This window comes from Enterococcus sp. CSURQ0835, from assembly GCF_902706605.1.
GTDB lineage: Bacteria > Bacillota > Bacilli > Lactobacillales > Enterococcaceae > Enterococcus_A.
This window is the reverse complement of record NZ_CACSLH010000019.1, coordinates 1-56,384: the sequence shown is the minus strand read 5'-3', so window position 1 is coordinate 56,384 and position 56,384 is coordinate 1. Positions and strand designations below refer to the sequence as shown.

The following is a 56,384-nucleotide window of genomic DNA, read 5'->3' as shown; positions in this document are numbered from 1 at the left end:
CCATGCGTAGGTCCTTTTTATTGGTCTTGGATAAGTCATCCGAGAACAGTATAAAGGATTTTTTTGTACATGAATAGCTTTATAGCAATGCTTTTAATGATTTGAAGTTCTTTGCAACACTAGTGTTGAATGATATTTGAAATTTTTGCTAAAAATAAATCGCTGTAGTGGATCAGCGCGTAAAAAGTATGACCGAGCAGATCAGTTGAGACCGGCTTTTTTTTAACAGGTTCGGTATACTAGTTATGAAAGAAAAAATAGCAGTCGTCCGTCCGTTAACCAAATATTTGGAAGCGATTCAGTGAAAAGGGGAGAATGATTATGGAAACAGATTTACTGAAAAAACCGTATACGGAAAATTTGTTGCACAATGGTTGGTTCAAAAACGATCTCGATGACTGGAAACTAAAAACGCGTGGTGTAGCGTTTGACGAAGTAGGAGCCGACAAGTTTTTAGCTGTAGATGGGACATTAGCTCCGCAAGTTGCACAACAAATCAAAGTTCGACCGCAACATACGTATTATTTATCATTTGAAGTAGCCTTGGAAAAATATGGGAGCGGTTTTTTTGGTGTCCAAGTCATTGAACCGCATTCAGAAGAACTCATTACCTCAATGAGTGTCACGGAAGAAACGACTAGTCTAATCAAACACTCCATGCTTTTTACAAATGAATCGGCTCAAAAGCTTTTGTTGCAAGTTGGTTGTGAGAACGTTGCGGATTGTACTGGGAAAATCGGGAAATTAGCATTGTATGATTTGACCGAGATTTTCGGCATGGGGAATGAACTGCCGCTAGAACAATTCGATGAACTTTTGCAAAATAATTTTTTCATTGAGTCGGATCAAGGGATCGAAATGTCCATGACTGCTTACTTAGAAGAAATGATCGCGCAAATGTCACAAGGTCAAGCTACAGTGACGATCAAGTCGACTGATAGCGATAAAGAAAATGCGTTTATCCAGCAGATGAATCAAAAAGCGCAACGTTTAGGCATGACCAAGACGAATTTTGTCAATGCTCACGGCTCGTTTTCCGAAAATCAACTTTCAACCGCGCATGATTTAGCTAAATTATTGTTGCAAGGGATTTGTGAGCGACGCTTTATGGAAGCTTGGGGTGCAGCAGACTATTCATTCATGATCACAGGTGAAAACACGCGTGAAGCGGTGATTGAAAACGCGGCGAAAGAATTAGGGGAGTATACGTTGCTAGGTGCGCGGACAGGTTTATTGTCAACGGCTTATAGTGGTGCAGTCTTAGTGGCAGATGAGGAAAATAATTTATATACTGCAGTCTTGATGAATGCTAGCTCAGCAGAAAATTGTGAACGGGAGTTGATCCGCTTGATCGCAGCTGCTAAACACCGTCGCGCAAATCCGGAATACGAAAGTCCGATTGCCTTTACAGCTGTTAGCGGTGTGGTCAATTTAGTCCAACAAAATCCGTTGTGTTGGACCAATAGTGAATACCCGATTTTTTATTCGTTCAATAAAGAACAAGAAGTCTCGCCGGGAACTTTGACGAAACTCATGACAGCTTTGGTGATGTTAGATCATGTCAGTGATTTAGCGGAGACTTTTGAACTACGCGAAAGTGATGTGACCCATGGCAGTGGTCCAAACTTTGCTGCCGGGGATGTGATTAGCTACCAAGACGCGTTGTATTTGATCTTAGTCGCAGGTTCTAATACCGCGACGAAAGCTGTGGCGCGGACGGTAGGAGATAAAGTGATCCAAGCACGAGGGACTATTTAATAGAAGAGAAAATTGCGGGTAAGAAATTTATCTGTAATTTTTTTGAGCGAACATTTCAAAATCATGTCAAATAATATTTATTTGAGGGTTTTTTTGAGAATTTCCAATAAAAAGCACATGGTATGATCATAAGGAATTAAGTTATTGCAGTTTTTTATGACGAGGAGGTCCAGTATGATCTATCATCTGCTAGTCAACTTGCCAACTTCTTTACCTGGTATCGAACGAGCAGCGATCACGCGCCATCAATTAATCAAAAAAAATTATCCTAGTAAATTAGTGACGGTCAGCTACAATCGAAATTTATTTGCGACTGCGCAACAGTATCAGTTGACGCCGGCTGATTACCTCAACTTGCACGATTACTTCCAGCAAGCCACTGAACCGTTAGCATTTGAGCCGGTGAAAAAAGAAGAATTGTTTCCAAAATCGGACTATGAGTTAGTCGTTGTGCCGAATACCCGCGAACAAGACTATCGCGTCTTCCGAGGGAAAAAATTAGTCGCTTATATTCACACGGAACAACCAAGCGGCCGCCTAGTTTATATTAATTATTTTGATAAAAACATCGACAAACGTGAACGACACTTATATGATTGCCGTGGTTTTTTATCGGCGATCCAATACTTAGATGAGCACCAGCGAGAAATGTTTGAAAAATTTTTGACACCTAGTGGGCAAACTGTGATCGAAAAAACGTATTCGTTGAAATCATCCGAACGCGAGTTGACGCAAGTCAAAGTTTATACGAAAAGACGACCGCTCTTTTTTGAGTCTGAAGCTGATTTTATGACGTACTTTTTTGATCAAGTACTGACTGAAGAAGATGTGACGATTACGGACCGGAATCGTTTTATTAATCCAATCATTTTAAATTGTCAAACGCCTTTCAAAAAAATCGGCGTACTTCATAGCACCCATTATCAAGGTGATGATCCGGCAAATGAATTGAAGTCGCATTATCGCGTCTTACTAAACGAACGAGAGCGTTTTTCAACGATCATATGCTCCACGAGACAGCAGCGCAAAGATGTGATCGCTCGTTTTTCAAACGACGGACAAGTCAAAAGTATTCCGGTTGCCTTTCGAAAAGAAGTCCCGCCTAATCAACTTTCCTTCACTGATGATCAGCCAATCAAAATCGCGATGATCGCCCGTTATTCACCGGAGAAGCGGTTAGATCAAGGAATCAAAGCCTTTGCTAACATCAGTGCTAAATACCCCAACGCACAACTGCATTTGTATGGTTTTGGCTCTGCTAAGAACCAGCAAGCTTTAGAAGCTGTGATTGCAGAAGCTGGCGTAACGGACAAAGTATTCTTACGTGGTTACTTGACTGATTTAGATCAGGAGTTGCAGTCGGTACATTTGAAATTATTGACTAGCCATGAAGAAGGTTTTTGCATCGGGGTTCTGGATGCATTAGCTCACGGGATTCCAGTTCTTTCTTATGATATCAATTATGGGCCAAGTGAGATGATCACATCTGGTAAGAATGGCTATTTAGTAGAAGATGGGCAAATCGATCAGCTGAGTGAACGGCTTGATCATGTCTTGAGTGATCCTGAACTGTACCAGCAATTGTCAAAAGCCGCTTATCAAATGGCAGCTGAATTTTCAGCCGAACAGGTCCAAGCCAAATGGCGGGCTGTTTTCGAAAGTCTTTCGGTCACGCCAAAAGTCAAAACTAGTCCACGCATTTCGTTACGCAAACGGTTAAGTCTATTTAGGAGGTAGCACGTATGAAACAAGGTGTTAAAGAATATATCGAACAAATTTATCCGGGAAAATGGGTCGGACCAAAACAAGATCAGTTGGCCGATTTAGAAATCGACAATGTCACATATCAATTACAGCAATTGATTAGTCAACATAATGTTTTTATCGCCATGAAACCTGAAACGTTCAATACGAAGGCCCATAGTTGGGGTCCTTACAGCGCCAAATATGATAGCCATGAAACCGTCTTGCGCTATTTGGATAAAGTCAGTTTGCTGATCGTGGAATATGAATTACCAAATGTCGATGTCCCGCAATATATGGTGGAAAACTCCTATGACTTTTTGCTGGCGATGGCGAAAGTGGGTCGGGAACGATTCGAAGGCAAGATCATCTCGATCACGGGAACTGTGGGGAAATCGACCACGAAAGAATTGTTATCGATCGCGTTAGAATCCAAGACTAAAGTTTATTATGCCCATGAAAACTATAATAGTCGAACGGCAGTGCGGTGCATGTTGGCTTCTTTATTACCAGAAAGCGGATATGAATATGCGATTTTTGAAACTTCACTGGCTGCGTTGTGGTTTGGTGATTCAGGAGTCACTTCTGAAGTCAGAGGCCATTATTCAATCTTCACTCAATTTGGGATCGGCCAAAAAGGGACGACCGCGCGCGATGCGATCGACTATAAAAGTCGGATGGCACTAAACATGAGTCCAGGCGGTAAAGTCATTTTAAATCGTGATGCGGATGAGTATGACTACGCGTATGAAAAAATCAGCGAAAAAAATGATGACATCACGACTTTCAGCCGGACACAAGCAGCGGATGGTCAATTAAAAGATATTCAGATCAAAGACCGCAACCACAGTATTTTGACATTTACGATCCATGGCAAGAGCTATGATTTTGTGATCGAGACCATCAATCAATACGATCAAGGTTTTGTCAGTAATTTGATTGGTGTCTTGACCTTACTAGCTACTTTAGGGTTTGACTTAGCTGATTTTCATGAAACATTTTTAGCATTTACGCGGCGTGAGCATTTACTGAATTTTATGGAGACGAAAATCTTAGGCCACAAAGTCACTTTATTAGATGACACCTATAGTGCTGAAGAATTATCGACTCAAAACTCGATCAAGTTAGTCAATCAAATCGCCGACCAATATAGCGGAAAAACTTATGCGATCTTTGGGTTGATTTATAATATCGGGGATTGGGAACATCATGTGTATGACAATATGGTGAAATCCGTGGAAGCTGGAGCTTTTGACAAAGTCTTTACTTTTGGCGATCGGATCGATTATTTGCAAGAACAACTGCCAGAACGTTTGAAAGGCGGACACTTCCGAAGTTTAGCAGAGATGCAGAAATATTTATTGCCGCAATTAGATGAAGATTCTCTTGTCTTATTAAAAGGCGATACGCGAGAGACGAATTTGCGAACGGTGATCGAACTGTTCAAAGAACCAACTAAAAATTACGCGCAAAATGCGAGCTACGGGCTAGCAACCGCTGAAAAAATCGACGTTTTTCAAGCTGATGAGCTTCAATTGACAGAAGGTGTCGCCAATGTTTTGTTATATCATGAAACGTTGCAGCGCTTAAATGCAGGCTTGATCCATTTAGATGATATCGTCACCTTTGATGATTATACGGCAGAACCGAATGCCACTCGCAGTACTGGCGCTAAACCGAAAGAAAAACGCTATTTAAAAGATATTTTGAGTCAAGCAGTCTCATTAAATGCACCAGATGCACTGCTTGCATTAGCGCTATTCTTGTATTACAACGATCCAAAATTAGCTTTACGTCAACTGCAAGCCAAAGCGGAACGTTACGGGATCGATCCTGCTAGTGTTCGTAATTTGACTGCTCGGATGGCTGGGCGGCGCCAACAAAAACTTTCACTGACGGATATCGGCAAAGTGGCTCAATTAATGACTACCTTGCCGACTGAATCATTGCGACTATTAAAAAATCGATCGTGGTTGATCGATGAGCGAGAATTTGCAGCCTTGAATTACCATGATCAAACTAATCCCGAAACAGTCTCGATTATTTGGGGCAGTAAAAATCGGATCGGGATCGTTTTGGATTTAAAAGAAACAGTCACGGCTGGTTTTGGCATCAATTTGACTGAGCCATTTGAGCTGATCGACACGTTAGAATATACTGCGACGAATGGTTCTTGGTTTGAACCCGAAAAATTAGCAACCCCAACGAAGCTCGCCCAGCCATTTGTCAATGTGTTGGGAGATACGTACTTCGGTGAATTCTATTCTGAGCGTCGTAAAAATAAAGGCCGGACCGATGCGTTGATGGAACACGGATATGGCTATTCATTTGAAAAATTAGCACCTTTACTGCCAGCAGATCACTATAATGTCGTAAACCTTGAGACCGTTTTGCCGGCTGATTTTCAAGCTGAAAGTCCTTATCATGGCATGAAGACTTTTGTTTTAGGCGGAAAAGCAGACGAGACATTGACGGAATTGTCAAAACGGCACATCGATCTTGTGGCACTAGGAAATAATCACACCTACGATTACGGGCAAGTTGGAGTTCGCCAGACGTTAGAAAAAATTCGTCAACATCAGCTAGAACATGTCGGAGCCGGAACAAGTTATGAAGCATTGCGCCCAGCTCGCATTCAATATAAAGATCAAACGATTGCGATCTTTAACGGGTATTGGTATGGTCAACGGTTTGAAAAACGGTTGAATGCTTTTGCAGTGGGTGATTACGAAGGCGTTGCGTGTTTGAATGGCATGTTATTAAATGCGATCAAAACTTATCGAGCGCATTACCCAGAGCATGAAATTTGGTGTGTTTGTCATTGGGGCAAAGACTACGAAGCGACCCATGAATTCCAAAAACAAACGGCCCACGCGTTAGTCACTGCTGGCTGTGATCTTGTGATGGGATGTGGGGCACATTTTATTCAGCCTGTTACGGATGTGTTAGGTAAAAAAGTCTTCTTTAGTTTAGGCAATGGCGTCTTCAATAGCGATGGAGAATATGGTCCGCGAAAATTACCGCCTTATAGTTTGATGGTCCGAGTCGATCTTGAAATAAAAAAATTACGAGTTTATCCGTTATATGTCGATAATTTAGCGACCGATTGGCAACCACGTGGGATCACCGAAGACCAAATCCCAGACTTACTGCAAGCTGATCTTGGAAAAATGGTGCGAGATCAACCATTAAAATTAGGCGAAACGAAACACTATTACTTTGAACTGGATTATTAACTTAGTCAGAGTAGCCCAACTAAAAACGAACGTATTCGCTTCAATGGTTGAAGCGACCCCCAGAAGTTAAATTTTTGGTTTGACTTTTGGGGGTCGTATTTTTTATGGCAAAATATAGTTTTGAATTTAAGCTGAAAGTCGTTATAGATTATCTTGAAAGAAAAGCCGGATACAGGTATTCTCGCCAGTGATCATGAGGTTAAAAACGAAAATCAGGTGAAAAATTGGGTTAATTCGTATCGAGAATTTGGTGAAGAAAGCTTATTGAGAAACCGTCAAAATCAGAAATATCCTATTCAATTTAAGTTAGTTGCGATAGAGTTATATTAAACAAGTGAGCTGTCCTATCGTGAGGTCGCCAATACTCTAGGGATAAACGGCGTTCCGTGATGCTGTTTATTTTGACAATAAATGGTTAGAAGAGAAGGGATTTTACAATTCGCCAATTGTAAAATTAAGCTAGACAGTTAAAAAGTCATTTGTGCTACACTCAAAATAGTTCCGACCAAAGAATTATAAGGAGTGAGTACAAATGACCTATACCCATCTTACAACAGACGAACTCGTGATGATAGCCTCTTATTTCAAAATTGGTGCCCCCATTACCTCAGTTGCATGCAACTTACAGCGTTCAAAACAAACGATTTACAAGATGTATCACTTTGAGTAGGAAGGGCTGTCCGTATGATAACGCCGTTGCGGAATCAACCTATAAATCTGTCAAAGTAGAATTCGTGCATCAATACCAATTTGAGACACTGGCACAGTTACGTCTAGAATTATTTGATTATGTGCATTGGTGGGACTACCTACGTTTACATGGCACGTTGGCGTATGAAACACCGATCCAAATTCGACAACAGCGATTGGCGAAGCAAACCCTTGATAATGAGTTCGGATCTGATACCTCTGGAGAGGCAGCGTAATTGAATGATTGTGCTTCTGACAGAGAGAATCAGATCCGAGGAGGCTCATTGTCAAGGGCAATCGGATCCATAACACCACGGCATTCACAACACCTTATAATTTTTGTCAAAAAAAGTGTTGCCATTCCAGTTTATGATTGGAGTGATTCATAGAAATACGGATAATATTCATGCTCATATTGCGACTTCTGAATTAAAAAATAGCCGAAAAAATTATTTCAACGAGCGTACCAATAAATTTGAAGCTAAATACAAAAGAAAATTATATAGCATTAAACAATGAAAAGCGTTATTAATAACACTCTATCCCCAAATATCGAGTGGGGATAGAAATTACATTAACAAAATCAAACACTTTCGTTGTGTGGTTACACGATATGATAATAAATTGGCAAAATCGTTTTTAGCGTTTGCTTATGTGGTGGCCATCTTCAAATTAACTCAATAATAAGTTTTCAGATACCTCCGAGCTAATATACACTGTTTAATTTTGATTGTACTATGAGACCTAAAAATATTAGCCAACCTAGTATAGAGAAGATAATTCCCAATTGTAATCCAGGTGTTTTATAAATGAGTTCTATTTTATGTTTTCCCTTGTTTAAGTTTAACGCTGTATACATTAAATTCGCTTTAACAGTAGGTATTTCCTTCCCATTATCATAAGCCTTCCAACCCTTCTCATACGGCACAGTCAGTAACAAAAGCTTCCTTTTTTGTAAATATATTTCTCCTTTTATTGTATTTGGATTAAATTCAAGATTTGTTAAATGATCACTTTTCAATTTCCTTATTTTATTATCTAAACCAGCTAAGTTTTCTTCATATAAACCTAAGTCTTTGAAAGAATAATCGCCAGTCTTTGTAAACAAGAGATTTACTTCATTGTTAGAAGGAATTGGTTCTCCTAAGTTTAACGTAATATTATCTATTCCTGTATACCAAATATGAAACTTATTTCGATAGATAAATGTTTTTTGTAAATCAGAATACGAAACTTTTAATGCCGTTTCTGTTTGATCTCCAGCTAAATTAAATCCAAGTTTTTTAGGCGTATAGTTGGGATAGCCTATCCCTTTTATTCTTAAAAGCAAGTTTTTGTTTGACGGATCAAAAATATTTGATTCCATCTTTAACGTAATAGTTGCATTTTCCTTTGACACAAAATAATGATTATCTTTAATTTGTACACCGTCTGTTTTTGCTATGGCATAGGGGATTTTTTTAAAGTCGCTTAACTGTACTGAATTTTGATTTGTTCTGCTTAGATTGTCAATTTTTTTCTCAACGATTGCACTTTTAGCTTCCGTTTCCATAAGTTGAAAAGGATTTTTGATTTTACCTATTGTAAATGAATCATACGTATAACCAAAAGGTAAAAAGTTGGTATTTTTGTAAATATCTATAAACTCCCCAGCTTTTTTTTCTGTTTTAACTTTAGTATACCCGTAGGGGATGTATTGTTTGCTAACGTTAGATTCTGTTACAAAGTATTTTGAGTTTGCTAATGTTCCTAGAATTGATCTATTATCCATTCCATAATACTCGTAATCACTGGTAATATTATTCTCTATAGCCTTATTGAAATCAAACGTATTTTTATTTGATAAACTAAAATAGAAACTGGTGCCATGTAAAGAAGGGTTTCTCAGCAATGCATTATTGATTTCTGCTCGATAATTTTTTTCTGGTGAAAGTTCATATCTATACCAGCCATGATCTTTTTTTGCTATGTCTGTCATAGCTGATGTTTTATACGCCCAATAATCATTTTTTACTATTTCTTTATCTGTATAGTTTGCATATAAAGCTGGGTTGATCTTGATATTTGAAAAAAAGGATACATAAACTAAAGCATTAATAAATGTCAAAACACATAGAGCAGGTTTAAGCAATTTTAAATCTTGAATTACTAACACACATGTTGAATATAACAAGAAAAAGACAAGTCCTATATACGGCGTTGATTCTCGATTAAAATTAGCTATTAATAAGACTAAAGAAAACACTCCAATTAATGAACCAAAAAACAGTCTCAGTTTTTTATCAGCTACAATCGTAAGTATATAAGGTAAATACTTTCCAGTTAAAAAAGCTAAGAAAAAGGTAAATCCAAAAATCCAACGGTTCGCACTATAGGAAAAACCATTGAATAGACTTCCGAAAAATGGCAATCCTAAAAACACACCCATGATTAATACAGATAGCAAATCTCTTTTTGTTTCCTTATTTTTCTTCAACATAGTGATCATTATAGCTAGGGTTAACAATACTATCGGAAAATATGCTGTTAACGTCCAACCCTCACCACTATAAACAGGAGAAATGAGGTTTTTTATAAAACTTAAATAGAAATTTTTTGTATAAAACAAAGTTCGTTCTGAATGGATTGACCCTCTAGCACTATTTAAAAACTGAAGTACTACAGGAACAAAAATAATTGATCCCATTAAAATCCCAACAATGTAATTAAAGATTGTTTTCAATAATAAGTTAACAAACAGTTTAATATCTTTAAAAGAATATAACTCGCTAAAATGATATAAGGCATATAAAAATATCAGTAAAGTTAACATGTAGAAAAAATAAAAATTACTGATTACAGAAATAAAAACCATAAATACGAATAGCTTAGAACCCTTTTTTTCAAAAATACGATCTAAACCTAAACATAATAGGGGCAGATAAATCATTGGATTTATAAAATAAGGATGTTTAGAAGCCGCTCCTATTGAGAAACCACAAAAAACGTAAATTAGTGAACCAATAAATGCTTGATAATTAGCAAATTTTTTAGATTTTGCATAAATTGAAAACGCAATACCCGATAAATATAAACGTAACATTATAGCTAACGAAAACATAAATTCAGCGTGTTTAGGTCTAGTTACTACTGACAATAAGTTGAACGGGTCACCCAAAGCGTAGTAATGCATAGTCCCTATAATATTTTGCCCGTAACCTATGCTAAAGTCGTATAATGGAAAATTGAAATTGTGTTGAATAAAAATGTGATTTAATAATTCTCTGATGTATTTACCTGTATATATGAAAGCAACAAAGTGTTGTGGCTGTCCGTCCCAATACTCAACCATAGCTTTTCCAGCCAATGGCCACCAAAAATAAGTGCAAAAAATTACAATCCATAAAGCTAAGCTAAGCCTGAAATAGTAACCAAATTGCTTTCTATTTGTATTATTTTGATCAATCAAAAAACTCACTCCAAACTTTTCAAATTAAAACCAAGCATAAGTATAACGGTTTTTATTATAAAATAATAGAAACATTCAATTATTGCTATTTAAATTCTTTGTCATATTCAGTTTTTAAACTTTAACGTTTTGACCTTTATTATTTGAATACAAAAATCTTTAATAAATTCTTCCAAAAGACACGGATCTGATGTAATGCTTCGCATTTTAAAAAATATATCTTTTTCACCATAAAAATCAATAACTAAATAGGGGTGATAAAGAATAATGATATAGCAACCTGAGTGAAGTTTTGTACAAATGAATTTCATTCATGATTTTTACTTTATCTTGAATTTTACTTTCACGTTTCAGCTACAACATAATATAAGATACTGCTTTTTCTGAAGTATCTATACCAAGATATTTACAAACAACATAGCTAGTTAATTCTGCTTGAGACTCTTTTTATGCTCTTGTATAACTACTTTTCTTGTGTAATGTTGTATGAGCTAATTCATGAATTTTTGTAGCAATTTTTTCTGTTGGATTATAAAACGACCCCCAAAAGTTAGATTTTTGGTCTAACCTTTGGGGGTCGCTTCACGCTTCAATGCGATCACGTTCGTTTTTAGTTATAAATAATCTTCTTCTGAAAAATTTGTTTTTCGATATTTTCCATCTTTTGAAAAGTAACGATTGTAGCGCTGTTTAAATTTTCGAAAACTGAAGATCGTGAGCATTTTGATAAGGGCGTAGATCGGGATTCCGAAGATCACTCCGACTAGACCTAACAGATCTCCCATGACCAATAACACAACTAAAATCGTGATCGGATGGATCTTCAATCGATCCCCCATCACGCGTGGCACGACTAGATCACCGTGGAGCAACTGGATCACAAACCACGCGATCACAAATTTGACTACCATAAAAGTAGAGTCTTGGAAGGCGATGAATAGCCCTGGGAAAAACGCGACAAATGGACCGATGTAAGGAACGATACATAATAATCCGGCGGCGAGTGCCAGCACAGTCGCAAATTTTAGGCCGATCAGTAAAAAGACGATCCAATACATTACGCCTAAGATCAAGGAAGAGACGATCTGGCCTTTTAAGAAAGCCCCAATCTGTTGGTCTGCGATCTTTACTAATTCATTGAAGTCTTTCCGAAATCGCGGTGGTACGATCCCGATCAAGGCACGATAAAATTTTTTCGGATCTTTCAGTAAGAAAAATGCGATCAATGGACCCGTGAACAAAGTGATCGCCGCAGTTGAAACAGCCGAAAATAAATTACCTAAGCCTTTTGCGCCATCTTGCCAATTGTCAGTGATGAATTTAGTCAAGTGATCCGTCACAGAATCAAGTGAGTTCAACGCTTGATTGATCGAATCAGCAAAAGGGGTGCCTTTTAAGAAATTTTTGAGTGTAGCTTGGAAACCATCAAACAGTCCCGGCAGTTGCTTGATTAAGTCTTCGGTTTGATTTTTCAAGACGGGAACTAATAAAAAGCCCCCTAACACGAGTAAACCAATGATCAAAACGTAAGTGATAATGAGACTCCACGTGCGCGGGATCTTTTGGCTGAGTCGGTCAATGAGTGGATTTAAGACATAATATAAGACAAGTGCAAAGACCATCGGCGGTAAAATAGTGGAGATGATCACTCCAAGTGGTTGAAATAAAAATGAGATCTTCGTCAGTAACCAGACCATCACACAAAGTAAACAGACTAAGCCGATCACATAATACGAGGTCTTGCCACCTAGAAAACGAATCAAACGCGAGTCTTCTTCTGGCTGCATGTTCTTCACTCCTTTGGCAAAATAATGGGAAAATCTGACCCGTTCAGATGGGAAATCAAAGAGTCAGCTCAGCTCAAGTAAGTAAGGTTGGTGCAACTGGGAGCAGACACCTTGAGTCAAGTATAACGAAGATTTTAGCGGCTGTATACTTGTAAGGTAATCGAGCAGTTGAGCTAGTAGGCCGCTAAATTTGTAGCGACTTGTTAGCTTTAAGTGACAAGATTGTTCGTTGTATTTTTACAAAAAGGGTGTATTTTAAAAGAAGAAAAAGCATGAAGGGAGATCATGGCGATGCGCATGCGAAAAAGACGGAAACGTAAAATCATCACGGCAACGTTGATCGTAAGCTTTGGGTTGTTAGGCATTTATTTTTTACTCGCACCAACGGATCGCGCGGAACAAGAAACAGCGGTCACCACGTCAACTGTTCAGCCGCGTCCCAAAGCAAAAAAGCAGGCGCTGAAAAAAACCGTTGCGGAACCATTTCCAGTCACCATCAAAGCGCCGGCCATCGACGCGTATTTAAAAACAATCCAGTTTTCCGGCACGGCATTGATCGTAAAAAATGCCCAAGTAGTCGTGAGCCAAGGCTATGGTTTTGCAAATCAAGCGGAGCAAAAAATCAATCAGCCGCAAACGCGTTTTTTGATCGGTTCGGCGCAAAAAGCGATTATCGCGACTGCGGTTTTACAATTAGTCGAACAAAAGAAATGGCAGTTGGATGATCCAGTCAGTCGTTTTATCCCTGACTTTCCCAATGGTGAACAGATCACATTGAAAAATTTATTGAATCACACAAGTGGGATCGCTGGGCGGCAACTCTCATTTGGTGCGATCACACCGCTTGAGCTCGTTCAAGAAATCGAACAAGCCGGTATCCGACAAGCGCCAGGAACGTGGCGGTATTTAGATAGTAATTATGAAGTGCTAGCTTATTTAATTGAAAAAATTACGCAAAAACCGTTGGCGACCTATTTAGCAAGTGAGATCTTTACGCCTGCTGAAATGAACGGCGCGGTAGAAGGGCAAGCTTTTTACCAACAAGCAAATGCTGCCACTAGCTATAAATGGAATGGCGGACAATTGCAAGAAGCGGAAGTTCCCGATCTGTCGCAAGAATTTGGTGCCGGAGATCTTTCTATGACTGCAAGTGATTTGTATCGGTTCGATCAAGCATTGATGACCGGAAAGTTGTTAAAGGAACCTGAAAAAACTGCGATGCTGACACCGGGAAGTTCATCTAGTTATGGCATGGGGTTTTATGTGAATCCCGCTAGTTATATGAATCATGGTGTTTTAGGTGGCTTCAATACGATCAACAGTATTTCAAAAGACGGTTCAACTTACATTTTACTGTTGGGCAATACGAATACCATCGCTTCATTGGGGCAAGCAGTGGATCACATTTATACATTGTTAAGTTGAGGTATGCTAAGCTGGAGTCAATCGGAGGTGTGAGGGATGTTAAACGTTGAAACGAGTCTGGAAAAGTTATATGCAACCGCTCAAATACAAGGGATCGCTGTTGAAAAGGCCAGCAAGATTTGTGGCACTTATGGCTGTTGTGGTAATCATGCACCAAAGATAGAAAAGTACAAGATCACTCATGATGGTCAGAACGTAAGCTTGTTTGTGTGGGGAAAACGTTGCGCGCAAGTCGAGTTGAACACGCAGATCGTAAAAGTTGAATCCGTGCCAGAACTTTCACCTTATGAAAAAAATGTTGTGACGTGGTTTGTAGAAAAAGCGCGCAAGGATTGAACTGGATCTATTTATCATGAATTTGTTGCCAAATGCCTGCTAAAATTAGTAATAGTCCAAACACGAAGTTGAGAACAAAGCCCAGTTTGTTTCGCGGATTTAAGCTGTTGCCGAAATTTTTGCTTTTGGAGATCAAAAGTGGAGCTCCTTTTAAAAAGAATTGATCGGTTTGCCGTTTATTTTTTAACAATCGTGGAAAGGTAGCGAGTGGCCAGCAGAGCAATGCGCTGCCTAGCAGTAGTAAGGTCATCTTTCAATCAGCTCCTTGTCATTTACTTTAGCATAAAATCTAGAGTAAGCGTCAGCAGTCTTACGATTTTGTTCGTTTATTTTTAGCTGATTCTCTTTTGAGTGAACCCGTCTCAGCCTATACTGAAGACGGGAAAAGTTTTTAAAATTTACTTCCCTCAGCAGACAGTGTTCCCCGACTGTCTGCTTTTTAGTGTGAGCTGTTGCCGAAATTTTCTGACATTTCACTTCGAACCGCTTGAAAAAATGAAAAAGAACAGTTATTATGATTAGAACTAACTGTGAAAAAGGAGTTGCTGCTGATGGAGACCGTTCAAAAAAAAGATGTGACTTTTTATGAAGGCGTCTTAGCCTGTGTTCCGACTGTCATGGGTTATTTAGGAATCGGACTTGCCTTAGGGATCGTTGGCAAAGGAATCGGATTGAGTGTTTGGCAAGTGCTCTTGATGTCGGTTTTTGTTTATGCCGGCAGTGCGCAGTTTGCGATTTGTGGCTTGTTAGTGCTTCAGGCGCCCATTTTTTCGATTGTTTTTACAGTTTTTTTCATCAACTTACGCCATTTTTTGATGAGCTTGTCGGTCGCGCATTTGTTCAAAGCTGATTCATTGTTGACTAATGTTGGAATCGGGAGCTTATTGACGGATGAATCTTACGGAGTTCTAGTAACAGAGATGCACGCAGGCAAAAAAATTTCCAGCCAGTGGATGCATGGTTTGAATGTCACGGCCTACTTAGCTTGGATCGCCGCGACGACACTAGGCGCACTACTAGGCAACTTTATTCCAGATCCAAAAGTTTTTGGTTTAGACTTTGCGTTGACCGCGATGTTTTTAGGTTTATTTTGGTTCCAAGTCAAGTTGCCATTGCTGAAACGTCGCCAACAAACTATTTTGCTCTTGGCTAGTACCGTGGTGAGCTTAGTTTTGTTGATGCGAGTGACGACTGCTGAAATCGCCGTGATCGGAGCCGCACTGATCGGCTGTACAGTTGGGATGGTGACCCGTGATGAGTAATGCCTATTTTTTAGCGGTCATTTTAGGTAGTGGTGTCGTGACGGTGATCCCGCGAGTCGTACCGTTTTTCTTGACCCGTTCGGTGACTTTCCCGAAAAAATTAGAACGTTTTATGAGCTTTATTCCTGTCACGATTTTGACTGCTTTGTTTGTCCAAAGTTTATTGACCTATCAAGCAGGTGAATTTCCAAAGATCAAAGGCTTGGAACTTCTAGCTTGTCTACCGGCTTTTTTCATTGGAGTGAAAACAAATAGTTTATTAAAAATCGTCTTGACTGGGGTCGCAACGATTGCATTGCTCCGTTTCTTTCTTTCGTGATGGAATTCCTTCCATCACTTTTTTTGGTTAGAAATTTGAAATAGTTTGTGTATTCCAATTTTTGTGAATATAATAACAATAACTGATTTGGCGGAATAAAGACGCTTAGCGCAGTTTTGACGAAATGATTTTAAAGTGTTTCGCAAAAGAGCTCTTGGTTAGACTTTTGAGAAGCCAGCCAAAAAAATTTTAGGGGGACTCTCATGATTCGTTTATTGAAAGCTGAAACTATCATTACAGGTGACGGACAGACCGTGATCAAAAAAGGCGGCGTTGTTTACGAAAATGAAGTGATCAAAGCAGTTGGTCATTTTGATGAATTAGCAAAAAAGTATCCAGTGGCGGAAGTGGAAGATTTTGGTGAAGCGACGATCTTGCCAGGCTTGATGGATGCGCATATTCATTTAGGGTATTATTGGACTCAGCCTGATTTGCATCACTACAATGATTTTATGATCGCGTACTACGCGCAAAAACAAGCCCAGACTTGTTTAGAAAAAGGCGTCACTACCATTCGTGATTGCTGTGGGCCACAATTTTTATTGGAGACTTTGCGCTTAGCTGCTGAAAAAGGTTTTGTGAAGGCACCACGTATTTTGCACACCGATCGCGGGATCTGTATCACTGGCGGTCACGGGCATGAAGATGGGATCGAAGAAGTTGATGGCGTCGACAAGATCGTCCATACGATTCGCCGCCAAAAACGTGACGGTGCCGACTGGATCAAAATGTTGACGACTAATCGCGATGACATTTGCGAATTTTCACAAGCTGAGTTAGACGCTGGCGTTGCAGAAACCCATCGTCTAGGATTAAAATGTGTCGTTCATGCCGGTACCCAACCGGGAATCCAAATGTGTATCGATGCCGGGTTTGATACGATCGAGCACGGCAACTTTTTAACGGTGGAACAAGCTCAAACGATGGCGCAAAATGGCCAGTCATGGACGCCGACGATGTTTGCGTACCACTACTTAGCAGAATTCAATCAAAAAGTACAAGCCGTTGGGATCGACAACTCCAATCAATCAACCGAGACATATTCGCATCATTTAGACTTTTTTGAAGCCTCAGTGGAAGCGTACGAAGAACATTTCAAAAAAGCCTATGATCAAGGAGTGACGATCTTAGCCGGAACGGATATGGTGATGTTAGAAGCGCCTGCTGTCCCGATTGTTGAAGAATTGGAATTGATGGTACGCTATGGTTTGACACCGATCCAAGCGATCCAAACAGCTACGGAAAATCCGGCGCGTGTTTTTAATCTAGCAGAAGTAACTGGGCAATTAAAAGCTGGTTTACAGGCAGATATTTTAATTGTTGATGGCGATGTGACCAAAGACATTGAGCAATTAAGAAACGTTCGTCAAGTCTTATTAGCCGGACAAGTAGTCAACTAAAAAATGGGAACGGAGTGGTGGAAACTGCTCCGCTTTTTTGTTTGATCACTTAACTTAGTTAGTGACAAAATTGTTAGCTAAGAGAAATCTGATTCTATGGTGGACTTTTTTTCTTTTTATTATACTGAATCCAGTAAGCGTATTTAGGGGGAATTTTTTTATGAAGAAGCTTTTAATCGGCTTAGTGACGATCATCGTGGTGGTGATCGCAGGACTGAAAATCGCTGAGCAAGTCGTGATGGGCGGCGATATTTATTATGCCCAAGTCACGACAGAAGGTGAGCGGAAAGAAGAACGAGATGATACTGGTCGAACGTTTTTAAAATTTGATTATTCGCTACCTGGTTTTGATAAAGACGGGAACGAAAAGCAGTTGGAATTTTCTGCGATTAAAGACCGGCCACTGCGGAAAGATGCTTATTTGAAAGTCACGTGGAATAAAAATAAAGGGGTCACGTCGTATGAAGAAGTCAAAAAGCCGGAGATCCCACAAGCAGCACAATTGAAATTAAATTAGGAGGCAACTAAATGACAGAAATTGTAGCAGTCAAGGAAGTGACCAAGACATATGGCAAAAAAAATGAGCAACAAACCCAAGCTTTAAAAGGGTTGTCTTTTGCAGTAGATAAAGGAGAATTCGTCGGGATCATGGGCGCTTCAGGCTCAGGCAAATCTACGTTGTTAAATATTTTAGCGACCTTGGATCGTCCGACTAGTGGAACTGTCACCATCAACAAAAAGGATGTCACCCAATTAAAAGGAGATCAGCTAGCGGAATTTCGCGGTGCGGAGATCGGTTTCATCTTCCAAGATTTTAATTTACTAGAAAGTTTGACTGCCGCTGAAAATATCGCTGTACCGCTATCACTGCAAGGTGTCAAAGCTAGTGAGATCAAAGAGCGAGTCGAACAGATCGCAAAACGTCTGTCGATTACGGAAATTTTAAACAGTTATCCAGCTGAGATCTCAGGCGGTCAAAAGCAGCGGGTAGCCGCCGCGCGGGCGTTGATCACTCAGCCGACGATTTTATTAGGCGATGAACCCACCGGCGCGTTAGATTCAAAAAGCGCACGGGATCTATTAGATACAATGGCTGAATTAAACGCAGAAGAAGTTTCGATCTTACTGGTGACTCATGATCCATTTTCGGCTAGCTATTGTCAGCGGATCTTATTCATCAAAGACGGTGTGATCCATCAAGAACTTGTCCGAGGAACACAAGACCGTTTGACTTTTTATCAGACGATCCTTGAGATCTTAGGCACGTTGGAACAGTAGGAGGACGGATTGATGTTGATGAAGTTAGCGTTGACGGGAATCAAAAGTCGCTTGAAAGATTATGTTGTACTGTTTTCCGGGCTAGTGATGGCCGCGGCGATTTTTTATATGTTTGAAGCACTGGCGAGTAATCCTGAATTTTTACAAGCGAATTCGATGATCTCTTCGGTGGTCTTCGTTTTTCGGTTTGGGACAGTATTGCTGAGTATCATTACGTTGGTTTATATTTTATATGCCAATTCATTTTTACTGACGATGCGGCAAAAGGATTATGCGATGTTCATGATGCTAGGAGCTAAAGTAAAAAAAATCGCCCAATTGATTTTTTTGGAAACTTTTGTCGTGGGAATCGTTGCCACTTTAGTCGGTTCAGTCGTCGGGATTGGATTGACCGTTGGGGTGGAAAAACTCCTTGTTTCACGATTGGACTTGGCGATTACTAAATTTTCCGCCTTCAATTTGCATGGTTGGTTGTTTACACTGTCCTTTTTTGTGATTTTATTTTTGATTGCAGCTGCGTTGAATGCGCGCGCGATCCGTAAAAAACCGATCTTAGAATTGTTACACGCCAGTCAAACACCTACCCGCATGCAGCGAAAAAACAGTCGTTTAGCGATCGAAGCTTTAGGTGGAGTGATTTGTCTTGCGATCGGCTATACGATGTTGAAGATGATCGCGACCTTTCAATTGTTAGGGATCGGCGTGGCGCTCGTGACGATCGTCTTGGGTTCGTATTTGATGTTTCATTCGGTCATCATTTTTTGTTTACAACAATTGAAAAAAAAGGATCGGATCGCCCTGCGGCAGTTGAATAATTTTACGTTGTCACAATTAAGTTTTCGGATTCGCGATTATACGCAAATGCTGGCGCTCGTTTCATTGTTGTTTGCATTAGCGCTAGGAGCATTGACTGTTGGTTTGAGTTTTAAAAATGAGATCAGCGAAATGACCACCAATGTGTCCGCCTATGATCTTGTATTAAACAATGCCCAAGAAGTAGCACCACGAAAAATCGCGGCGCTGCATCCGACCAAAACGGTTAGTTATGAGCAAAAAGTCAAAGGTGACACACTTTATTATGTTAAAGAACAATTTGATCAAACGCCCTTGCAGGCGCGAGAATTTGTCAGTCAACAGACGTTCACAACTAAAAAATATGACGGCAGTAAACTAGTGACCGATCTGGCCGCGCAAGATCAGTTGCGCAGTTTGGAACTGCCTAGCCAAAAAGAAAAGACACTTCAATTCGTCTCGCGTGCAGAATTCAATCAAGTAGCTGCGCCTGTGACCAAGTTGCAAGTGGTGCAAGTCAACGATTTTATGGCTACATTACCACAACTCAAAAAATTAGCTGCAGATAATGAGCGTCGGAACCCCGAACTTAAGCAAGTCGACGGCAGTTTCAGCCAAAAAGTCACGGCGTATGCTACGTATAATGCACTGTTTTCCGGTTTTGAATTCATGGGCTTTTTCTTAGGGCTAGCCTTTTTGACGATGTTGGCCAGTTGCTTGATGTTTAAGATCTTATCTGGAGCCGCCAGTGATTTACGTCGCTATCAAATGTTAGAAAAAATCGGAACGCGCCGCAGTCTTTTGAAAAAATCGATCCGACAAGAACTAGGCGTTTTATTTTTAGCACCGGGCATCTTAGGCTTGGTTCATGTTCTATTCGGTTTACAGATGTTCAGCTTTTTATTGGGCGATCCGTATCAAAAGATTTGGCTGCCGATCGTGATCTTTATCGTACTTTACGGCGTTTATTATGGCTTGACTGTTTTACTGTATACGAATTTAGTAATGGGGAAAAACGACTTGCAGTCTGTTAATTAATGAATTGAAAAAAGCTATTTAAAAAAATAGCAGCCGAATCTCTAATAATTAAACAAAAAGTGGCTGACAGCTGTGGCGTTTACAGTTGTCAGCCACTTTTTTGACGAGTTCAACTAATCGATAGCGGTTACTTTATGAATTTTTTATGGCGTTTTTAAAGTTGTTTCGTAAATTTGCTAAAAAATGAGCAATGAGGATAACGTTTTTTATTTAAATCTGCTATAGTTTACCTTGGACAATTTAATAAAGAAAGAAGTGGTTCAGGTGAACCGGGTAAAACAAGTCTTTTCAAATCGTTGGGGGATCATGCTGACGGTTAGTTTCTTGTTTTGGGCTAAGACGATCCTAGCCTATTACCTTGATTTTTCATTAGGATTACAAGGCTCGATCCAATATTTGATTTTGTGGCTCAATCCGATTGCGACAACACTTTTCATTTTTGGGATCTTCTTGTACATCAAAAAAATCAAGCCAGCGCTTGTAACGTTATTCGCGCTCGATGTGCTCAATACGTTGATTTTGTATTTGAATATCATTTTTTATCGCGAGTTTACGGATTTTGTTACGATCAAGTCGGTGTTAGGTTTTTCCAAAGTTTCAGATGGGATCTCAGGTAGTTCGTTTGCGTTGATGAAACCTCACGATGCGTTTTATTGGTTAGATATCGTAGTCTTTTTGGTAGTGTTGTTGGCGGTGTTGTTTAAAAAAATCAACCTCGACAGCAAGCCAGTCAAAAAAACTTTTGCAATCGCCATGACGTGTCTGTCGGTCTTGATCTTCACGGTGGATCTTTCCATGAGTGAAGCCGATCGCCCACAACTATTACAACGGACCTTTGACCGCTCTTATATCGTGAAATATTTGGGGTTGGATGCTTTTACCGTGTATGACGGGGTGAAGACCGCACAGACTAGCAGTGTGCGAGCCCATGCTTCCAGTAACGGCTTAGATGATATCAAGGCGTACACGCAAAAACATTATGCCGCGCCAGATCCCAGCAAGTATGGAATCGCCAAAGGGAAAAATGTCATCGTGATCCATCTAGAAAGTTTCCAACAATTTTTGATCGGGATGAAAGTCAACGGTCAAGAAGTCACACCGTTTTTGAACAGTTTAGAAAATGATAAACAAACGTTAGCTTTTGATAATTTCTTCCATGAAGTCGGGCAAGGAAAAACGTCTGATGCCGAAAATATGTTAGAGACCGGGACATTTGGGTTGCCGCAAGGGTCGCTGTTCACCCAACTTGGTTCAGATAATGTCTTCCAAGGTGCACCAGCGATTTTGCAGCAGCAACAAAATTATACGAGTGCGGTTTTCCATGGAAACGTCGGTAGTTTTTGGAATCGTGATCACGTCTATAAAAATCTCGGCTACCAGAATTTTTATGATCGTTCCTACTTTAATAAATCAGATGAAACATTAGGTTATGGGATTTTAGATAAAGATTTATTGCGCGGTTCAGTCAGTCACTTGGAACATTTGCAACAACCATTTTACGCGAAGTTTTTGACCGTTACGAACCACACGCCGTATTACACGGATGACAAAAATTTTGATTTTCCAGGTCTAGATACGGGCAACAGCAAAGTCGATAACTATGTGAAGACGGCTCATTACTTAGATGAATCACTGCAACAATTTTTCACTTATTTGAAAGCTTCAGGGATCTATCAAAATTCGATCTTTATGATCTATGGGGATCATTTTGGGATCTCAGATACTGACAATAAAGATTTAGCTAAAGCATTGGGTAAAGATCCCAATACGTGGAATAAAAATGATGATGCGCAGTTGCAACGTGTACCGTTGATGTTTCATATCCCAGGTTACCAAAATGGTGGTATCCAACATCAATACGGTGGTGAGATCGATGTTTTACCAACGCTTTTGCATTTGCTAGGTATTGATGATAAGAGTTATCTCCACTTTGGGACGGATCTTTTGTCTCCCCAACATGATCAAGTCGTGGCATTCCGTAATGGGGACTTTGTGACGCCAAGCTTCACGGAGCTCAGTGGAGACACGTATAACGGTCAAACGGGTGAAAAGATCGATCCGAAACAAACGGGCCAGCAAGCCGAAGTTGAACAGGATCAAAAACAAGTCAAAACAGCACTCAGTCTCTCGGATAAATTGAATCAAGAAAACTTATTGCGTTTTTATAATCCGCAAAACTTCACACCAGTCGATCCGAAGAAATACAATTATAAAAACCAAGACGAGCGGAATGAGAAGCTGGAAAAAACTAAGGGTGCAGCTTCCACTAGCGTCTTTTCAAAAAATGGTAACAAGACCACTGTTGATCTTTATCCGCAAGATACACCATCAAATGGCCAACAATAATAAAAAATCTCTTCTCGCTTTTAAAGGGGAAGGGATTTTTTTGCGCACAAAAGTAGCTGGTTAATGATCTGTTACATTCACTTAAATTTTTCAGCCTTCCGCCCGATGCTGGGATTTTTTCCTTTGCTAAACTAATGTAACAGAAATATTTCAACGCTAAACGTTGTTAAGTCAACGTCTAAAGACTTTTTGAAAAATAATTTAAAAAAACATTGCCAATTTGTTTCTTTAATATTACAATAACGTTACAAAGAAGAAACGAAATATTTCAAAATAAAAATTAAAACCATTTGAAGAGGTGCAATTATGAAAAAAGTAGTAACGATGATCAGTTTGATGAGCGGAATTTTAGTCTTTGGCGCGTGCAGCCAACAAGAAGCGGCACCGAGTGCGACACAAGCAACAGCTGAGACTTTAAAAATAAAAGAAACAAGACCAGCAACAAGTGCAACTGCAACTAAAACCACGACTAGTAAAGATGAAGTAGCAACAGCTAGCACAAGTGCAACTGCCTATAGCACCACCACTAACACTTACGATTCAAGCAGTTCTAGTCAAGCACCTGTTGCAACGAACCAAGTGTCCGCTTCAAGTCAAAGCCAAGTTGCAACGACAGAAACATCAACTGCGCCAGTCACAAGTGAAGCGAGTACCGCAAATTCAACTACGACTAATTGCAGTACAGCTACAACGACTTCAACAACGGACATGCAATCTGCTTTTGTGGAAGGGGAACGCAGTGATTTAGGTCCAGCGATCCCAACTGATTTATTGAACGCTTACCGTACGACGATCTCACAAGCTGGGGTCAATGGGGCGACGTATTCGGATGAAATGTTAACGCAATATTACTATGCCGGCGTGCGTTATGGTGATTTTGGCACATTGCTTCAATGGTCGGACGTGACCAAGGCATCCCAGTGGAAGTTTTGTTAGAAAACTATTTCCGTTACAACGGTCAAAATGCTGACGGTTCAGAAGCTGTTTTAGATGCTGCAACGATGCAAGCTTACCGCAACTGCATCACATTAGCTGGCTTAGACGCAACGAGCTTTTCTGATGAACAATTAAATGGCTACTATCACGAAGCACACTTGTCAGGTGACTTCGGGACATTATTACGCGCAGTCGCTCGCGACCGCGGCTTAGATGCAGACCAATTAGTGGCAACTTATATGGCAAATAGCAAATAAAAATTAAATACAGCACAAAGACAACCACCGGCAAGATTTTCCTTGCCGGTGGTTTTTGCTTACAGTGCTTCGATTAAATAAATTAAGGCCAAGTGCAGTGGATAGAAAAGATAAAAGAAATTTTTTTCCCACGCTCGCCCGTGCCCTCCGCGTTTACCGTTATATAACCAAATCAAAGGCAAAGCGGTGATCAACATAAATTCGCTGTCAAAGGTCAGCTGCTGGTACAATGTCACACCAGCTAGTTGACTGTAGCTAACCAGCGCGTGAGCTAACAATAATAAGCAAAATAAAAGATAAAAACGATCCGCTAGTTTAGGCCGTGGGGATTTTTTTCGCCAATAAAATAATAATGCAACCGGTAATAAGTACAATCCACCTTCAGTTAAGCAAATGACTGGGACGAGTAGCACTGCACTTAACCAACCCAACACCCGTTTTCCACCTGCTTGTTTCCAGCCACTGTCGATCAGCCAGATAAAGGCAAAGAGTAGGGCGAGTGTCAAGAAAATATTATTACCGTTGAAGAGCAAATACCAGCTGAAATGGCCAGTCAACGGATCAAGATAATGGTGGGTCAACCAATTGTGCGCAACATTCAGTCCGATCATCACCACGGCACCTAATGATAACCGGCGCAAGTAACGGCTTTTGCTGTGGGTATAAGTAAAGCCTTCTACTAATAAAAAAACAAATAATGGCGCTACGAAACGACCTAATAGATTGACCCAGAGCGGCCAGTGGAGTTGCCTACCAAAATGGGTGTTGAGGTGATCGATCAACATAAAGCTTGTTGCTAGTATTTTTAATTGTAAACCCGATAAACCTGTTTTTAACATAGTTTCCTCCTATTCAAATAATCCTCAGTCTAGCAAAAAAATCTTGGCGAGACCTCCGGCGTAAGTCGGGTTTTTAAACGAATCGATCCGCTTTGCAAACTTTCGCTGTTTTTCACCGGATTCTTCAGTATAATGAAAAACGTTAGGGGTGAAAAAATGGAACGCACAAAAATATTAAAATTAAATGGACAATACATCGGGATGCAGATGCCTTATTGGATGGGGTATTCAGTATTGTCGACGTTTACGTCAGTTTTTCTACTGGCACGAGAACTCACCAATAGTCAGATTGGGATGATCTTGGCGTTAGCGAATTTATTAGCCGCGATCCTTCAACCGTTTTTAGCGGCCTTTGCGGATCGAATGGTCAGGCTCTTGCTGTCACAACTTGCTGCATTATTGGCAAGCGGCTTGATCTTGTTGGCGGCCAGTTTGCTAGTTGTTTCGGATCAGGTGTTTTTGATCGGCGTGATTTACGTCTTACTGTATGCTAGTTTGTTACTTTTGCAGCCGCTGACGATTGCGATCGGGACATTTTTTATCAGCCGTGGTTATGCTTTGAACTTTGGGGTGGCCCGCGGGTTAGGTTCGTTGGCCTTTGCGATTGCGGCGACGATCACGGGCTTATTGATCAAACATTTTTCAGCAATCGTCATTTTGTATGGACTGATGGGGATCTTTTTAGTTTTTGTGCTCGTGACGTTGACATTAGACACGCGAAAAATCGGCGGGAAATATTCAACCCATCAGCAGACAGTCCAAAGTGCAGCTGCGACAGCAAATGAAGAACCGATCGATCTTGTGAGCTTTGCGAAAAAATATCACCGGTTTATGAGTTTGATCGTAGGTGTTTCGTTACTATTCGTCTTTCACAATATCGTCAATAATTATATGTATCAGATCATGCAGCCGCTGGGTGGAAGTGCTAGTGATGTCGGCACTTCTTTATCGATCGCAGCCTTGTTCGAGCTACCGACGATGTTTTTATTTCTAGCAATTTTAAAATTTTTTAACGTCAGCCAGTTGATGCGGGCGGCGGCTTTATTTTTTTCAATTAAAGCGGTCATCATTTTACTAGCAGGCAATCTGTTCATGATCAACCTCGCGCAAAGTTTACAGATGACGGGCTTTGCGCTTCACACGATGGCCTCGGTCTATTACACCAATCAGATCATTCCGCAAAAAGATCTCGTCAAAGGGCAGACGCTCATGATCGCAGCCAATACTGTTGGCGGGATCATCGGTTCATTTTTAGGCGGTCAGCTACTGAGTTTCTTTTCGGTGCAGGCGATGTTACTAGCTGGGACAGTGATCTCGATTGTTGGGACACTGCTTGTATGGGGGAGTGTGGAAGATGTCACTGACTGATGAACTTGTGGCAAAGATCTGCTACACCCCTCTCGTCTTTGCGCGAGTCAATAAAAAGTTGCAACAGCAGTTAACACCTGACGAGATCAAACACTTAGTTCAGCTAGTGTTAGCAGATGAGCGGAGTGTCATCATCCGCCGCGGGAAAAATTTTTATCTCACTAATCATTTTTATCATCTTTGTTTGACAATCAATGCGTCTACTTATCGTTTGATCACAGCCGATAAAATCAACGACTGAGCTTGGGCTTGGTCGTTTTTTTAGTTTGACTGATCCAATGGAGGAACAAGGTACTTGCGATCAAACTCAGTGTCAAAAACCAACAAGCTTTGACGGCGGTTGGTAAAAAAGCAAGTCGACTCATGAAAACTGAGCTGCAAGAACTGCCGATCAAGATCGCGATATTTTGGATCATTCGTTGAGACAGCAGTAAAAAACCACAAAAAAAATAGCTGAGCGATCAGTAACGATCACTCAGCTAGGTCATTTTTTATTGGCGGGAATGTGTGGGAATCGAACCCACCCAAGAAGCTCTTAACTCCTCATACTGGTTTTGAAGACCAGAGGGAACACCAGAACCCATCCACTCCCGAAACATGAATATCATACCACTAACTAAAATCAAAAGCAATCTTCTTTTAGATAAATGTTATTAAATAAGTAGCCGTTTGGAAAATACTTATCGTTTGAAACTGATTTAAGAATGAATTGTCAAAGCTAAGTTTACAGTCGAAGGTTATGAAGGGATAATCACAGATAGCTGTAATTTTAACAGGACACGATGAAGCAGAAAATTTTTTTCGATTGGTAATGAAAGTATCGACTCAGGAAGGATTTCCTTGAGTTCAGGAAGTATTTTACTCTAGGAGTTTTGGGTGTGCTATAGTCAGATTGCTTCAAAAATAATTTTAAGGAGTGTTCATCATGCACAAAAGAACACTTTTAAAAGGTTTGGTCCAAATCATACTGTTTATGTTGATCATCTGGATTCTCTTGGCTAAGTCGCCTGATTTTTCGCTGCTAAATTTTTTCGCTGGTACGATAATATTTGCATTGGGTGTAATCGCAAATATTTATTTAGAAAGCTCACGTTTGAAAAAGCAACCTTAAATTTGTGATCGTTTAGCCTTGGTCTCTGCCGCTAGCCAAATCTTGGTGCAAGCCCCAAAACAACCAGCTGATTTTTTCAGCTGGTTTTTATTTGTCTAAGTGTTGCACAGCATAATCCGCTTCTACTTCAGTAAATTTGTCGGTCACAACTAAACGTTCCTTTATTTCTGGTGTAGTTAGCTGCTCTTTTTGATACTCATGTGCTTTAAGTAATGCGTTTTTATTCCAATCAGTTGTCAAGTGATCGATGGCAAATTGCGCTTCGGCTGCAGTAAAAGCATCACCCGTTTCAGCTGTCAACTGGTCATAGATCGCCGCTTTAGCTAGGTGCATGTCCGTCGCGTAAGTTCGAGCCACCACGAGTGCATTCTGCTTCCAATCCATTTTTAAATGAGCTAATGCGTAATCAGTCGCCGCTGGTGAGAAGTGTTCGCCATAAGCTGAGGTTAATTGTGCATACAAGGCTTGTTTAGATAAATGAAGCTTGTGGGCGTAAGCTTTCGCTTTTTGAAGAGCTTGTGAATAATCAGCCGGGAGCTTTTCAGCTGAACTCTGTGCAGATTGGTTGATTGTCGTTTGGGTGGCGCTCGCTGTTTGCGTCGGGGCAGTGGAAGTTGTTGTTGTTGTTTGGTTCGTCGTTTGAGCACTGCAGCCGGCAAGGGTCAACAAGAGTAAACTCAGGACTAATTTTTTCATTACTGATCCACCGCTTTTCTAGTTGAGATGATCAGCATCATGGGGCGGCGAAATTCGTCTTTCATCCCAGGTTCGGCTAATAACTCAGCTGGCGGAGTCGGTTCGATTACTTGTTCAAGCACAAAACCTGCCCGTAAGAGACTTCCCAAATACGTCGTCAGCGTGTGCGGTGGTATTTCGTTACGGAGCTGCCTAAAAAATTCGTCTCGCGCACACCTTCTTCAAAATAATGATCCACTGGGAAATGTTCGATAGCACCTGTTTGATCATAGATCCAATCTTGCGTACCGCTAGCAGTAAAGAGGGGATGTTCGACGGAAAAAAGCAATTGGCCCCCCGGCTTTAAATAGTGCTGGATCTGAGTTAAAAGTGTTTCGAATGATGGTACATAATGGATCGCTAGTGAGCTGATCACGAGGTCGAATGAATCTTTGGGAAACGTGACGGTTGCAAGGTCACCTTGTTGGTAAGTCACATTTTTAAAATGATTTTTTTGCTGCGCGACGGCTAACATTTTGGCTGATAAATCGACACCGATCACTTTTTTAGCACCGTGTTCAGCAGCATACAAACAATGCCAGCCGTAGCCGCAACCGAGATCCAAAACCGTTTGTCCAGTCAGTTCCGACAATAATTTTTGAAACGCCGGCCACTCACCCGCAGCGCTCAAACCTTTTTGGCTCCGGTCCATCTGCTGGTATGCCGTAAAGAATGGTTCATCCTCGTAATTATTTTTCATCCGTTAGCCTCTTTTTCATGATCAGATCAGTTTGCGGATCGTTTCCTAAAACAAAGGTGTGAGCACCAACTTGTTCAAAGCCTAGTGAGCGATAAAAATTCAACGCCGCTTGATTGTGTTCCCAAACTCCTAGCCAAATGTCACTGCGTTTTTCGGTGCGGGCAATTTCGATCGCTTTTTCGATCAATTGCCGGCCTAAGCCTTGGCGTTTAAAATTTTTTCGAATGTAGATCCGTTCGACTTCTAATGAATCAGCGCCCATTTTTTCAGTTTGAGCATCAGCGACATTGAGTTTTAAGTAGCCAGCTAGTTGTCCAGCTTGTTCGATTGCAAAAAAACGAGACGCTGGATTTTCTAATTCAGCTTGCAATTGTTTTGGTGCGTAAGCTTGATCTAAGTACAACGCCAAATCAGCGGGGGTGTTTTGCGCGCCAAATGTATCACGAAACGTCTCGCGGCTAATAGCGATTAGTGCATCCAGTTCGTTTAATGTAATTGGTTTAATTGTAGTCATCCTGTCAAATCCTTTCAAAAATTAGTGCCAACCAGTAAAGACGAGAGGAGTGATCCCCAAGAGATTGAGTAAGTATAAAACAGCGACCATCCCATTGATCAAAACAGAGAGCAAGATCACCGAAAAACGAATCGTCGGATAGCGATAGCCAGTTGGACGAGTTCCGGCAAATTCTCGCTGATAAAATTTTTTCGTCACTAGGACTAACAAGGCGATCACTACTAGTTGGAAGATAAATCCTAATCCGTAATGACCAGGATATAAATGTTGTAAAAAGTAACCGCCAAACGCGATCAAGTCTAAAATAATAGCAAGTATCGGCATGAAAAATCCTCCTTGAGAGTTTAGTTGTCTTCTTATCTTACCAAAATTTTTGGTTTTAAATCGAACGCGTGAAAAAATTATTAGAAATATCAACGAAATTTGATACACTAAAAACAGCACGTGAATTTTTAAAAGGGAATGAAGACGATGACGATCAAACTAAAGAGCCGATTAGCACAACCTAATGATTATCCTGAGTTACTGGCTTTATGGGAAGAATCAGTGAAAGCTAGCCATCATTTTTTAACAGCTGATGAGCGGGCAGCGATCAAAGCTGAGCTACCCTATTATTTCCAAGCCGTGCAACTAGTGATTTGGTATGAGACACCGGAAGACTGGATCGCTTTTAGTGGGGTGTCAAATGAAGGAGAAGAATTGGAAATGCTCTTTATCGCGCCTCGCTATTTTCGACAAGGCTACGGCCAAAAAATCATTGGGCAACTCTTAGCACAAGGTCTGAAAAAAGTGGATGTGAATGCCGAAAATCCAGCAGCACAAAAATTTTATGAAACACAAGGGTTTTACGTTGTTGGTAAAAGTGCGACCGATGGGCAAGGGCGGGCGCATCCGTTAGTGCATTTGGCTTACCATACAAAAAAAGAATAGCCGCGCCATTTTCTCCTGTGGTAAACTGAAGAAAAAGATCAAAGGGAGAGGCTATGGCAAAAAAATATTATGCACCTACGACAAAGACCTGGCATTCGTGGCGTTTTCTAAAATTGCGGCAAAATGATCCCAAATACCGTGCGGCGTATTTAGCCGCTGCCAAACAACGGAAACGCCGCCGCGGATTCCAGCTTTTATTGGGCATCCCGCTCGTGGCAATCGTGATTTTTTTTAGTTTAGTTGCGATTGGGACAATGGGGGAAGAAAAAGAACCTCCTACATCCGTTGTGCCTTCTGTAAGTACCGAGTCAGAAAGCTCGACCTCGACTACATCAAGGTCAATGTCTCCTGCTAGTTCGCCGGCTACGACTTATTATTCTGAGTCAGTGGTTCAGCCAGTTCCCCAACCTGCTCCAGCATCGACACCAAGTTCGACGTATTCGACTGATGCTCCGCCAATCAGTAACAGTGAAGCATCACGAACGCCTCAACCTAGCACAGCGACTTCAGCGCCACTTCCCGTTGATCCGCCAGCGACTAGTTCAACGGTCCCAGCAGAAACGCCGGCTAGTAGCGCGCCAGTTGAGCAGCCAGAAAATTAAAAGTAAAAGACCCTCGGGAATTATTTTCCGGAGGGTCTTAATTGGGTGATGCTAATCGCAAAAAATGCTAAGCTGATCGCTAAACAGGCATTTTGATGTTGAAGGCCTAAAAATAAGAAGGCGAGCCCGATTAAAAAATAAGTCAAATGGCTGTTGGCTTTTCTCATCGTTCACTCTCATTTCCTTTTCTTTTAGTATACCATGATTGATTGGGAATTTATTAGATTATGAGAATTAGCTGTTGAGGTGAAGCAGTTAAATTTTTAGGGATTGAAAAAAGCACAAAAAAATAGCATCTGCTTCTGTCTTGAGCAGACACTATTACAAAGAACGCCAATCGTTCATGAGAGTTTTCACTCCTTATGCAGATTTTTTCAATTCTTTGACTGCTTGTTCAATCGTAATCCCTTTAGCGAAATGCTTTGCGTTCTTTTTATCAAAAGCGATAAAAATATTCAAATCAGTATCAAGGGTTACACGATATTGCAGTTCAGTGTTATGAAATGTCATATACCATTCTCCTTTCTTTGTGTCACGAAAGGGCACTAAATCGGTTCATAACGAAATTCCTTTATTATAGTAGCACGGATTGTGAGACTTAGCGAATAAAACGACCGCTAAGTAAGAACTAGTAAAAAAAGAATCGTTTTTTGAATAATTAAAGCGCTTTTTTTATTTAATGCTTAATGGGAGCTGTCTTGGATCAATTTTTCTGGTGCAATGACGCGAATTGTTTTCGTTTCTTTTTGATCATCTTTTGTAAAGAGGACCGTGATCAGTTGATCTTTTTGTTTGGTTAGTTGGTAAGGCAAACTGAAATAATTTTCGGTCGTCGTCAATGAAAAACCAGTTTCCTTAATCGTGACGGTCGTCCCCACTGGTGCATCGCCTGAGATAAAAGCTCGGCCTTTTTGATCGGTGGTGAATTCGTTGGCGATGTAAATCGGTAACGTTTTAGTCTCACCTGTTTTTGGCAACCGATTCGTGGAACTAACGGGTTGTGGCTTGGCAACGATCTCTGCTTCTTCGGGATCATTAATAAAAGCAAATAATCCGATAATTGATAACATTACACCGCAGACTGCGATTGTTTTTTTGATTTGGTTTGGTTTTTTATCAGTGAAATACCAGATGGCAAAAATTGCGGCAACGAACAAAATAATAAATAATAAAGGCATCGCTCTTCCTCCTTATTGTTATATTATAATTCTAACAAATAATTAAAAAACTCTCATCTAATAACCCTTGAAATTCGTTGATTTCTTTTTAAAGGTTCAATTTTCGGCCAATTGAATCCCAGTCGAGGGAAAGTTTCTCCTCACACTTTTAATAATCAAAACAGCAAAAAATAAAATTTCCCATTTGAATTTTGAAAAATCTGACAAAACTTTCATTTCTCGCGGGTTATCATTTATCAGATCAGCAAAAACGTAGTAAAATAAAACTAACGAATAAAAGGAGTGGTTGGATGAAACCAGAAGAAATTTTAGAAAGAGTCAAAGCGATGATCGGTGATGGTAACCTTGAAAAAGCCAAGAACTTTATGGAAGAGCATAAAGAAGACTTAGGCGGGTACTACGATCAAGCCAAAGAATTTATTGAAGGCCATGATGGTGATGTAGATAGCCTAGTCAACAAAGTCAAAGGACTATTTGGCGGAAAATAATAAGTTACAGATAAGTCTGGCAAATCACAGTCAGGCTTATTTTTTTTGCAAAAAAAGATTTGACAACCTCAATGAACGGTTGTATGATTGCTTCAAGTTAAAATTGTCTGAAAAAATGATGAACGAAGTAGAAGTAAGATGTTTTTGTTCAGAAAGTCGATGGTGCTGTGAATCGATCAAGTCTTACGTTGAATTACATTCATCAACTTACAATTGAATCAGTTGAAAGTGAAAAGCGCAGGCTTTTAAACAAGGTGGTACCGCGGAGAGATTCGTCCTTAGATTAAGGATGAGTCTCTTTTTTTAGTTGAAAGGAGCGAGGAGCATGAACTGTGGCGGTGTGATTCGATATTGGTTTTTCATTTTGTCCTAACTAAAAAACGAAAAGAGGAAAAATGATGAGAAAACAAACAACTGCACCATCCTTAAAAGAAGCAAGTCTGATGTTAGTAGTGATCGTCTTGAGTATTGCATCAGGTGTGATCGGGCTGGGGATCTCCCCGAACATCGCGATTTTATTTGCGATCGCATTGGTCATGCTGTATGCGAGTCTTAAAAAATATTCTTTTGACCGCCTGCATAAAGGGATCGTTGAAGGGATCAAGCCAGGGATCATTCCCATTTTGATTTTTATTTTTGTTGGGGCATTGATCGCTGTTTGGATTCAAGCGGGGATCATTCCTACGCTAATGGTAGTGGGCTTTAAGTTACTGAGTGTTCATTGGTTCGTGCCTTCGATTTTTGTTGTCTGTGCGATCGTCGGCAGTGCGGTGGGAAGTGCCTTCACTGTCATGTCTACGATTGGGATCGCCTTTTTTGGTATCGGAACGACTTTAGGCTTAAATCCTGCTTTAGTGGTGGGGGCGATCGTTTCAGGTGCGGTCTTTGGTGATAAGATGTCGCCGTTATCTGAATCAACGAATTTGGCAGCTGCGGTAGTGGATGCAGACCTTTTCGCTCATATCAAACATTTGATGTGGTCTACCTTGCCGGCGTTTGTCATTTCATTTCTATTGTATGCCTTGATCGGTCATTCTGATCACACGGCCAGCTTGGAAAAAGTTCAAACGGTGACCGCTGTTTTAGAAAAACAATTTATGATCTCTGGTTGGTCGATCGTGCCATTATCTTTGATGTTTATCTGTGCTTGGAAAAAGATACCCGCATTAGTCACGATTTTATTAAATATTTTTGTGGCTGTCGGAATGATTTTGATTCAAAACCCGCATACGAGCTTGAAGGCAATCGCCAATGTGATCGAATCAGGCTTTGTCGCACACACAGGTAATCCGCAGATCAATGCTTTATTGAGTCGCGGGGGAATCGAAAGTATGTTGCCGACGGTCTCTTTGATTATTTTGACGCTCTCACTTGGGGGCCTGTTGATGGAATTTCAATTGATCACGACGGTCATGCAACACGTTGCGACTAAGTTGACCAATCCAGTTCGGCTTGTAGCGACGACTTTGGCCACGAGTATTGGAGTGAATTTATTTATCGGTGAACAATTTCTCTCAGTTATTTTACCTGGCAATGCGTTTAAAGAAGTCTACGAAAAAGCCGGTTATGATCCTACCGTTTTAGGGCGGACGTTAGAAGACGGCGGGACTGTGATCAATTATTTAGTACCTTGGGGCATTGCTGGAAGTTTCGTGGCGGGAACATTCGGCGTTCCGACGTTAGCATACTTGCCGTTTGTTTTCTTTAGTTTACTTTCACCAGTCTTTTCATTAGTCAGTTCGATTACGGGTCTAGGGATGGATCAAGCCCAAACTGAGCTGACAGCAGTTACGGATGCTTAGATTTTTCAACTCCTTTACTGACTGTAGTCTTCACTTGTTGAAGCCTGCAGTCTTTTTTTGTTAAATTTTAGTTTGGCTTGCCTACTTGAAGGGAGTCTTGAAAGCTTGTGTTCAAATTTTTTGTGATAACTTAAAATCTTGGCGCTACTACACGAATTTTTTTATTCATAACTTGTTATACTAGAGGTAAGATAGCAGATAAAATACGTAGGTTGAACTGTAGGGATAATTCTAGCTAGTGATTGGTCTAATAAGGACAAAGTTTTTAAATATTTTAGTCGCTGGATCATATTTTTTGTTACAAAGTGCTGATAATTTGATAAACTTAATATGTGGGTGTTATTTTTTAAAATTTGAAATGTATTTTTATTTGAGGAGCAAAAAATGAAAAAAAAACTTTGGAGAATCAGTGCAGCGCTTTGTCTGGGGTTCCTATCATTGAAAGGACCGGAAGCTTTAGCCGCTAACCAAGTCCTTTACCGTCTGTACAATCAAACAAGCGGGGAACATTTTTTTACGCTCGACCAAAATGAGCGTGAGCAATTGATCAAAAATGGTTGGCATGATGAAGGGGCAGCTTGGGAGACACCGGATAAGGGTGATCCGGTCTATCGCTTGTATAACCCGCTGACGGATGTGCACCATTACACGAAAGAACAAGCTGAGTATGAGCGTTTGGAAAAACAAGGTTGGCGTGGAGAAGGGGAAGCGTTCAAGACGCTGACCAAAGACCAGGCAAAGGCCAATCGAAGTGAGATCGTCACGATCAAACGAGCGTATAATCCAAACGCGACTGAAGCGGCTCACAATTTTACGAGCCGAGATGCCGAACAGAAAAATTTGATCGCCAAAGGTTGGCATGATGAAGGTGTAGCATTTTATGGTTATAAGCCTCAAAAAGAATTAGCCGTCGTTAAAATTTGCTACGCTGCTGGCAGTAAAGAGTTGGCGAATGCCCTTCGAAAAAAAGTCGAACAGGGGCAATCACTAACAGTTAAAGCTAAAGAATTTGAAGGGTATCGTTTGATTAGCGGCAGTCCCGAGCTCGCATTATCAAAAGTCGATGGCAATACGACGGTCACATTTGAGTATGCGGAATTGGCCAATGCGAAAAGTCTGGCAAAATTAAAAGATAAGATTCGTAAGACGACACGGCTCGTGGCGGCTGATTATTCATCAGCTAGTTGGGAGCGCGTCAAAAATGCGTTGAAGAGTAGTTACGATGTTGCCTATAGCGGGAATGCGTTGCAAAAAGATGTCTTTGACGAATTGACAAAATTAGAAAAAGCGACTGCGAAATTAGTACGGGTAAAAGGTCTGACTGCAACGTTACAATCAGTCGAACAAGTCGAAGAAAAAAATTTCAATCCCAAAGGTTGGCAGAAATTTGGACCAGCGCAAAAAAAAGCGCAAGCTGTTTTGGCCGATCCCAAAGCAACGCAAAAGCAAGTCAATCAAGCACATCGTGAGTTGAAAAAAGGAATCGATCAGTTAGTCTATGTCAATGATTTGAAGACGCTTTACCAAACAACAGCTAAGTTGAAGTCAAACGAGTATACGCGTTCTAGTTGGAAAGTTTTAGCTGATGCCAATAAAATGGCAAAAAACGTTTTGAATGATACCGACGTTGAACAAGCTGCCGTCAATTCAACTTTTAAAAATCTGCAAAAAGCTCAGCAAGAATTGCAAGCTAAAGGGGATAAGCGTCATTTAAAAACATTAGTCAGCCAAGGGAATCAACAACAAGCCAAAAATTATACGAAAACGATTTGGGATCAGCTGACAAGTGCGATCAGTTCCAGTCAACAAGTTTTAAAGGATGAAGAAGCGGTGCAAAGTCAAGTCGATGAACAAACTCAAAATTTACAACTGGCATTAGACGGGCTAGAAAAACGTGGTCAGGTCAACGAATTAGAAAAAATTTATCGGGAAGCTAAAAGTTATCAAGCGGAAGATTATGCTCAAGATACATGGTCCGCCTTTGCGACTTGCCGAAAAAACGCTCAGCAAGGATTGAAAAACAAAAAAGAACTCTCCCAAGCTGAAGTTGAGCGTCTGATGAGTGAATTAAAAGCAAGTCAAGAAGCGTTAGTCAAGGTGGAAGAGAAATTAACATCACCTAATTGAGTTTTACTAAAAGGGAGTCAAAGCAATAGCGCCTACGATTACGGGATACTGGTAATCGTAGGCGCTATTTTTTATAGTTCAAGTTTAGTCGGGACTTTGGCCGACTTTGATCACAAAATCTTCGGTCAAATACGTGTTGGCCTCTTGAACGAATCTTTTTAAATGCGGTGTCTCATTGTGCTGATCGACACTCCTTTGATTGCGCCAATGTTCGATGATCATAAACTCATTTTCAGTTTCGACACTTTCTAAACAGTCATAAAATAAAGCGCCATCATCTTGGCGGGAAGCGGTGACCAGTTCTTTAACAAACGTTAAAAATGCGGCTCGCTTTTGAGGCGCGACTTTCAAAAAAACATTGATCATGATCATAAACTTCACCCTTTCGTACGTTTGCTTGCAGTATAGCACGTTTTAAAAAAATTGTCTGAAGTGGGTGGTGATTTGCTATAATAAAACAAAAAAGAGGTCAGAGGATGGAAATCGTTGAAACATATAATGCGGAATTGTCACCGCTATTGAAAGAAAAAATCTTTGCGTATAGCGAGGCGAACTTGCCACCAACGATCGATACGTTAGCAGAAAGTTATTTAGGTTGTTACTTGTATGAACAAGGAGAATTAGTTGGTGGCATCACTGGACATTGCTATTGGAACATCATGCACGTGGACTTTTTTTGGATCGATGAGCGATTGCGGGGACAAGGTCAAGGCAGTCGTTTGTTGCACAAAATGGAAACGATCGCCAAACGAGAAAAATGTCACGTCATGCATTTAGAAACTTTTTCGTTTGAAGCACCACGTTTTTATCAAAAGCAAGGCTTTGTTGAATTTGGTAAATTGGAAAATGTGCCGATCGACGACTGCGATTATTACTTTTTCAAAAAAGAGTTGCGATAAAAAAATAAAAAAGTTTGAGCTGATCAGCAAAAGTGTTGATCAGTTTTTTGTTTGTGAAATGTAAAGGCTGAGTCGTCTCTCCGTCGCAAGTCTGATGGTATTCTTCCAGTGGTATAGTAAGCTGAATTCGTCAAAAACATTCAAAAAAGATAGGGTGATCAAAGATGGAAGTGTTAACAGTCAAAAATATTGTGCGGACATATGGCAGGGGAGCGGCAACATTTAATGCGTTAAAAGGAGTTGACCTGACGATTAAACAAGGTGAATCGGTTGCCATCGTTGGAAAAAGCGGATCGGGTAAATCGACTTTGATGCATATTTTAGCTTTATTGGACCAGCCGACTAATGGCGAGGTCACATTGCTAGGGCAAGCAACACAAACGATCAATAAGAAGGCGTTGAATCAGTTACGCAACCAAACATTCGGTTTTGTTTTTCAGCAATTTTTCTTAAATCCGAAAGACACTGTTTTAGAAAATGTTTTATTACCACTAAAAATCGCAGGTGTTCCGACGAAAAAACGTAAAAAAATGGCGTTGACGGTATTGCGTGCCGTGGAGTTGGAAAATAAAGCGGATAATTTAGCGAATGATTTATCCGGCGGGCAAAAACAACGTGTTTGCATCGCGCGTGCTTTAGTCAATAATCCTGAAATCATTTTCGCGGACGAACCGACTGGTAATTTAGATTCTACCACCAGTGAAAAAGTCGAGCAGCTCTTATTCCAATTGAATCAAACTAAAAAAATGACGTTGATCATCGTGACTCATGATCCTGAGCTAGCGGCGCGGTGCGATCGCCAAATTCAAATCAAAGATGGTTTGATCGTAAAGGAGGCGGTCTAAATGAAAATTCAAGATACAATCGCTGCAGCTAGTTCGAGTTTATGGCGCAATAAAGGCCGGACGATTCTAACCATTGTCGCGATTTTTATTGGGGCGTTTACGATTTCCATCACCACTGGGATCACGATCGGAGTCAATGATTATATCAACAAACAAGTCGCAAATGTAGGCCGCAAAGATCAGTTGAGCATCATGAAAAAAGTTGAACAGAATCAAGTAAAAGACCAACCGAAAAAATATGAGGCGAATCAAAGTGCTGCCGATGACTATTTAATGCAAACTGTCGATACGAAAAAAATTACGGCGGTCAAAGGCTTAACAGACATTGAGGAAAATCAAGCATTCCAAGCTGATTATATTCAAAGTCACGGGGCTAAATATGAACTTTCAGCCGGTTCAGCCGCTGGAATGAATGTTGATTTGAAAGCTGGTCGTCAAGTTTCTGCAACTAGCACAGCTTTTGAGATCGTCTTAGCACCGCAATATGTTAAAAGTCTCGGCTTTGCTTCAGCTAAACAAGCCTTGAAACAAACAGTCAAATTAGCCGCCACTTCCAAAGCGACTAAAAAACAAACGGTCGTGAAAGCTACAATCGTTGGTGTCCGTAACAAAAGCATCATCAACAATGGTGAATCGATCGTAAACCCAGCCTTAGCGGATAAATTAGTCGCCATCAATCAAGCAGGCATGCCAGCTGCGACTCAAAATGAATTTTACGGCTTAACTGCGCGAGTTAAACATCCGACTAAAGCTAACATTCAAAAGATCAAAGAACGATTAGCAAAAAAAGGTTATACTGCGACGACTTTTGAAGATGAACTGGGCTCACTACATTCGACGATCAATGCAGTGACCGGCGTGTTAACATTATTTGGGGCGATCGCTTTGTTAGCTGCAAGTTTTGGGATCATCAATACCCTTTACATGTCTGTCCAAGATCGTACCCGCGAGATCGGGTTGATGAAAGCGATGGGAATGGGAGGTAGCAAAGTCTTTCTAATTTTTAGTGTGGAAGCGTTACTCATTGGACTGTGGGGAGCCACCTTTGGAGTCATGGCAGCATTTGGTGCTGGTAAATTGATCAATCGAGTAGCGACTCATTCGTTTATCAAAGGACTAGATGGTTTGCAGTTGATCCAATTTTCGTGGCCGGCGACCTTTGCGATCATTGCGGTGATCATGTTGATCGCCTTTTTAGCTGGGACATTGCCGGCTAAGCGCGCCGCGCGCCTAGATCCCATCGAAGCATTACGGTATGAATAAGACGAAAAAATTTTTAAGGGCTAAAATCCCATTAGCTATAGGAACTAGCATCACTTTAGTTGACACAAGATTTAGAAAATTCAAAAAAACCGTTGACAATTTTTTTCGTCTGGTCTATGATGTGTTCAAGTCAATGACAGAAAGAGTACTTTTGGAAAAACTTTCAGCGAGCAATTGGGTGGTGGGAAATTGCAGTTTTGAAAAAAGGAAAGTAGTTCTCGAGACGCGTAAGTGACATGTGATTGAAGTTTACGACGGTTACCTCCGTTAGCGGGTATGATGCTTCTGTAAGAGTCATCGAGAGAGGATAAGTGAATTCATTTATCAAACAACGGTGGTACCGCGATTATTCGCCCGTTCGTCTTTTTAGACGAACGGGCTTTTTTATTTGTAAAGGAGGCCGGTTACATTTAGGAGCATCGCAAAAAATGATCGAAGGAGAATGTAAAATGGAAAAACTAACAAAAAAACAATTACTTTTATTAGCTTCATTGATTTTCGGGATGTTCTTTGGAGCCGGCAATTTGATTTTTCCCGCTCACTTAGGCCAATTAGCTGGTGAGCATTGGTTATCAGCTGGGATCGGCTTTTTGATCTCGGCGACATTGATCCCACTAAGTGCATTGATCGCCTTGAGTCAAACACGTTCGCAAGGGATTTTTGATATTGCAAAGCCAGTTGCTGGTTGGTACGGGATCTTATTTTTGATTTTGTGTCACTTGGCATTAGGTCCGATGTTTGCGACACCACGGACGGCTGCGTTAGGGTATCAGTTCAGTTTTGAAAGCTTAGTTCCTAAACGTTATGATCAATTAGGATTGTTCTTGTTTTCAGCGGCTTTCTTCGGTTTAGCTTACTACTTTTCAACTCGAGAAACGAATTTATTAAAAATCATCGGAAAATTATTGAATCCGGCATTTCTGATCATTTTATTCGCGATTTTTGCGATTGCTTTCATTCATCCATTTGGGACGTTACAACATATACCGGCTGATCAAGCGTATGGACATGGTTCCACGATCAAAGGCTTTTTAGAAGGCTACAATACGATGGATGCGCTAGCGGCTTTGGCGTTTGGTGTTACGATCATCCGCACGATCCGATTGTTAGGGATCAAAAAAGAAAAAGCGATCGCTAGTCAAACGATCAAAGCTGGCTCACTTTCGATGCTGCTGACGGCGGGGATTTACTTAGGAATTATTGCATTAGGTGCGATGTCACTGGCTAAGTTCCCCTTATCAGACAATGGCGGGATCGCCTTGACGCAGATCATCCGCTATTACTTTGGGCAACCAGGCATGATCGTAATGGGTGGTTTGACGATCTTAGCCGTATTCACGACCGCAATGGGATTGATTGCATCTTTTGCCCAAGACTTCTCTGCTCATTTCAGTATTTTAAGTTATAAAGGCTGGTTGCGCCTCACGACGTTGCTTTCGTTTTTGACGGCGAACTTTGGATTAGATGCGATCATCGCATGGACGATGCCATTTTTGATGCTGCTGTATCCACTCGCGATGGCGTTGATCATTCCCGGCTTATTCGCGCCACTGTTTAAACACGATCGGGTAATCTATCGTTTGTCAACTGCGTTTGCAGCGTTACCCGCGATTTTTGATGCAATCGGCGCTTTACCGATCCAAACGACTTTGACAAAAAATTTGACGGCAGGCTATCATCAGATCATCCCGTTTGCGACTCAAGGATTAGGGTGGATGATCCCAACAACTATCGGGCTAGGGTTAGCGATTGTCCTTCATCTTTTCCGGAAACACTCAGCCTTAGAAACGGTTGCTGAATAGTTAAGCAAAATCACGTCCACACATTTGATGATTAACTTATCAAATCGTTGTGGGCGTTTTGATTTGTTTTTCACTGCGATTTCCTTTACCATAGGATTAATCAAAAGTAGGAGGGCTACAGGAATGAAAAAAACTTTGAAGCTCGTTTTGTTCAGTGCAGCTGTGTTCGGCGGAAGCTTGGCTTTTGCGCAAAATAGTGAAGCCGCCATGATCTATCGAGTGTACAACCCAAATTCTGGTGAACACCATTATACGTCAAATATCGGCGAACGGGATAATCTCGTGAAAGTCGGTTGGGCCAACGAAGGGGAAGCTTGGGATGCACCGGATCAAGGAACGCCAGTCTATCGCCTTTACAATCCAAATTCCGGTGACCATCATTATACGCTAGACGTTGGCGAACGGGACAATCTCGTGAAAGTCGGTTGGCAAGATGAAGGGGTCGCCTTTCAGTCAGATCTAAAAAAAGAAGTTCCGATCTACCGACTGTACAATCCTCATGCCAATACAGGCAGCCATCATTATACGTATAGTCAAGCTGAAGTGAATTCACTGAAAAAAGCCGGCTGGAGTGACGAAGGGATCGCCTTTTATGCCCAAGCTAAACCAGAAAACTCTGGCCAGATCATTGTAAAAGATGCCGGCAAATATGGTCGGGCGATTTATAAAGCAGTGACCGGGGCAACTGATGAAGAGATCAACAACTCACAAATGCATAAGCCGGCTGATTTTGATGGTCAACCGATCACCAATACAAATGGCTGGTTCCGGACATTAGGCTATGATCAAGATTCCGTTACGAGTTATTTAGTATACCAAAGCGGTGATAAATTGCTTGCGACTGCTTATTTTATTGATAGTGGGAAAGTCGTCAATCAAATCTTCTTATTGGAGATCACGGATCAAAACAACGCGACTGTCCTCAGCACTAAAGATGCCGATAAACTTTAGTAAAAAAATAGCACCGTTCAGAATTTTTCTGAACGGTGCTATTTAGATTTTGATCCGAGACGAACTAAGTCAACGCCTAAAATTTAACTGTTAAGTTAACTGTTCTCGTTCCCGTTTAGCAAGAGCGGGCATCACAAAGCCGAGTCCGATTAAAACCGTGATCCCAACGATATTAATGATCAGTTCATGCCAGAAAAGTGATGAGCCGATCGGGGCATCTTGCGGTAAGATCCCGAATAACGTAGCGATCACTGTAACGATCAAACACCACATCCCAAACGCGACAGCTGCGCGATCATTTTTGATGAAGACATACTCTGATGGATAGTTTTTCGCATCTAAACGGACTTTAACAAAAGCATAAAAGATCCAACACGTGACCCCTGGAGAGATGATCCCGTTTAGATTCAATAACCAGTTGAAAATGTCATTCATTTCAGGTAAGAAAACGCCTAACAATAAGATGAAGGCACTTAATGCAGTCGTTAAAATATAGCCATTGATGGGCAGGCCATCAGCGTTTAACTTAGTCAATTTTTTCGGCATATATTTTTTCCCAGTATCTGCGATCAGCATCCGAGTCATGGCATCTAATAAGACGGCTAAAAGGGCACACATATAAATGATCTGAGTTACAGCAAAAATATACATCAAGCTATTGCCTAAATGATAAAACTCCCCGAGCCGCTGGAAGGCATAATAGGAACCATTCATCTTCAAATTGTTCGGTAAGTGATGCGCATTGAAGAAGACGCCCAGTGAAAAAGAACCGAAGACTGTTAAAAAGATCGTCATGACTGTCAACATGATCATCGATTTAGGAAATTCTCTTTGTGGATGCCGCATCTTTGTAACAAATGGCGCGATGAGTTCTGCTCCGTTAATCGCGTAGATCAATAATCCGATCGTAGTTAAATAATGCAGATCGAATTTTGGGATGATCGCTTGCAAGTTCATCGGTTGAGTCTCGATGTGACCTTCTGGCATGAATAAAGAAGTAAACGTCATCACCACAAACAAAAGCGCCATGATAAACATCGCACCACCACCTAAAGTACTCAAAACTTCCAGTGAGCGTTTGAAGCGGCGTTGTAAAATAATAAAGAGCAAAAAGACACAAAAGGTTAAAAGTGCAAAGACGTGATTGGACATTTTATCTTCCATTGAATCGTTGCCATTGATGAGCCAACCAAAACCAACTACGACCGCGTTAGCCGTATCGACCACATAAGGAATCGATGCAGCCCAATAGGTCCAAGCGGTGAAGTAGCCCAATTTTTCGCCACTCGTTCCGCGGACCCATGAACTCAATCCGCCACCTTCGTGATTGAAGATGGAACCTAACTGACCGACCATAAGTGAATAAGGAATGACATATAATAGTAGTAAAATAATCCATGAGGTGATGACCCCCATACCTTGATTGGCGAAATTATAGATGATATCATCAAAACCGATGACAGTGACAAATGACATCAAGGCTAAGATCGGCCATGAAATAAAACTTTTCTTTACTTGCAAATTCTTTTCCTCCTAATAGTTGATTGAGTTAATCAAAGATCAGGCAGGGGGGCTTGTTGCGATATTCGATTCGCATCGCAGACTTCCTTTCGAATTAAAAATACGATTTATCATGCCATAAAAAAGCGCACACCGTCAACTTTTAGGCAAAAAAAAAGAGCGGCGTGCTCTTTTTTACGGCGGAAAGGTCGCATTGACCCGACCAGCCATTAAATCCGATAATATTTTTTCAATAATTCAGCTTCATATTTTTCAGTGGCGTATTTGTGGATCGCGATGATCTTTTCTTTGTTGATGAAAAGTTTTGAGTTGTCTTCATCGCGCCAGAAAGAATAGTAGCCTTCATTTTGTTGGCCGCGTTGATTCATGATTTGGAACAAGCTGCGTTTGCTGTTACCTTCTTGCGTGATGTAAATCTCATGTGAACCACTTTCGGTTTGGATCTCGATCTTATACGCTTCAACTAAGTTCAATTAAGCCATCTCCTAACATTATTATAGGAATTCTAGCATGAAATATAAAAAAGCTCAACTGAAAACTTAAGTAGACCAATTTTAAACAACAATCTTTTTTATCTTTGAAGCGCTTTCTTGTAAGGGTATACGCCTTTTAGGTAAAAATAAAAAAATTAATCTAGCGAAAAATTTTTACTTGACCTTCACGTTACGGGAACCCTTAAGCTTAATTTATCGGAGGTGAACAAATGGAATACACGATCAAACAAATTGCGGAGCTATCAGGAGTAAGCGCACGGACGTTACGCTATTATGATGAAATCGGCTTATTACTACCGAAGCGACTCAATTCAGCAGGCTATCGGATTTATGGTAAAACACAATTAGACCGACTACAACAAATTTTATTTTATCGCACACTTGATTTTTCTCTAACGACGATTAAACAGATCCTCAATGCCCCTGACTTTGATCTTACCACAGCACTTGAATCACAACATCAAGCGCTGCTAAAAAAACGCCAGCAATTAGACACGCTCCTAGCGACTGTAGAAAAAACACTGGCTTATCACAAAGGAGAAATATCCATGACAGAACAAGAAAAATTTAGGGCGTTCAAACAGCAAGAGTTGACTGAAAACGAAAAAGAATACGGTGCCGAGCTTCGTGAAAGCTATGGCTCAGATGTGATTGAAGCCGCCAATCAAAAACGATTAGCTTTAAGTCAGTCCGATTATGAAGCGTTGCAAAAAACAGAAATGGAATTGCTGGCGCAGTTACAAAAGTATCTACGTGAACCGACAACTGAATTAGCAACACGTATTTTTCAACTTCATCGGCAGTGGTTGCAATTTTCTTGGCCAACATATTCCTTGAAAGCCCATCAAGGTTTAGCGCAAATGTATGTAGCTGATCCACGCTTTACTGCTTATTATGATGAAAGAGTGGGGCAGGGGGCAACCGCAGCTTTAGTGAAAATTATCGTAGCACAATAAAAAAAGACTGACAAATTTCGTCAGTCTTTTTGACTTTACTCTTATTAATTACGAAAGAAAAATTATTTTCCTTGCCAAGCTTTACCTTCATCTTGCCAACCTTGGCGGACCAAGTTGTCTTTTTCACCGGTATTTAAAGTATAGTGGTGAGAACCCGCGCCTTTTGCTTGAGGATTGTAAAGACGTAACAATGTTTTATCGCCACTAGAGTACCAAGACACGCCTTCATAATTCCAACCAGCTTTTACTAACGCGTCTTTTTCATTTGCGTTAGTGGTGTAATGGTGATCACCGGCATTTGGATTGTATAAACGGTAAACGGAGTCGCCAGATTCAGGCGCAGTCCAAGCCGTTCCTTCCATTTGCCAGCCTTGGCTAGTTAATGAATCCCGTTCACCTTCACCAGAAGTATAGAAATGTTCACCAGAATTTGGATTGTAAAGGCGGTACATCGGACCAGCTTTTGGATTTACCTGTGGCACAGCTGGAGCATCGGGTTCGTCGATCACGCGACGTGCAAAGGATGGCATGAAGTATTGCATGTCGATGACTTTAACAACATCACCGGGTTGTGGTGCGTGGATCATTTGACCATTCCCAATGTACATTCCAATATGATACGTTGCGCCTCGTGGGCCGTAAAATAATAAATCACCAGGTTGCAATGCATTCAAGCTGACATCTTGACCTTCATATTCTTGTTGGTATGTCACCCGCGGTAAGTTGATACCAACAGCGCGATAAGCGTATTGAATCAATCCAGAACAATCAAAGCCAGCTGGTGTCGTACCACCCCAAACATAGGGAACGCCTAAATATTTCATAGCTTCATTTACGACTTGGCTTTGTTTAGATGATGAGCGACGCAATAAAGAAGCATCTAGTTTTGCAGGAGAAACAGATGTCTCGCCGGCTACGTCTGGCATGTTCATGATTTGTTTGAACTGTTCTTCAGAATAACCAGCTGCTTTCGCTTTTTGCATTTCTTCATCGTAGTTCACTTTTTTATCAGTTGTTTGAGCAGCTGTAGGAGCTATAGTAGTTGTATTCTCAGTCGCATGTGCGAACGCAGGAAAGGCAAGTAGTACGCAAGGTAATAAGAAAACACCTAAATTCTTTTTGCTTCGTAATTTCATAAGTCCTCCTATGAATAGCTATCTTTGTTTTTTATATTGTTTCAACAAGACACATTATATAAGTTGCGAAAAAAGAAGTCTATAGCTCAACTAGCTGATTCAGCTTTGAAAAGTCGCATAAAATCTGTTATCAAGCGGTCTATCGGCTTTTATTACAGTGTTGTTAAAATTACAATTCAACATTATTTCCTCTGTGACAAATACAATTAAACGCTGAGTTATCAATCTTTCTCAGCGCTATGAAGACGGGGATGACGTCTAGTAAAACTGAAAAAATAGTTGCGGTTAACCGTATTTTTTATAACGAGGAATAGAAATGAGTGCCGTTATAAAAATAAGTCCACGCTTTCATTTTATTTCATTAGAAAGTTTGAAATTCAAACTAAACAAAAAAGAACATTTACCAGTAAACACTCCTTTGTGATCGGCCTAAAAGATTTGTTTTTTCCACCGAAGATACGACTAGTTTTGACTATTGAAAAAAGAAGCGTTGAATAAAAAAGAGTTGAGCATTTTGAAATGCTCAACTCTTTAAAGCTTTATTTCCCGTTCCAAGCAGAACCTTCATCTTTCCAGCCTTTAGCTAGTAACGCTGCTTTTTCGCCACCGCTTAATGTGTAGTGGTGGGCGCCAGCGCCTTTTGCTTGTGGGTTGTAAACGCGTAATAAAGTTTTGTCGCCATCAGAGTACCAAGAGATCCCTTCGTAGTTCCAACCAGCTTTTTGTAACATGTCGCGTTCATTTGAGTTCATCGTGTAATGATGATCCCCCGCATTTGGATTATATAACCGGTAAACGGGTGCCCCGGCTTCTGGTGCAGTCCAAGCTGTCCCTTCTAATTGCCAACCTTGCCCTGTTAAGTTATCGCGTTCTGCGTCGGTTGACGTGTAGAAATGTTCACCTGAGTTTGGATTGTACAAACGATGCATCGGACCGGCTTTTGGATTTACGCCGGGAACTGCAGGTGCATCTGGCTCGTCAATGATACGACGTGCAAACGATGGCATGAAGTATTTCATTTCAATTACTTTCACGACATCCCCCGGTTGAGGTGCATGGATCATTTGACCGTTTCCGATATACATTGCCACGTGATGCGTTGAACCACGAGCACCGTAGAATAATAGATCGCCAGGCTCTAATGCGTTCAAACTAACTTCTGTTCCTTCATATTCTTGCGTATACGTGACCCGTGAAATGTTGATCCCCGTTGCCCGGTACGCATATTGCATCAAACCAGAGCAATCAAACCCAGCTGGTGTCGTGCCGCCCCAAACATAAGGAACGCCTAAATATTTCAACGCTTCATTCACGACTTGGCTTTGTTTAGAAGACGTCCGTTGTAAGATTTGTGGTGCCAGTTTTGCGACGAGGATCTCTGTTGTTCCCGCAACGTTTGGCATCTCCATGATCTTTTTGAATTGTTCTTCTGAATAACCAGCCGCTTTGGCTTTTTTCAATTCTTCGTCTTGGTTCACACTTTTTTGTTCAACAGCTGTAGGAGCTGGCGTAGTCGTAGTCGTCTCATCCGCATGCGCAAAGGCAGGCAAGGCAAGTAGTAAGCAAGGTAATAATAAAGCACCTAAATTCTTTTTGCTTGATAATTTCATAATGTCCTCCTTGAGTTGTCTTTCGTATTTGTAATGGAGCTCGTATCGACAGGGGTCATTATATAAGCTGTAAATTGAGAAGTCTAGTTGCTGTTTTTTAAAAAAACGTTAAAAAGAGCTTAAAAACACCGCCACGAAGGAGTTTTGCTCTCGTTATTACAATGATGTTAAAATTACAATTCTATAATATTTCTTGTGTGTCATTTTTATGAAGCTCATTTTTTTAATTTGATACAAATTCTTTAAAATCAGTGCTTTAGCTAGTGACAGAAAAGGAGTTAGCCGGTGATAACAGTTTTTATTCTATAACGAAAAACGTTATTAGATTTATTATTTTATAAAATGAATTATTATTTCATTTTGCTTTTTGGTCATGGTCGTGCCTGGTTTTTTAGATTCGAGTCTCTTTAATGGCGTCGCGGATTTGCTGACGCACACGACTATTAGCTTCGTAGTTAGTCACGGAATACAACATGAATAGACAATCGATCAAACTAAATTGTGCTTGCATCGCCGACATCGCCTCTGAACGATAGGCGGTTTCTTCGGCAAAAGCAATCAACGCAACTTTGGCAGCTTGGGCTAACGGAGAAGCTGCGTAGCTTGTGATACAGATAATCGGGACTTGATTTTTTTCTAATAACTCGCATAAGTGTAAAATTTCTTGGTTGCGCCCAGTGTGGGAGATCACAATGGCACAATCATTAGCGGTCAATTTGGAAGCTAGCATCAACTGCATATGATAATCATTTTGAAATTCACACGGCAATGAAGTTCGGATAAACTTATGGAATGCATCTAAAGCTACGACTTGTGAGCCGCCCAAACCAAAAAAAGCAGCTTGTTTAGCCTGCGTTAAAATAGTTAGTGCAGCATCAAGTTGTGATTGCTCTAAAAAATTTTCGGTATCTTCCAATGACCGAATGTTAGCTGCAAATACTTTTTTAGCCAAGGTCAATGAATCATCTTGCCGCGAAAGATCAGAAAATAATTCTTTTGTATCGCTAGTGGGCATGCTGAGGGCGATCTTTAACTCTGGAAATGATTGGTAACCTAAGCGTTTTGCAAAACGAGAAATGGTCGCAGTTGAAAGGTCCACTGCTTGGCTCAGGTCTTGGATTGAACTTTTAGCTGCACGTTCTTGATGCTGCATTAAATAGTCCGCAATTTTTTTTTCGCTGGGACTTAGATCTTGATAAAAGGTTGTGATCGTATGTTGGATATCATTTGCCATTCAAAAAACCTCCTTAGTAAAAGTAACGAATTTTACTATTTTCTTCACTAGTATAGCACGACAAAAAAATGTATGTAAAATTTTTACATCAAAAAACTTGCAAAATGTAAAAATGTGACATAGAATGTAACCGAAAACATGACAGGAGGTATTTTAAAATGAAGATCGGTATGATCGGCTTAGGCAAGATGGGATTGAATCTAGTCGCGAATTTATTGGAGCAAGGAATTGAGGTGGCAGCGTATGATTTAAACTCAGCCGCAATCAAAGCAGCAGCGGATTTAGGTGCACAGCCCATTACGGAACTGAGTGAATTTGTGGAAGTATTACCTGCGCCGCGAATCGTGTGGGTCATGGTACCGGCTGGAGCCGCGACCGCGCAAATCATCACACAGTTACAACAACTTTTACAAGCAAAAGATATCGTGATCGATGGTGGGAACTCATTTTATGAAGATTCACTCCAACATGGACAGTTGCTGGCGAAAAAACACATTTACTTTTTTGATGTCGGCACTTCTGGTGGGATGAGCGGTGCGCGGTCGGGCGGTAACTTTATGATTGGTGGCACAGCAGAAGTTTTCCCGATCATCGAACCGATCTTTCAAGCAATCGCTCAACCAGCTGGTTATCTTTACACCGGGGAAGTCGGCAGTGGTCATTATTTAAAAATGGTTCATAATGGCATCGAATACGGTATGATGCAGGCGATCGCAGAAGGATTTGATTTGTTAGAGCACAGTCCTTATGCGTATGACAATGAAAAAGTTGCGAAGGTGTGGAATCATGGATCGGTCGTTCGCAGCTGGCTGATGGAGTTAGCTGAAGAAGCTTTTCAAGCCGATCCACATTTGGAAAATTTAAAAGGAACGATGTATTCATCAGGTGAAGGATTATGGACGGTGGAAGAAGCATTAAAACGTCAAGTTCCGCTGCCAGTGATTACGTTAGCTTTGCAAATGCGTTATCGCTCGCTAGAAGATGATACTTTTACGGGGAAAGTCGTCGCATCGTTGCGGAATGGTTTTGGCGGTCACGCCGTAAACAAATAGGAGGGAACAACATGAACTATGTGATCGGAGCCGATATTGGGACTACGAGTACTAAAGCTGTTTTATACGATCAAACGGGAACGGTTTTAGAGTATGCCAACGTTGGTTATCCGCTGTATCAAACTGAACCTGATATGGCAGAACAAGATGTAGAAGAAATTTTTGAAGCGGTCGTGGATGCGTTGACTCAAGTCACACGACGTGCCGCGATCGATCCCAAAGACATCAAAGGCGTTTCATTTTCTGCTGCTATGCATTCATTGATCGTTTTAGATGAAGAAAAGAAACCGTTGACTCGATCGATCACGTGGGCAGATAATCGCGCAGCTAAATATAGTGAACAATTGAAAGCGTCTGGGCTAGGACAAAAAATTTATGAAAAAACAGGAACCCCGATCCATCCGATGGCGCCACTGTCTAAAATTATTTGGCTACGAACAGAAAAACCAGAACTGTTTGCACAGGCACGCTACTTTATTGGGATCAAAGAATATGTACTGTATAAATTGTTTGGGGAATTAAAGATCGATCAATCGATTGCATCGGCGACGGGCTTGTTCAATATTTTTACGCTTGATTGGGAGCCTGAAGCACTAAAAGTTGCTGGAATCACAGCGGCGCAATTACCAGAAGTCGTATCGACGAGTTATCAATTTCACGGTTTGAAGCATGCTTATGCGGAAGTGACCGGGTTACCTGAAGAAATCGCGTTTGTGATCGGTGCCAGTGATGGTGTTTTGTCGAACCTAGGCGTGAATGCCGTTGAAGAAGGTGTCTTAGCTTTAACGATTGGCACAAGTGGAGCGATCCGGCAAGTGGTCAATCAGCCTGCCACTGATCCGAAAGGTCGACTATTTTGTTACGTTTTAGCCGAAGATCGTTGGGTGATCGGTGGTCCAGTCAATAATGGTGGAATCGTATTTCGTTGGGTACGGGATCAACTATTCACACCAGAAAAAGAAACCGCTGCTCAAATGAAAGTCGATAGTTATGATCTGCTGACTAATATGGCAGAAAAAATCCCCGCCGGTTCTGATGGCCTGATCTTTTTACCTTATTTAGGTGGAGAGCGGGCGCCACTGTGGGATGCGAATGCACGGGGCACGTTCTTTGGCTTGAATCGGAGTCATACGCGGGCTCACATGTTACGTGCCGCATTGGAAGGGATCGTCTTTAATTTATATACGGTACTTTTAGCCTTAGAGGAAGTGACAGGTTCACCTAAATCGATCCAAGCAACTGGAGGTTTTGCTCGTTCTAGTTTATGGCGCCAAATGCTAGCCGATATTTTTGAACGCGAAGTTACCATTCCCGAAAGTTTTGAAAGTTCTTGTTTAGGCGCAGCCGTCTTGGGGATGAAATCACTTGGCTTGATCGATGATTTGACTGCAGTAAAAGAGATGGTAGGCGTCACGAAGACCCACCAACCTAATGAAGAAAATTACGCAGCTTACCGTGACTTGTTGCCGATCTTTATTCGTCTAAGTCGAACTTTAAGTCAGGAGTATAAAGCAATCGCAGAATATCAACGCAACCATTAAACTATGATTTACCTTGCACCAAATAGCGTGACAAGAAGCTTAGTTCCAACGAAAAAAAACTTTTTGTCACGACTTTCTACTATTATATATAGGGAGGCGCAAATCATGCAATTATTCATTGTTGTGTTAGGCGTGTTATTACTATTATTTTTGATTGGAAAAGCAAAATTGAATACCTTTGTGTCATTAGTGATCGTATCATTTATCGTAGCGATCGCATTAGGGATGCCATTAGGGAAAATTCCAGCATCGATTGAAACTGGGATTGGTTCACAACTTGGGCACTTAGCATTAGTCTTTGGTTTTGGCGCAATGTTAGGACGTTTAGTTGCTGACGCGGGCGGTGCCTTTCGAATCGCGCATACATTGATCGATCGATTTGGGAAAAAGAAGATTCAAATCGCAGTCGTATTAGCTTCTTTTATTATTGGAATCGCTTTATTTTTTGAAGTCGGCTTAGTATTACTACTACCGATCATTTTTGCGATCGCTTCTGAGTTAGGACTTTCGATGATGTATTTAGGTTTGCCAATGGTGGCAGCCCTTTCAGCAACACATGGCTTTTTGCCACCGCATCCTGCACCGACTGCGATCGCCGGTGTGTATGGTGCAAATGTCGGGATGGTCTTAGTCTATGGCTTGATCATTGCGGTGCCTACCGTATTGATTGCTGGACCAGTTTTTACTAAAACCGCACAAAAAATGGTACCCACTGCGTTTAAACCTTCAGGGAATTTATCTGCGATGGGTGAGTTCAAAGAGTTCAAGTTAGCTGAGACGCCTAGTTTCTTCAGTAGTACGCTTACTTCATTGTTCCCGGTCATTTTGATGGCGATCGCTACGATTTATGAGATGCTGGTTCATGGTGGGAAAGCACCTAAAAATCCTTCACTTTTAGATAGTATCATCACGTTCATTGGTTCGCCGGGGGTCGCGATGCTCCTTTCATTACTCGTTGCGATCTACACGATGGGAATCCGGCGCAAGATCCCCATGAAAGAGTTGATGAATTCTTTAGAACAAGCTATCAAACAAATTGCGATGATGCTCTTGATCATTGGCGGTGGTGGCGCGTTCAAACAAGTGTTGATCGATGGCGGAGTTGGTGATTATGTCGCGCAACTCTTTAAAGGATCTAGCATGTCACCGATCTTATTAGCTTGGTTGATTGCAGTCGTTTTACGGTTAGCTTTAGGTTCCGCAACAGTGGCAGCGCTAACAGCAGCTGGTTTAGCCGCCCCTTTGATGGCAGCTACCGGAACTGACCCGGCATTGATGGTGATTGCTACAGGTGCCGGTAGTTTATTTTTCAGTCATGTCAATGATGCTGGTTTTTGGATGTTTAAAGAATACTTTGATCTCACATTAAAAGAGACATTGATGACGTGGTCGGTTTTAGAAACGATTATTGCGATTGTCGGATTAGTTGGTGCATTGGTGTTGAATTTAGTAGTAGCTTAAAAAAAAGGGTTGTGATGCTTGGTCATCACAACCCTTTTTTGAACAATCGATCAGTTAAGATAACACAAAGAAATTCTAGTTTTTTCTCCGAAAGTTTTTTTATAAAACAAAAAAGTTCAGTCGTTCTAAAATTGACAGTTCGCTTAAAATCGCCTACCATAAAAATAAGATGATAAAAAAACGAATGTAAATTCATCTTAACAACAAAAATTTCTTGATTTTTATCTTTGAAATTAGCTAATAGTAATGAAGACTGTCAAATTATCAAAATTCTTTATTCAGAGAATTTAGTAAGAGGTTGTATTTTAATTAAAATAAAAAAACAGTAGGAGGAAGAAAAATGACGTGGTATTTATCACAATCGTGGGAAGAATTTCAACAGGAGTTAGAAACGATTCGGCATCACTTGCATCGTAACCCCGAAGTCGGGATGGAACTAGAGCAAACGAAAGCGTTTGTCTGGCAACAATTAGAAAAAATTGGGTATGCGCCGAAAGCTTGTGGCAAAGCAGGAATCGTGTGTACGGTGGGTCAAGGTGAAAAAGTTTTCTTATTACGTGCCGATATGGATGCGCTGCCAGTGAAAGAATTGACTGATCTACCTTTCAAATCTACCAATGATTATATGCATGCATGCGGTCATGATCTGCACACGACGATGCTCTTAGGGGCGGCCAAGATCTTAAAAGAAAACGAAAGCAAACTAGCCGGTACGGTCAAATTATTCTTTCAACCTGGCGAAGAGATTTTAAGCGGGGCATTTGATTGTTTGGAACACGGTTTGTTGGAAGATCCAAAAGTCGATGCCGGAGCCATGATGCACGTTTTCCCGTATAAAGATCGTGAGCCTGGTGAGATTTTTGTCGCACCCGGTGGCACCTTTATGGCGAGTGCTGATTGGTTTGAGATTCAAGTAGAAGGAGTCGGAAGTCATGGGTCAACTCCTGAACTAGGGGTTGATCCAATCAATGTTGCGGCTAAGATTTACGAAGGCTTGCAGACGCTATCCGCGCGTGAAATTAGTTCAAAAGAACGGTTTGTTCTAACGGTGGGTGAATTTCAGGCAGGAAGTCCCGGGTCATCTAATGTTATTCCGAATGAAGCCGTGATGAAGGGTACGTTACGAACGTTGAATGAAGCAACGCGGCAACAAGTGAAAACACGGATGGCTGAGATCGCCCAACATATCGGCAACGCATATCGAGCTAAGGTCAAGGTCATCTTTACGAATGGTTGTCGCAGCAATGTCGTTTCACCAGAGCTAGCGGAGCAGCTGACGGATCATTTTGATCATGTTTTTGCGGGGAAACGATTAGCTTTAGCTGATTTTTCTCATGATGTTCCCTTGATGGGCAGTGAAGATTTTGGTGAGATCAGTCATCAGATCCCGACGGTTACGATGTTTATATCAGCAGCTAAAACGAATTTGATGTTGCATAATCCGCAGATCGTCTTGGAAGATGCTATCATGTCTTTTGGTGCGCAAGTCTATGTGGAAACGGCAGCTTGTTACTTCGGTCAGTCTGCATTTGAGCCGGAGAGAGTGAAGGTGCGCGCATGGAAATAGCCAAGCAGCGGAAAACCTCACTGATTTTGATTTTTTTAGGTTATAGTTGTGTGTATTTAGATAAGACGATCATCGGCATGTCGATCATTCCGATGGCTCAAGATCTTGGAATCGATGCTAGTCAAAAAGGGTTGATTTTGAGTACGTTCTTTTTAGGCTATACATTGTTCCAAATTCCATTTGGTTATTTAGGTAATCGCTTTGGTTCTCGGAAGATCATGATCTTCTCAGTCTTATTGATTGGAGCTTTAATGTTCTTCTTAGGGCTAGGTTTTTCTTTACTGTATGTCTTATTGATTCGCTTTTGTGCGGGTTCGTTTGCCCATGCTGGTTATCCATCGGCTGTCAGTGGCTTTATCACAAAAGAAGTTCCTACCGATCAGCGTGGACCGGTTCAATCTTCAATGATCGCTTCTTCAGGTTTTGCTTCGGTCGTAGGACCATTAGTAGCTGCGCCGTGTTTGGTAGCGTTCGGCTGGAAAAATACGTACTTCATTTATGGGATCGTAGTCAGTTTGTTGGCTGTGATCATGTTAAAAGGGATCCCGCAACGATTTGGTCAAAAGATGAGTACAAAAGGGAAAAATACCAATCTTGGTTTGACTGAAGTATTAAAAGATCAAAATGTGTGGGTATTAGTATTGTCTTCCTTTTTCATGAATGCAGCGTTTTACGGACTGACTAGTTGGCAAGCTTCTTATTTAGTCGATACCTTTCATTTGACGATGGGACAAACATCAGGTTTGACGGCTGCAATCGGTGCGGTGTTGATGGCAACGGCGATGGGTTCAGGAATAATCGTTAAGAAATATTTCTTGCACCGCGAGAAAGGTTTCATTTTAACGGCTGCGCTGATCGGTGGATTAGCTGCTTTTGCGACTTCATTGACTAGTAATTTGATCGTTTGTGGCTTCTTTTTAGCTATCGCTGTTGGATGTGCTGGTTGTGCTTTTTCAACTTTGATGAGTATGCCAGTCAAATTATTCAAAGCTGAGGAAGTCTCAACAAAATATTCGATCATCAATGCAGTCGGCGTATCGGGCGGTTTCTTTGCCCCGATCGTGATGGGACAATTAGTTGATCTAGCCAATGGTTCATATGCCAGTGCGTTTATTTTCATCGCGATCACATTTGGCTTATCTGGTTTGATCGCACTCGTGATCCAAAAGAAAAAAGAAGCAGCACCACTAGAAATGACGGAAAATTAATTACCAAAGAGATTAAGATAAATCAAAATCTAACCGCCGTAAGTTGAGCTAGAATGTCAACTTACGACGGCTTTTTTTGTAATCCCAAATCTAAAAATGGCCAGCTTCACAAATTAGCTCTCGGAAATAAGGTGACGGCTCGTGGAAAAAAACACCTTGTTTCTCCACCTTAGTTCTTTGAGGCTGAACGTGTTCGTTACACTTTTCTTAGTTAAGAGTAGCGATTCATTATTTTCAGAAAATTTAATTACTTCAAAAGTAGTATATAATGATTTTCACTAGTGTTGCACAAATAATTTCAGAAAAATCTGAAAACTATGTTTCATTCAAAATTGCAAAAAAGTCGAATGCTTACGCAGCGGATGACTTTTATTCCAGAAATTGTACGTTTTATTAAAT

Annotated in this window: 48 protein-coding genes, 1 tRNA gene, 4 pseudogenes and 1 other annotated feature; of the genes and pseudogenes, 36 read left to right on the top strand and 17 right to left on the bottom strand. The window is 40.9% G+C overall.

What is annotated here, in order from left to right; translation table 11 throughout:
• Positions 1 to 321: 321 nt before the first annotated feature.
• From GVJ38_RS08960 to mobL, 7 genes and pseudogenes are all read left to right on the top strand, one after another.
• Positions 322 to 1,758: a serine hydrolase gene (locus GVJ38_RS08960; RefSeq protein ID WP_159722813.1), complete on the top strand. Its 1,437-nt coding sequence runs from the start codon at positions 322 to 324 to the stop codon at positions 1,756 to 1,758.
• Positions 1,759 to 1,932: 174 nt separating this feature from the next.
• Positions 1,933 to 3,495 carry an accessory Sec system glycosyltransferase Asp1 gene (gene asp1 / locus GVJ38_RS08955; RefSeq protein WP_159722812.1) on the top strand — a complete coding sequence of 521 codons (1,563 nt, stop codon included), beginning with the start codon at positions 1,933 to 1,935 and terminating at the stop codon, positions 3,493 to 3,495.
• A gap of 5 nt (positions 3,496 to 3,500) precedes the next feature.
• The gene (locus tag GVJ38_RS08950; protein ID WP_159722811.1) at positions 3,501 to 6,737 is read left to right on the top strand and encodes a CapA family protein; all 3,237 of its coding nucleotides are present in this window, start codon (positions 3,501 to 3,503) and stop codon (positions 6,735 to 6,737) included.
• A 104-nt stretch (positions 6,738 to 6,841) separates the two neighbouring features.
• Positions 6,842 to 7,064 (top strand): annotated as a pseudogene (locus tag GVJ38_RS14295) (transposase); the annotation flags it as partial.
• 205 nt (positions 7,065 to 7,269) lie between these two features.
• Positions 7,270 to 7,401 (top strand): annotated as a pseudogene (locus tag GVJ38_RS14290) (IS30 family transposase); the annotation flags it as partial.
• Positions 7,397 to 7,663 (top strand): annotated as a pseudogene (locus GVJ38_RS08945) (IS3 family transposase); the annotation flags it as partial. The pseudogenes GVJ38_RS14290 and GVJ38_RS08945, both read left to right, overlap by 5 nt.
• Positions 7,664 to 7,796: 133 nt before the next feature.
• A complete protein-coding gene (mobL, locus tag GVJ38_RS14470) occupies positions 7,797 to 7,946 on the top strand; it encodes a relaxase MobL (RefSeq protein ID WP_159722810.1) in 150 nt (49 codons plus the stop codon).
• A 187-nt stretch (positions 7,947 to 8,133) separates the two neighbouring features.
• Here the strand turns inward: mobL and GVJ38_RS08935 are convergent, their stop codons facing one another.
• Together GVJ38_RS08935 and GVJ38_RS08930 are read right to left on the bottom strand one after the other, a co-directional pair.
• Positions 8,134 to 10,875, bottom strand: a complete 2,742-nt coding sequence (locus GVJ38_RS08935) for a YfhO family protein (RefSeq protein ID WP_235032856.1) — start codon at positions 10,873 to 10,875, stop codon at positions 8,134 to 8,136.
• A gap of 614 nt (positions 10,876 to 11,489) precedes the next feature.
• Positions 11,490 to 12,662, bottom strand: a complete 1,173-nt coding sequence (locus tag GVJ38_RS08930) for an AI-2E family transporter (protein WP_159722809.1) — start codon at positions 12,660 to 12,662, stop codon at positions 11,490 to 11,492.
• A 291-nt stretch (positions 12,663 to 12,953) separates the two neighbouring features.
• Between GVJ38_RS08930 and GVJ38_RS08925 the strand changes: the two genes are divergently transcribed.
• The 11 genes from GVJ38_RS08925 (at position 12,954) to GVJ38_RS08875 (ending at position 24,051) form a co-directional block, all read left to right on the top strand.
• A complete protein-coding gene (locus GVJ38_RS08925) occupies positions 12,954 to 14,087 on the top strand; it encodes a serine hydrolase domain-containing protein (RefSeq protein ID WP_235032855.1) in 1,134 nt (377 codons plus the stop codon).
• Between the two features lie 36 nt (positions 14,088 to 14,123).
• Complete coding sequence (locus tag GVJ38_RS08920; protein ID WP_159722808.1) at positions 14,124 to 14,423, top strand: hypothetical protein; 300 nt, start codon at positions 14,124 to 14,126, stop codon at positions 14,421 to 14,423.
• A gap of 551 nt (positions 14,424 to 14,974) precedes the next feature.
• Positions 14,975 to 15,685, top strand: coding sequence for an AzlC family ABC transporter permease (locus GVJ38_RS08915; RefSeq protein WP_159722807.1), 711 nt, complete (start codon positions 14,975 to 14,977; stop codon positions 15,683 to 15,685).
• Positions 15,678 to 16,004 (top strand): AzlD domain-containing protein, encoded by a 327-nt coding sequence (locus tag GVJ38_RS08910; RefSeq protein WP_159722806.1) that lies wholly within the window; start codon positions 15,678 to 15,680, stop codon positions 16,002 to 16,004. Before GVJ38_RS08915 ends, GVJ38_RS08910 begins: the two co-directional genes overlap by 8 nt.
• A 203-nt stretch (positions 16,005 to 16,207) precedes the next feature.
• Positions 16,208 to 17,404, top strand: a complete 1,197-nt coding sequence (locus GVJ38_RS08905; RefSeq protein WP_235032854.1) for an amidohydrolase family protein — start codon at positions 16,208 to 16,210, stop codon at positions 17,402 to 17,404.
• 160 nt (positions 17,405 to 17,564) lie between these two features.
• Positions 17,565 to 17,921 (top strand): YxeA family protein, encoded by a 357-nt coding sequence (locus GVJ38_RS08900; protein WP_159722805.1) that lies wholly within the window; start codon positions 17,565 to 17,567, stop codon positions 17,919 to 17,921.
• 11 nt (positions 17,922 to 17,932) lie between these two features.
• Positions 17,933 to 18,682, top strand: a complete 750-nt coding sequence (locus tag GVJ38_RS08895; RefSeq protein ID WP_159722804.1) for an ABC transporter ATP-binding protein — start codon at positions 17,933 to 17,935, stop codon at positions 18,680 to 18,682.
• Positions 18,683 to 18,694: 12 nt separating this feature from the next.
• Positions 18,695 to 20,512 (top strand): FtsX-like permease family protein, encoded by a 1,818-nt coding sequence (locus GVJ38_RS08890; protein ID WP_159722803.1) that lies wholly within the window; start codon positions 18,695 to 18,697, stop codon positions 20,510 to 20,512.
• A gap of 306 nt (positions 20,513 to 20,818) precedes the next feature.
• Positions 20,819 to 22,858, top strand: coding sequence for an LTA synthase family protein (locus tag GVJ38_RS08885; RefSeq protein WP_442896034.1), 2,040 nt, complete (start codon positions 20,819 to 20,821; stop codon positions 22,856 to 22,858).
• 306 nt (positions 22,859 to 23,164) lie between these two features.
• The gene (locus GVJ38_RS08880) at positions 23,165 to 23,794 is read left to right on the top strand and encodes a hypothetical protein (protein WP_159722801.1); all 630 of its coding nucleotides are present in this window, start codon (positions 23,165 to 23,167) and stop codon (positions 23,792 to 23,794) included.
• Positions 23,779 to 24,051 carry a hypothetical protein gene (locus GVJ38_RS08875; RefSeq protein WP_159722800.1) on the top strand — a complete coding sequence of 91 codons (273 nt, stop codon included), beginning with the start codon at positions 23,779 to 23,781 and terminating at the stop codon, positions 24,049 to 24,051. Before GVJ38_RS08880 ends, GVJ38_RS08875 begins: the two co-directional genes overlap by 16 nt.
• A 59-nt stretch (positions 24,052 to 24,110) precedes the next feature.
• Here GVJ38_RS08875 and GVJ38_RS08870 read toward each other — a convergent pair whose 3' ends face one another.
• On the bottom strand, positions 24,111 to 24,890 hold the full coding sequence (locus GVJ38_RS08870; protein ID WP_159722799.1) for a TraX family protein: 780 nt from the start codon (positions 24,888 to 24,890) through the stop codon (positions 24,111 to 24,113).
• Between the two features lie 156 nt (positions 24,891 to 25,046).
• Here GVJ38_RS08870 and GVJ38_RS08865 point away from each other — a divergent pair, with 156 nt between their 5' ends.
• Both GVJ38_RS08865 and GVJ38_RS08860 read left to right on the top strand, forming a co-directional pair.
• Positions 25,047 to 26,258: an MFS transporter gene (locus tag GVJ38_RS08865; protein WP_159722798.1), complete on the top strand. Its 1,212-nt coding sequence runs from the start codon at positions 25,047 to 25,049 to the stop codon at positions 26,256 to 26,258.
• Positions 26,245 to 26,499, top strand: coding sequence for a DUF3781 domain-containing protein (locus GVJ38_RS08860; protein ID WP_159722797.1), 255 nt, complete (start codon positions 26,245 to 26,247; stop codon positions 26,497 to 26,499). The genes GVJ38_RS08865 and GVJ38_RS08860 overlap by 14 nt, the downstream gene beginning before the upstream one ends.
• Here GVJ38_RS08860 and GVJ38_RS08855 read toward each other — a convergent pair.
• From GVJ38_RS08855 to GVJ38_RS08830, 6 genes and pseudogenes are all read right to left on the bottom strand, one after another.
• On the bottom strand, positions 26,489 to 26,674 hold the full coding sequence (locus tag GVJ38_RS08855) for a hypothetical protein (RefSeq protein WP_159722796.1): 186 nt from the start codon (positions 26,672 to 26,674) through the stop codon (positions 26,489 to 26,491). The genes GVJ38_RS08860 and GVJ38_RS08855 overlap by 11 nt on opposite strands.
• Positions 26,675 to 26,753: 79 nt before the next feature.
• Positions 26,754 to 26,850, bottom strand: a tRNA-Sec gene (locus GVJ38_RS08850).
• 606 nt (positions 26,851 to 27,456) lie between these two features.
• Positions 27,457 to 28,065: an Ltp family lipoprotein gene (locus tag GVJ38_RS08845; RefSeq protein WP_159722795.1), complete on the bottom strand. Its 609-nt coding sequence runs from the start codon at positions 28,063 to 28,065 to the stop codon at positions 27,457 to 27,459.
• Positions 28,065 to 28,804, bottom strand: a pseudogene (locus tag GVJ38_RS08840) (class I SAM-dependent methyltransferase). Before GVJ38_RS08840 ends, GVJ38_RS08845 begins: the two are co-directional and overlap by 1 nt.
• Positions 28,794 to 29,318 (bottom strand): GNAT family N-acetyltransferase, encoded by a 525-nt coding sequence (locus GVJ38_RS08835; protein WP_159722794.1) that lies wholly within the window; start codon positions 29,316 to 29,318, stop codon positions 28,794 to 28,796. Before GVJ38_RS08835 ends, GVJ38_RS08840 begins: the two are co-directional and overlap by 11 nt.
• 21 nt (positions 29,319 to 29,339) lie before the next feature.
• Positions 29,340 to 29,642 carry a hypothetical protein gene (locus GVJ38_RS08830; RefSeq protein WP_159722793.1) on the bottom strand — a complete coding sequence of 101 codons (303 nt, stop codon included), beginning with the start codon at positions 29,640 to 29,642 and terminating at the stop codon, positions 29,340 to 29,342.
• A 147-nt stretch (positions 29,643 to 29,789) separates the two neighbouring features.
• Here GVJ38_RS08830 and GVJ38_RS08825 point away from each other — a divergent pair, with 147 nt between their 5' ends.
• Together GVJ38_RS08825 and GVJ38_RS08820 are read left to right on the top strand one after the other, a co-directional pair.
• On the top strand, positions 29,790 to 30,248 hold the full coding sequence (locus GVJ38_RS08825) for a GNAT family N-acetyltransferase (protein ID WP_159722792.1): 459 nt from the start codon (positions 29,790 to 29,792) through the stop codon (positions 30,246 to 30,248).
• A 53-nt stretch (positions 30,249 to 30,301) separates the two neighbouring features.
• Positions 30,302 to 30,850, top strand: a complete 549-nt coding sequence (locus GVJ38_RS08820; RefSeq protein WP_159722791.1) for a hypothetical protein — start codon at positions 30,302 to 30,304, stop codon at positions 30,848 to 30,850.
• A gap of 360 nt (positions 30,851 to 31,210) precedes the next feature.
• On the opposite strand, the gene GVJ38_RS14170 is transcribed toward GVJ38_RS08820, so the two are convergent.
• Together GVJ38_RS14170 and GVJ38_RS08815 are read right to left on the bottom strand one after the other, a co-directional pair.
• On the bottom strand, positions 31,211 to 31,360 hold the full coding sequence (locus GVJ38_RS14170; protein WP_200849482.1) for a hypothetical protein: 150 nt from the start codon (positions 31,358 to 31,360) through the stop codon (positions 31,211 to 31,213).
• Positions 31,361 to 31,533: 173 nt separating this feature from the next.
• Entirely contained in the window at positions 31,534 to 32,028 is a 495-nt protein-coding gene (locus GVJ38_RS08815; protein WP_159722790.1) for a hypothetical protein, read from the bottom strand.
• 290 nt (positions 32,029 to 32,318) lie between these two features.
• Between GVJ38_RS08815 and GVJ38_RS08810 the strand changes: the two genes are divergently transcribed.
• The 3 genes from GVJ38_RS08810 to GVJ38_RS08800 all read left to right on the top strand — a co-directional run bounded on the left by GVJ38_RS08810 (position 32,319) and on the right by GVJ38_RS08800 (position 36,445).
• A complete protein-coding gene (locus GVJ38_RS08810; RefSeq protein ID WP_159722789.1) occupies positions 32,319 to 32,516 on the top strand; it encodes a hypothetical protein in 198 nt (65 codons plus the stop codon).
• Positions 32,517 to 32,914: 398 nt separating this feature from the next.
• Entirely contained in the window at positions 32,915 to 34,318 is a 1,404-nt protein-coding gene (gene nhaC, locus GVJ38_RS08805) for a Na+/H+ antiporter NhaC (RefSeq protein ID WP_159722788.1), read from the top strand.
• 384 nt (positions 34,319 to 34,702) lie between these two features.
• A complete protein-coding gene (locus tag GVJ38_RS08800; protein WP_159722787.1) occupies positions 34,703 to 36,445 on the top strand; it encodes an FIVAR domain-containing protein in 1,743 nt (580 codons plus the stop codon).
• An 84-nt stretch (positions 36,446 to 36,529) separates the two neighbouring features.
• On the opposite strand, the gene GVJ38_RS08795 is transcribed toward GVJ38_RS08800, so the two are convergent.
• Entirely contained in the window at positions 36,530 to 36,817 is a 288-nt protein-coding gene (locus tag GVJ38_RS08795; RefSeq protein ID WP_159722786.1) for a putative quinol monooxygenase, read from the bottom strand.
• A gap of 104 nt (positions 36,818 to 36,921) precedes the next feature.
• Here GVJ38_RS08795 and GVJ38_RS08790 point away from each other — a divergent pair, with 104 nt between their 5' ends.
• The 5 genes from GVJ38_RS08790 (at position 36,922) to GVJ38_RS08770 (ending at position 42,205) form a co-directional block, all read left to right on the top strand.
• On the top strand, positions 36,922 to 37,344 hold the full coding sequence (locus tag GVJ38_RS08790) for a GNAT family N-acetyltransferase (RefSeq protein ID WP_159722785.1): 423 nt from the start codon (positions 36,922 to 36,924) through the stop codon (positions 37,342 to 37,344).
• A gap of 164 nt (positions 37,345 to 37,508) precedes the next feature.
• Positions 37,509 to 38,189, top strand: a complete 681-nt coding sequence (locus tag GVJ38_RS08785) for an ABC transporter ATP-binding protein (protein ID WP_159722784.1) — start codon at positions 37,509 to 37,511, stop codon at positions 38,187 to 38,189.
• Positions 38,190 to 39,452 carry an ABC transporter permease gene (locus GVJ38_RS08780; protein ID WP_159722783.1) on the top strand — a complete coding sequence of 421 codons (1,263 nt, stop codon included), beginning with the start codon at positions 38,190 to 38,192 and terminating at the stop codon, positions 39,450 to 39,452.
• 124 nt (positions 39,453 to 39,576) lie between these two features.
• Positions 39,577 to 39,813, top strand: a binding site (T-box leader).
• A gap of 88 nt (positions 39,814 to 39,901) precedes the next feature.
• Positions 39,902 to 41,254 (top strand): branched-chain amino acid transport system II carrier protein, encoded by a 1,353-nt coding sequence (brnQ, locus tag GVJ38_RS08775; protein ID WP_159722782.1) that lies wholly within the window; start codon positions 39,902 to 39,904, stop codon positions 41,252 to 41,254.
• Positions 41,255 to 41,377: 123 nt separating this feature from the next.
• Positions 41,378 to 42,205, top strand: coding sequence for a hypothetical protein (locus tag GVJ38_RS08770; RefSeq protein ID WP_159722781.1), 828 nt, complete (start codon positions 41,378 to 41,380; stop codon positions 42,203 to 42,205).
• A gap of 90 nt (positions 42,206 to 42,295) precedes the next feature.
• On the opposite strand, the gene GVJ38_RS08765 is transcribed toward GVJ38_RS08770, so the two are convergent.
• A complete protein-coding gene (locus GVJ38_RS08765) occupies positions 42,296 to 43,726 on the bottom strand; it encodes an APC family permease (protein WP_268839983.1) in 1,431 nt (476 codons plus the stop codon).
• Positions 43,727 to 43,935: 209 nt separating this feature from the next.
• Complete coding sequence (locus GVJ38_RS08760; protein WP_159722780.1) at positions 43,936 to 44,199, bottom strand: hypothetical protein; 264 nt, start codon at positions 44,197 to 44,199, stop codon at positions 43,936 to 43,938.
• A 230-nt stretch (positions 44,200 to 44,429) separates the two neighbouring features.
• On the opposite strand from GVJ38_RS08760, the gene GVJ38_RS08755 reads away from it, so the two are divergent.
• Positions 44,430 to 45,176, top strand: a complete 747-nt coding sequence (locus tag GVJ38_RS08755) for a MerR family transcriptional regulator (RefSeq protein ID WP_159722779.1) — start codon at positions 44,430 to 44,432, stop codon at positions 45,174 to 45,176.
• A 62-nt stretch (positions 45,177 to 45,238) separates the two neighbouring features.
• On the opposite strand, the gene GVJ38_RS08750 is transcribed toward GVJ38_RS08755, so the two are convergent.
• The 3 genes from GVJ38_RS08750 to GVJ38_RS08740 form a co-directional block, all read right to left on the bottom strand.
• Entirely contained in the window at positions 45,239 to 46,312 is a 1,074-nt protein-coding gene (locus GVJ38_RS08750; RefSeq protein ID WP_159722778.1) for an NlpC/P60 family protein, read from the bottom strand.
• Positions 46,313 to 46,851: 539 nt separating this feature from the next.
• Complete coding sequence (locus tag GVJ38_RS08745) at positions 46,852 to 47,922, bottom strand: NlpC/P60 family protein (protein ID WP_159722777.1); 1,071 nt, start codon at positions 47,920 to 47,922, stop codon at positions 46,852 to 46,854.
• Between the two features lie 391 nt (positions 47,923 to 48,313).
• On the bottom strand, positions 48,314 to 49,156 hold the full coding sequence (locus tag GVJ38_RS08740; RefSeq protein ID WP_159722776.1) for a MurR/RpiR family transcriptional regulator: 843 nt from the start codon (positions 49,154 to 49,156) through the stop codon (positions 48,314 to 48,316).
• A 158-nt stretch (positions 49,157 to 49,314) separates the two neighbouring features.
• Here GVJ38_RS08740 and gnd point away from each other — a divergent pair, with 158 nt between their 5' ends.
• From gnd to GVJ38_RS08715, 5 genes are all read left to right on the top strand, one after another.
• Positions 49,315 to 50,208, top strand: a complete 894-nt coding sequence (gene gnd, locus GVJ38_RS08735) for a phosphogluconate dehydrogenase (NAD(+)-dependent, decarboxylating) (RefSeq protein WP_159722775.1) — start codon at positions 49,315 to 49,317, stop codon at positions 50,206 to 50,208.
• An 11-nt stretch (positions 50,209 to 50,219) separates the two neighbouring features.
• The gene (gene gntK, locus GVJ38_RS08730) at positions 50,220 to 51,749 is read left to right on the top strand and encodes a gluconokinase (protein WP_159722774.1); all 1,530 of its coding nucleotides are present in this window, start codon (positions 50,220 to 50,222) and stop codon (positions 51,747 to 51,749) included.
• 105 nt (positions 51,750 to 51,854) lie between these two features.
• A complete protein-coding gene (locus GVJ38_RS08725; protein ID WP_159722773.1) occupies positions 51,855 to 53,210 on the top strand; it encodes a gluconate:H+ symporter in 1,356 nt (451 codons plus the stop codon).
• Between the two features lie 340 nt (positions 53,211 to 53,550).
• The gene (locus GVJ38_RS08720) at positions 53,551 to 54,777 is read left to right on the top strand and encodes a M20 metallopeptidase family protein (RefSeq protein WP_159722772.1); all 1,227 of its coding nucleotides are present in this window, start codon (positions 53,551 to 53,553) and stop codon (positions 54,775 to 54,777) included.
• Positions 54,768 to 55,985, top strand: coding sequence for an MFS transporter (locus GVJ38_RS08715; protein WP_159722771.1), 1,218 nt, complete (start codon positions 54,768 to 54,770; stop codon positions 55,983 to 55,985). The genes GVJ38_RS08720 and GVJ38_RS08715 overlap by 10 nt, the downstream gene beginning before the upstream one ends.
• The last annotated feature ends 399 nt before the right edge of the window (positions 55,986 to 56,384 follow it).

Bases quoted from the DNA above. Each gene is read 5' to 3' on its own strand.
- GVJ38_RS08905 (WP_235032854.1), top strand. From the start codon at position 16,208: ATGATTCGTTTATTGAAAGCTGAAACTATCATTACAGGTGACGGACAG.
- GVJ38_RS08810 (WP_159722789.1), top strand. From the start codon at position 32,319: ATGAAACCAGAAGAAATTTTAGAAAGAGTCAAAGCGATGATCGGTGAT.
- GVJ38_RS08860 (WP_159722797.1), top strand. From the start codon at position 26,245: ATGTCACTGACTGATGAACTTGTGGCAAAGATCTGCTACACCCCTCTC.
- GVJ38_RS08800 (WP_159722787.1), top strand. From the start codon at position 34,703: ATGAAAAAAAAACTTTGGAGAATCAGTGCAGCGCTTTGTCTGGGGTTC.
- GVJ38_RS08795 (WP_159722786.1), bottom strand. From the start codon at position 36,817: ATGATCATGATCAATGTTTTTTTGAAAGTCGCGCCTCAAAAGCGAGCC.
- GVJ38_RS08745 (WP_159722777.1), bottom strand. From the start codon at position 47,922: ATGAAATTATCAAGCAAAAAGAATTTAGGTGCTTTATTATTACCTTGC.
- GVJ38_RS08715 (WP_159722771.1), top strand. From the start codon at position 54,768: ATGGAAATAGCCAAGCAGCGGAAAACCTCACTGATTTTGATTTTTTTA.
- GVJ38_RS08960 (WP_159722813.1), top strand. From the start codon at position 322: ATGGAAACAGATTTACTGAAAAAACCGTATACGGAAAATTTGTTGCAC.
- GVJ38_RS08950 (WP_159722811.1), top strand. From the start codon at position 3,501: ATGAAACAAGGTGTTAAAGAATATATCGAACAAATTTATCCGGGAAAA.
- GVJ38_RS08880 (WP_159722801.1), top strand. From the start codon at position 23,165: ATGAAAAAAGTAGTAACGATGATCAGTTTGATGAGCGGAATTTTAGTC.
- GVJ38_RS08835 (WP_159722794.1), bottom strand. From the start codon at position 29,318: ATGACTACAATTAAACCAATTACATTAAACGAACTGGATGCACTAATC.
- GVJ38_RS08725 (WP_159722773.1), top strand. From the start codon at position 51,855: ATGCAATTATTCATTGTTGTGTTAGGCGTGTTATTACTATTATTTTTG.
- GVJ38_RS08790 (WP_159722785.1), top strand. From the start codon at position 36,922: ATGGAAATCGTTGAAACATATAATGCGGAATTGTCACCGCTATTGAAA.
- brnQ (WP_159722782.1), top strand. From the start codon at position 39,902: ATGGAAAAACTAACAAAAAAACAATTACTTTTATTAGCTTCATTGATT.
- GVJ38_RS08890 (WP_159722803.1), top strand. From the start codon at position 18,695: ATGTTGATGAAGTTAGCGTTGACGGGAATCAAAAGTCGCTTGAAAGAT.
- gnd (WP_159722775.1), top strand. From the start codon at position 49,315: ATGAAGATCGGTATGATCGGCTTAGGCAAGATGGGATTGAATCTAGTC.
- GVJ38_RS14170 (WP_200849482.1), bottom strand. From the start codon at position 31,360: ATGACATTTCATAACACTGAACTGCAATATCGTGTAACCCTTGATACT.
- GVJ38_RS08910 (WP_159722806.1), top strand. From the start codon at position 15,678: ATGAGTAATGCCTATTTTTTAGCGGTCATTTTAGGTAGTGGTGTCGTG.
- GVJ38_RS08865 (WP_159722798.1), top strand. From the start codon at position 25,047: ATGGAACGCACAAAAATATTAAAATTAAATGGACAATACATCGGGATG.
- GVJ38_RS08930 (WP_159722809.1), bottom strand. From the start codon at position 12,662: ATGCAGCCAGAAGAAGACTCGCGTTTGATTCGTTTTCTAGGTGGCAAG.
- GVJ38_RS08720 (WP_159722772.1), top strand. From the start codon at position 53,551: ATGACGTGGTATTTATCACAATCGTGGGAAGAATTTCAACAGGAGTTA.
- GVJ38_RS08755 (WP_159722779.1), top strand. From the start codon at position 44,430: ATGGAATACACGATCAAACAAATTGCGGAGCTATCAGGAGTAAGCGCA.
- GVJ38_RS08915 (WP_159722807.1), top strand. From the start codon at position 14,975: ATGGAGACCGTTCAAAAAAAAGATGTGACTTTTTATGAAGGCGTCTTA.
- GVJ38_RS08845 (WP_159722795.1), bottom strand. From the start codon at position 28,065: ATGAAAAAATTAGTCCTGAGTTTACTCTTGTTGACCCTTGCCGGCTGC.
- GVJ38_RS08825 (WP_159722792.1), top strand. From the start codon at position 29,790: ATGACGATCAAACTAAAGAGCCGATTAGCACAACCTAATGATTATCCT.
- GVJ38_RS08820 (WP_159722791.1), top strand. From the start codon at position 30,302: ATGGCAAAAAAATATTATGCACCTACGACAAAGACCTGGCATTCGTGG.
- GVJ38_RS08920 (WP_159722808.1), top strand. From the start codon at position 14,124: ATGTTAAACGTTGAAACGAGTCTGGAAAAGTTATATGCAACCGCTCAA.
- GVJ38_RS08770 (WP_159722781.1), top strand. From the start codon at position 41,378: ATGAAAAAAACTTTGAAGCTCGTTTTGTTCAGTGCAGCTGTGTTCGGC.
- GVJ38_RS08750 (WP_159722778.1), bottom strand. From the start codon at position 46,312: ATGAAATTACGAAGCAAAAAGAATTTAGGTGTTTTCTTATTACCTTGC.
- GVJ38_RS08785 (WP_159722784.1), top strand. From the start codon at position 37,509: ATGGAAGTGTTAACAGTCAAAAATATTGTGCGGACATATGGCAGGGGA.
- GVJ38_RS08870 (WP_159722799.1), bottom strand. From the start codon at position 24,890: ATGTTAAAAACAGGTTTATCGGGTTTACAATTAAAAATACTAGCAACA.
- asp1 (WP_159722812.1), top strand. From the start codon at position 1,933: ATGATCTATCATCTGCTAGTCAACTTGCCAACTTCTTTACCTGGTATC.
- GVJ38_RS08830 (WP_159722793.1), bottom strand. From the start codon at position 29,642: ATGCCGATACTTGCTATTATTTTAGACTTGATCGCGTTTGGCGGTTAC.
- gntK (WP_159722774.1), top strand. From the start codon at position 50,220: ATGAACTATGTGATCGGAGCCGATATTGGGACTACGAGTACTAAAGCT.
- GVJ38_RS08815 (WP_159722790.1), bottom strand. From the start codon at position 32,028: ATGCCTTTATTATTTATTATTTTGTTCGTTGCCGCAATTTTTGCCATC.
- mobL (WP_159722810.1), top strand. From the start codon at position 7,797: ATGATTGGAGTGATTCATAGAAATACGGATAATATTCATGCTCATATT.
- GVJ38_RS08895 (WP_159722804.1), top strand. From the start codon at position 17,933: ATGACAGAAATTGTAGCAGTCAAGGAAGTGACCAAGACATATGGCAAA.
- GVJ38_RS08925 (WP_235032855.1), top strand. From the start codon at position 12,954: ATGCGCATGCGAAAAAGACGGAAACGTAAAATCATCACGGCAACGTTG.
- nhaC (WP_159722788.1), top strand. From the start codon at position 32,915: ATGAGAAAACAAACAACTGCACCATCCTTAAAAGAAGCAAGTCTGATG.
- GVJ38_RS08780 (WP_159722783.1), top strand. From the start codon at position 38,190: ATGAAAATTCAAGATACAATCGCTGCAGCTAGTTCGAGTTTATGGCGC.
- GVJ38_RS08900 (WP_159722805.1), top strand. From the start codon at position 17,565: ATGAAGAAGCTTTTAATCGGCTTAGTGACGATCATCGTGGTGGTGATC.
- GVJ38_RS08885 (WP_442896034.1), top strand. From the start codon at position 20,819: ATGCTGACGGTTAGTTTCTTGTTTTGGGCTAAGACGATCCTAGCCTAT.
- GVJ38_RS08855 (WP_159722796.1), bottom strand. From the start codon at position 26,674: ATGATCCAAAATATCGCGATCTTGATCGGCAGTTCTTGCAGCTCAGTT.
- GVJ38_RS08740 (WP_159722776.1), bottom strand. From the start codon at position 49,156: ATGGCAAATGATATCCAACATACGATCACAACCTTTTATCAAGATCTA.